The organism is Planctomycetaceae bacterium (assembly GCA_041398825.1).
In the GTDB taxonomy this organism is placed as follows: Bacteria; Planctomycetota; Planctomycetia; order Planctomycetales; family Planctomycetaceae; genus F1-80-MAGs062.
The window spans coordinates 57672-115342 of record JAWKTX010000004.1 but is presented as its reverse complement, the minus strand read 5'-3'; the positions used below and the strand labels follow the sequence as shown (position 1 = coordinate 115342).

The following is a 57671-nucleotide window of genomic DNA, read 5'->3' as shown; positions in this document are numbered from 1 at the left end:
GGACGGAATTGTTCGTGACGACACCATCGGGCATTACGGACCAGATCTTTACGTCCGCGGGTTGATCGAATTCATGAAGGCCAATCGAGACCGTCCGTTTCTGGCGTATTACTCGATGGCTGTCTGCCACGAAGTGACTGACGATCTGGATCCACCCGTGCCTCATGGTCCGTTCGGTCGGTATGACAGTTATCCGGAGATGGTCGCAGAGATGGATCGGAACGTCGGAAGACTGGTCGCTGCTCTGGAAGCCCTCGGACTGCGGGACAACACCCTGATTGTTTTCACCGCCGATAACGGAACGCCTCCGGAAATCATCATTCGAGCTGATGGAAGCGAACTGATTCGAGAACCCGTTGTTTCCCGCCAGAATGGGCTCGACATACCGGGTGGCAAGAAGAAGCTGACTGACGATGGAACGAACGTCCCTCTGATTGCAAACTGGCCGGCAAAAATTGCCCCGGGACAGGTTGTGGATGATCTGGTTGATATGAGCGATTATCTGCCGACATTCGCTGAACTCACCGGATCCACTTTGCCTCCGGATCGCCCAATCGATGGGATCAGCTTCGCGCCGCGACTGCTGGGCACCGGTCAGTCGGCCCGTCAATGGGCATATGCAGAAGAGGCGGTGCTTCCCAAACCCGGAGGAGTGGAACCGGATGGAAACAGCAGCGGCCTGCGCTGGGTGCGAACCGGCGAATGGAAACTTTACAACGACGGCCGTCTGTTCCATATGAGCGTCGACGATCGGGAGCAGTATCCGATCGCTGCAACCGCCGCCGACGCCGAAGCCGCATCCCAACGTCAGCGACTTCTGAAAGCCTTTGATCAAGTCAAATTGCCGACACGTACTTCGGACCGGTAACTTCGCAACCAGCCATCCGCAGAATGGAGGGCCTGGGCGATGCCCAGTCCGAAATGCCACGGCCTTTCAGGCCGAAAGGCTGCGCCAGGTCACCGTCTCGAATTCTTCCGCGGCTTCGCACCAGCTTCCATCCTTCATGGTGAGCCATGTGCTTTGGCGGCATCAGAATCGTCTTTGTCAGAGATCTATCGCAATTCTCAGAGCGGAATGCGGACGAAACCGTCCTGCTGGAGATTGACGTTGGCAGTTAAAGCGGACACCGCCACAGCGACCTGTGGTACCAGCTGATTCTGCTGAGCGTGCTTGTGAGCCAGCGACTGTCCACAAACCATGAACTCCACGCCGGCATCAGTCAGTTTCCCGATCAGTTCGAGATTGGGATTTCTGTCTCCCTCAAAACGCTTCGTCCAGTGTTCGTCGGCCAATCCCAGCAACGTTGCTTCCCCGTGCATGACCACAACCACTTTTACCTGAGTGGATTGTCGTCCCGCTCCAGCGTAGATATTGACAAATCGTGCCACCTTCTGCAGACCGGCATTCACTTCGTCCACGTTTCCGCCGGAAGTCAGGTCCACCAGCAAACGTGTCATTTCACGCGGTTGCTGTGATGCATCCGGAAGCTGCACCACGCCACCAAAGTCCTGCACCTGAGGATAGATCAGCGGCAATTCATTTTCCGATGCCATCTTCGGTGATTTCAAAGCCGCAGTGGGAACGGCATGAGATTCGTGCGCTTCCTCCATGCCCTTCGCGACAAACGCAGATACGACTTTTGCATGGGCCTGCAGAAGGAGGACAACGGTGCGATTGTCCGACCGCTGGGTGACCTCGACTCCTTTGGTTGTATCCTTGTACTCCAGCGTCATGGGCTCTTTGACTGAGAACAAAGCTCGGAACAAAGGATCCCACATTCTTACAGGGCGGCCGTCTTCGATTCGCGATGCCATCGCCGCCACATGTTCCTGGATCTTTGCAACAACCTCTGGGTTGTCGGATTCCGTGACGCTGTGAAGTCCGTCCGGCAGATTTTCGACTGTTCGCCGAATCTCCTTGTGGTGATCCAGAAGAAAGTGAAATGTGTCGCGATCGTCTAAGAACGAGTCGTCACCAGCAGCTTCGTCCGGGTGTGGAGAGGCTTCGCCCGCGACTCCATCTCTGGCTTTCGATTGATCCCCGTCCTGAGCATTATGAATGCCCTGCCCGGAATTTCTGCCACGACCTTGTCCCTGACCACGTCCGAATCCAGGGCCATGGCCAAATCCGGGTCCACGCCCGGAGCCGGGTCCCTGAGCGTACACGTCAGCACTGGCGACGGCCAAAAACAACACCGCCAGAGCCAATCTCATCCAGGTGAGTGTCGTGAGCTTCAATTTGATCGGGTTTGATGCCGTACCAGCATGTTCAAAACGTCGCATTTTGTTCTCCAGCCCTTCTTGAGGAGGGGCACGCAAGAGGTCTATCGTTCATGCATCAGCCCATCAACGTGCGGGCGACGACAAAGAGTGCAATGAAAACAATACCGATGGCAAAGATTCGCCTGAGACGCGGCCCCGAAATTCTCGTGACAAGCAACGTCGACAGCGTGAGTCCCAATGCTCCACCGATCAGGAAGAGGGCCGTTAGCTGCCAGTCCAGAGTTCTGCCGCGAAGAAGGAATGACGTGACCCCGGAAAGACTCACCAGGACAATAATCAGGAGGGAGGTCCCAACCGCCCGGTGCATCGACATGCCGCCGAACGTCACCATTGCCGGTACGATGACGAACCCTCCACCAACACCGAAGGTCCCGGACAGGACGCCCGTCAGAACCCCTGTCAGCAAAAGAATTACTCTGCAGCGTGTGGTGATTTGCCCGTTCCCATCACACACTGGTTTTGATTCACCGGCCAGTACATCTGTGGGTTCAGCGGCAGGACCCGGTAAATCAGGCTCAGACCGCCGCCACATAAACGCAGCAACACCAAGCATGATTCCAGAGAACAATACCAACAGTACCGTCTCCGGAAGCAGCAGACTGATCTGAGTTCCCAGCGGTGCTCCCACCATGCCTGCCGCGGCGAACATCAACCCTGTTGCAACTTCAACATGTCCACGGCGGAGTCGCTGAATCACTCCCAGAAGCGAAGTCATTCCGACTGAAGCCAGGGAAATTCCAACGGCGTCCGCAGCGGGTACTGCAAGTCCATACACTAACATCGGGACGGCCAGCAGCGTGCCGCCACCGCCGGTCAACCCAAGAGAAAGTCCAACGAGGACCCCGAAAAACACGCTCAGGGCGTGCATGTCCGTGCCTCTGCCGACGAACCATTGACACGGTTCCACGGCATTTTTGCCAGCATCAGGCCCATACCACAGGTATCAGTGATTCCGGCGAACACCAGACCAGCTCCAACAAATGCCGACAGACCTGCGTAGCGTGGATCATTCAATAATATTGCCGACGCGCCACCCAGGAATGAGAGCATCCCCGCCGCAATTCGTACCTGCCGTTCCAGAGAAATTACTTTGCGCTGACTGCGTACCACGGGCAAGCCGGCCTTTTCCCATGCCATTGTCCCCCCCTCAATGTTCACGACATTTGTGAAACCAGCCGCTTCAAATGCTGTACACGCTTTCCCTCCGCGACTGCCCGACCGGCAAACAACATACAGGGGCCCCTCGTTCTCATCTCGAGAAGCCATCACGTCTCCCGGATCCAACTGATCCAGAGGTATGTTCTTCGCGCCTGTGATGTGGACCTCGTGATACTCCATCGGGGTTCGCACATCCAGAATCTCAATCTTGTTGTCCGCGCAAAGCTTCGCCAGTTCTTCGCAACTTATCGTCCGAGCCATCTCACTGAACTCCGTCGCCCTGTTTCAAAATACAATCTGTTGATTGCTCACCATCGAGCAACCCGGAAACTTAAACACTCCAAACATTCCAGCAACACGACAGCCAGGTCCAGATGAGAAGACAACTGCCTGGTTTTGGTGTGATCAAGGCCGCTGGACCAGAAAGCGACTCTCAACACAGTGCATCAGTTTCTGAAGATGTGGTTCCGCAACCCTGTAGAAGACCTTTCGGCCTTCTCGCTCACTGGTAAAAAAGCCACACCGCTGCATCAGTCGAAGGTGTTCCGAGGCAACGTTTTGGGGGACACCGGAATCCTCAGCCAGCTCCCCGACGGTATAGCGACCGTGCAGAAGCATCTGCACCATTCGCAGCCTTACGGGATGGGCCAACGTCTTCAGACATTCTGCAGCTTCTGCAAGCGCCATCATATCGGGAGGTCGGAGGGCAAAATTGCCACCGCAACTCACCGCATCTTCCTGTTCGAAATTACTCATCTGCACCTCCTTACAGCAATATATCGCAACCTTGCGATATGACGACCAGCTTTCCGGGGTGTTTTGATTTTTTTTGGCGAAAATACTTTCCGATGCCGTCCCGTGCGAATCAATCTCCCCCGGAGAGAATCCCTGGTAGGATTTTTGTATCTTGTTATCAATTCAGTAGTTATGACGTCCCGTAGATGTCCTTCACATAAGAACCTCCGGCGTTTCAATGGTTCAAAAGGAGAGAGACAACCATGGCAGGCATTTACTGTGATTCGAATTCGACTGAGTCGTCCAGGCTGCTGATGTGGTTTCGGCATGCCATCGGAATCCATGTTTCTGTGATCGCGATCTTTCTTTCCACGAACTCTGGACTACTCGCAGGCGAAGAACAGCCAGCGGCATCAGCGACTTCCCCAACAGCAGCATCCACAGGGGCAGCAGAAGCGGCTGACATGGTGGACGAATTGGCGCTGCAGCACGCTCGACGCGAAGCAAAAGGATTGCACAGCACAATTCACGCTACACTTCATCTGGTACACGATCAGTTCTACCGCGAAGACGAAGCGTTGCCCATTCCGGCAGCGATGATGCGCGATGTCTTCGACAAGGTTGAAAGTGAGCATCCGGTGAAATTGAGATGGCTGGTGGTCGAAGGCCTGGCGATGAACACGGATCATGTGGCGAGGACCGATTTTGAAAAGGCGGCTGTCAAGGCTCTGAGATCGGGTGAAGAATCTCATGAAATGATTGACGATGGCCGCCTGATCCGAGCTGCTCCCATTCGTTTGGCGAATGAATGTCTCAAGTGCCACGTGCCTGACCGGCGTTCAACCCGGGATCGAGTTGCCGGGTTGATTGTCAGCATCCCGCTGGACTCTTCTGCATTGCTCCCGGCGAAATAATGCGTCTCGGGCCATAGCCAAAGCCGCACTCTGGCCTTCAATTGTCCATTCGATCACAAGGCATCTCCGGTGATCATTGGTAGTTCGATGCAGGCGGCTTCGATTTCACTTCGGACCAGCAACTTGTTACCGGTCAGGCAGAGCGTGTTCCAGCAAACTCCCTCAATGGTCCTGATACTGCCGAGTTCAAGGTATGCGTCCGGGGAGGCTTCCAGCAGAAACAACTCACCGGATTCGCTGTGCAGAAGGATGTTCTTGTCGACGAGCAGCACTTGACCGTGCCCGAAACGTCCACGCCGTTTCCACATCTGATTTCCATCGGAAAGACGAGAGCACTCCATAAATCCGTTCGACAGCGAATACGCATATCCTTCGTGAACGACGGGACTGGTGAGCTTTGTCTTAAGCACTCTTGAGCTGCTCCAGACGGATGATGGCACGAATTGCCCATCCACGATTTCCAGATGAATGCGTTCACCTCCACCGTCCGGATAACCCTTGGTGGTCAAGACGTCCGTATCAGACACGACGGACAATTGGGAAGTGTTTGCGGCTCCGTCGGACTCTCCGGGGCGAGCGTATTGCCAAAGCACACTTCCCGTTTCGGCGTCAAATCCCATCGCTTTGGTTTCCGCGGTCAGCAGGATCTGTTGCCGGCCGCAAAGGGTTGCCAGAACGGGCGAACCGTACGCAATCATCTCATCGCCGCCCTTCCATCGCAGCTCTCCCGTCCTCAAGTCAAATGCCAGCAAAGTGGCCCGCGATTCCTTCGGCCCTCCGCCTGCAACAACGATAGATTCGCCAACGACCAGGGGTGATGCCGATCGGCCCCAGGACAACTTTGCATTCGACTCAAACTGCGTGTCAAAGCCGTCTGAGTCCTGAACATGCTCCAGCGTAATTCCCAGAATTTCGTTGAGGTCCACCTGCCAGATTACTGATCCATCTTTGCCGTCCAGGCAGGCGAGATTGCCAACTGCACCCATGGAATAGACACGACCGTCATGGATGGTGGGCGTCGATCGGGGACCCACTCGTCCCAGGTTGATTTTGTCCTTGTGTCGTGCGGCATGACTGTAGACCCATTGCAGTTGACCGGTTTCGACGGCGTAACAGGTGACGCATTCCTGCTCCCCCCGCTGTTCCATAGTGACTGCATACCCGTTGCGGGCTGAAAAGGCCGCCCATCCAGCCCCGATAGGTTGTTTCCAAAGCAGCCTTGCCCCATCGACAAAATGGTCGGCGTCGATTTTCATTCCGGAGGTGACGATGCCGTTTTGGTTGGGGCCCAGAAAACGAGGAAAGTCATCAACAGACTCCACCTTCAGATCGATTTCAGCCACCGTCGGAACAGTTGTTTCCAGGGGGATCTCTCGCTGCTTCCAAATTGGCTCAAAACGGACAAGATTGGTATCTCCACCGTGGACAGGGCGAAAGATCTTGAAGAACAGCAATGGCAAAACAAAGAGCAGAATTGAAGCGCCGATGCGAGTTGAGATCTTCCATCGACTGAGCAGACAGATCCAGACGAGCCACATCAGGAACAACAGACCGGCCCCGACGATCGAAAGTACCATAACGATGTCCAGCCCCATGTGGCTGGCGTCTTCAATCTCGCTGATAAAAACCTGAGCCAGAACGGCGGCTGTGATGTACAGAACGGTCAGCACTGACATCACCAACGGAAACTTTGGTGCTTTCGTTTTGGAAACAGGCTCAGCGTCGGTCACCGGGGATGTTGAAGACATAGATGGATTTCTGAACAGAGTAATACGGGCCAATACATCGGGAGTTCAGACACAGATGCCAATAAAGGTCATTCTGCAATTCTCTCTTCGAACACCCATTGCAGTTCATATGTTTGTCTGGCAGCCTGTTGAAAAACGGGACTCCCTCGAGCAGGAGAGCCTGAAACACGATGGTTTTCAGTCGTCCTGTGTGCCTGTCCCGGTTTTTCAACGGAAAGCTAGTGCTGATCGGTCGTGCGGCGAACGACAGAATTCAAAATCTGTCCCTGATCGTTTCGATGTTCAATGGTCAGTTCTCCCACACCGTCGTCCCGAGTCGTCACGAGGACGTGGAGGAACCCACCGGTGGGTTCATCATAAATGTACGGCTGCCGAATTTCGGCATCCGGATCTGTGCTGCCTTTGTCGCCCGGCCGAGTACCTCGAATTGAATTCTCATCATTCAAGGCGCCACAGCAGAATTCTTCAACTCCCGACGGATGGATACTGTGGTACTGCCAGTGTCGATCGCCGCAGAATGTAAATACGGGGCCGTCCAGTTCCTGCTGAACCCAGTTCAGAAAAGCAGTTCCTTCGTGACGAAAACCACCCGGGTTTGTGTGATTATCCTTCTTGCTGGCGCGATCCGGTCCGACCATTGGGGTGGGAGTGACTATGATTTTCCACCTGGCGTCGCTTTGTTTGAGTGTTTGCCTGAGCCAGTTCAGTTGGTCCTCGCCCCAAATCGTCTTGTCGGGACCGTCTGGCTCGCGGTTCGAGGATCGGTAGTCGCGTCCCTCAACAAACCATAGCTGCAGGTACTTGTTCACCCGATGGGTGCGGTAGGTTGGTGATGTTGTATCGTCGGCAGGAAGAATGGGCACTTGCTCCCGGAACAGGTCGATCCCGGTGGCTGCGTCGGGAGACTTGCGACCTGAAAGGTCAGCATCATTGAACCGAAAATCGTGATCATCCTTGGACCAGTATGCAGGCGTGTTGGAAAAGAACGTAACAAGTCGGGGGAACCGAAATTGTTCGTGCCATTTGCGTCGGAGTTCGGGCAGCGTTGTGGCGGCCGTCTTCGCCGGGTGATCGTAGTAGACGATGTCACCTGTACCGATAAAGAAATCCGGCGATAACGCGTTCATCGCAGCAAACGCTGGATAGCCAAGCTGTTTGTCTTCATCCGTTGCAGTCACAGGCCCACCACCATTAGCCTTTCCAGTCATGAAGGAGTGATAGTTCATACAGCTACCCATGCAGAAATGAATTGGCTCTGTCGAGTCGATGGGTGGCAGGGTCCTGAATTGACATGTTTTTCCGTGTTGCAAATCTCCTGAACCATCCACAAGCACGGCTCGATAGTAGTAACGTGTATTCGGCTGCAGCCCCGAAATCTTTGCTCGGACAATAAAGTCTGATGATGCTTCGGCCAAATATCGTCCGGTCGTCAGCGGCTCTTTCAGTTCTCTGTCCGGACTCACTTCGAAATACAACTGTCCTCGCTTACCGGGAACGTCACCATCGGTCCCAGTTTCCGGCCCCGGAATCGCAGCCAGCCTGGTTTGCAGCAGAACACTGTCTGCGGTGACTTCCCCAGACATCGCCCCCATTGCAAAATAGCCGGACGATTGCTGTTCTGTTTGCCCCGGTGCCATCGTCGGGAAGATCAGTACCATCAACAGCAGGGTGAAAGACGTTGAAAGAAGGCTTCGCATAGTTTTTCCTCTGTATAAACGAATGGTCGCCGAAACGAACTGCCGCGCAAACGATTCAACGTCGCATCGACCTGTTGTGATGGGTGAAGTCCACTGCCATTTGAGTTCAGCAGATTTCATCGCTCAGCCAGCGTTGATCGTGATGGCTTATCGATCGAATTCCACTTCGCCACCGCGTACTTCTTCGCGCACTTTGCCGTCGACAAATACGGTTTGGCCCAGCACCCAGGTTCTCACGGGCCATCCTGTGAGGGTTGTCCCATGCCACGGAGACCAACCCGCTTTCGTGAGCTGGTTTTCGTTGAGAATCGTGTCGTTCTTTTGCAGGTCGACCAGGACCAGATCCGCATCAAATCCTTCCTGAATCTTTCCCTTGCGTGCCAGATTCCAAACCCGTGCCGGCGCTTCACACATCCATGCCACCACCTGCTGGAGGTTGCAGCGGCCTTTCGCAACACTATCCAGCATCAGTGCAAGTGAATTCTCAACGGCAGGCAGCCCGGATGGGGACTTGGGATAAGGTTGACTCTTTTCCTCAAGCAAATGAGGGGCATGATCCGTTGCAATCACTTCGATGGTGCCATCCAGCAGGCCACGCCATAGCGCTTCGTTGTCGGATCGAAATTTAATGGATGGGTTCATCTGAACCAGAGATTTCAGGGTCGAGTAATCGTCCGTGTTGAAAAACAGATGATGCGGGCACACTTCGGCCGTAATCAGAGAACTGGTAGTCTTCAGAAAATCCACTTCCTGAGCGGTGGAAACATGAAGGACATGAAACCGGTGCTGATGGCGTTCGGCCAGATCAACAGCTCGCCTGGTTGCAATCAGTGCGGCGGCGTGATCGCGAATCAGACTGTGATCTTCGTATGAATGACCTCCATTCAGTCGCTCGGCGTTGCTGCGGACGGTGGCTTCATCTTCGCAGTGCGCGCAAATGGGCAATGTTGTTTCAGCAAAGATTTGCTCAAGTGCCTGCTGGTCATCCACCAGTAAATCGCCGGTACTGGATCCTATAAAAATCTTAATGCCGGGAGTTCGCCTGGCACGCTTCAGTACATCGAGATTGTTTGGGGTCGCACCAATGTAAAAACCATAGTTGACCCTGCATCTCTTGGATGCCAGTTCCAGCTTGGCATGCAGAGCTTCGATGGTCGTTGTCGTGGGGTTCGTATTGGGCATCTCCAGGAACGTGGTCACTCCGCCCTTCGCGCAGGCCCGGCTTCCAGTGATGAGGTCTTCTTTGTGGGTGAGTCCCGGATCACGAAAATGCACCTGATCATCAATCACTCCGGGAATTAAATGCAGTCCGGACGCATCCACGATCTCATCGGCGGATGTGTTGGAAGGGGCGTCAATAGAAACGATTCGTGAGTCTTCCACGAGTACATTCACTTGAGCCGTGGTTTCCGGCAAAACCACAGACGCGTTACGGATCAGGGTTCTCATTACTTCAGTTCTTTGGTTCGGAATTGATCGATTGACACTTCATCCGGCAGTCTATGCAGAAAGCCCGGTCGAATTCGACCGGGCTTTCCATTTGATTGCAAGTGACGGCACCCGTCATGTACGGCATTTGACCTGATGACAGGATGACCGGCAGTTAGGTGACCTTTGGAAGAACGTGTGGTCGGATCAGATTCGCCCACATCCGCAGGAGGGACCATGGCCGGAACAGCATTTCCCACAGCCGCTGGCACAGGGCTGAACTTTCCACTCGATCACACACTTTTCAACTTCGTAGTCGATCTTTTTCAGCTTGCGTACCATCCGAACTTCTGCACAGGCTGGCGAATGGCAGTCATTATTGCATTGCCCGTTCCGGCATCCTCCATTGCAGCCGTTCTGCCCGCAACCATTGCAGCACGAATCGCTGCAATGTCCGGAAAACAGGCCACACCCAAGAAGTCCACAAGGTTTGCCGATACCAAGCATCGTTTTCAGGGACGGACACTGGACCTGCGGCACGCAGACAGGCTCGCATTCCACGTCGAACGCTTGTTTCTTGATCTTGACCGTCTTGTATTCCGGGCTGCACGACAACATGCAGCAGCCTTCACCACATCCGTGGTTCATGCAGTTGGCCGGTTTCTGGCAGCCGCACGAATCTCCGGCAGTCACGTTCGCAGCTGTCAGCAGGGCAAACAGGGAAGCCACCACAGCCATCCCCGTGTTGTGATGTTTTCGCATCGGTTCATCTCCGTATGAATCGCGCTGGCACACATTGTTGTGTTGGATCGCCACTTCGCGTTGAATTTAGTGATTGGCACTCAGTGAAAAAATGACCATCATCAGAACTCAATGGCAAAACGTGTGCCCAGAGTTGTGTAATCGCCCGCCATGTAGCCGCCGACGTTCCTGTGGTCGGTGACGGCACCATGGGTCAGATTGAACTGCACTTTTGCAAACGGATTCCAGAACCAGTTCAACGCCAGGGTTCCGGCGTTGCCGACTCCTCCCAGTACGTCACCGTCAGTCAGATCCAGGTACGAATAGCGTGCAGCCACATTCCATGCACCCCAGCCAACTCCATGTCCACCGCACTGGCGATCGACAAGGAAGAAGTTCTCGTGGGGCACGACTCGCTCAATCGTGCCACTGGTTCGATCAAACGGAATGTACTCACCCGTCAGGAAGTAGGACACATAGACATATCCACCGCTGAGGTTAATGTCATTGAATCCACTGTCGCGCTGGACAAACGTGTGCTGATATTCGCCAACAATCTGTGTTGGCCCCACGTTCATAATGGCTTCTGCAGCAAGCACCTCGTACCAACCGGCGCCAGAGATGGCGGAGGTATCGAACCAGCGGCTTCCGCTGCGATTTTCAGCTCGCGTCGCAAATCGGCTTTCATTTGAGAATGGGTCCGCAGCAGAGGCTCCACCGTCCGGGTCAGCAGCCATGCCAGCCACGGCCCAATGAAAATAGCCTCTTCCGTCGCTGGCGTCATCGTACCAGGGCGTGGCCCCGAAACGCCCGTTGACACTCATCTGACGAGAGTCCCCCAGCGTCCGACCGTCTCCGGAAATATTTTCCAGGTAAAAGGCACCGTAACTCCAATGGTATGTTTCATCATCCGAGTACCCGTGCATGCAGATCCCAGGGCGACGTGCATCGGAATTGAAAGTCTCGACAACCAGCGGCCGTTCCATAAAGACGTTGAAACGGCTGCTGTTCAAATGGTCCAGACCCAGCGGTCGCTTTTGATTTCCAATCAGAAGGACCTGATTGCCCGGCAGATTGCTGAAACCCAGATACCCGTCTTTCAACTCCGCAGCACTAGGGTTGTTGAAGTCGACCTGAATTCTCCAGAGCATGTGATCAGGAATGTCGCCCTTCATCTCGAGCCGAATTCGGCGGAAGGCAAACATATCGTCCGGATCGTTGCCGAACGCAGCCCCACTGGGGTGTTCGAAATAGCCAATCCCGGCTGAAGTATTCAGATAGTCCCAGTAATCAGCGTGGATTCGTCCGTTGATCTTATAAGTAGGCTTCGAAGCAGCATCCGCTTTTTTCTTCTTCTCTGCGTCTTCGAGCTTTTTCCAGGCCTTATCCAGATCCTCCCAGCCCTTTTCCATTTTGGCAAGACGATCTTCGAACGAAAGTTCACCTTCCGTGTCCGTCTCTGACGCTTCGTCCTCATAGGGGCGCACAGGGCCGTTCAGTGAATTTGTGGCACTGGCGGAGACGGGAACCACGTTCAACGACTCAAATGCATCCGATTGCAGCGAGTTGCTGGTCACACGAAGGCTGTTCAGAAATCCGTACTGATAGTCAGACGGTGGACCATCTTCGGCGAGTAACGCTGCTGTTCCACCTGGCCACAGAGTAGCCAGCGCGAGGGTGACGGCGGCATAACGTTTTCTTAACACGATAAGGATTCCTTTCCACCTGATCTGACGCAGGCCTTCCTGGCCCGCGCTATCGTATTTGGCTTCCACAGCTCCTGCAGTACCACGGATCGTGGCTGCCTGATGTGGTGAAGAGGTTCAACCTGAACGAATCCGGTGGCAACCTCATCCGGAATTAACAATCGACGGCAATTTGTTAATGCACACACACACAGTCTTTAGTCTTAACATTACATATATCCGCCATCGACTGTCGCAACGATCGCGGAGACTGTGCCTGGTGGACTGCTTACCCGGATCGCCATGACAGGGAGGCTTCTGTCGAATTCGCGCAGAATGCCGATCACCACGGGATGGGCACCATCCAAAGATGAATTTCGATGCCCTATCGTCGTAATGACTCAAGTTTCGCGTCTGCGAATCGTCTCTCACACTTATGCGAGGGGGAAAACACTCAGGCGACAGGCGATTCACGCTCCAGCGGCAGACTTCCTTCACGCGAGGTAGTCTTCCTATGCCTTAAAACCAGTATCTGACCGTCACCAATTGCCTGATCGTTAAATCCATCAGACTGATCATCCATTGCGGTCGATTGCACTCACGGGCTCACGTTCATTGCGGATGTACTTCCGCCATGACACATGGTTTCGACAGTAGCAATTGAGCAACCGGTAGGGATCACACCCATCCTTCCGGTCCTTTGAAATCTCGGGAAACAACAGGCGATAGTGGAGCCATGGCAGACGAACAGGCAGCAGAAGCAAGCGACGAGAAAGGGAAGCCCAGCGTCCTGCCCTGGATTGTTGTCGGAATTATCAGCGCAGCTGCAGGAAGTGCTGTTCCGCTGCTGATGCCGACGAGCGATCCAGCGGAGGCAGAGCCGATTGTGGAGGTGAAAAAGCCTGTCTTCGAGTTGCCAAAGGAGGAAGAAACCGTTTTTGTCACATTCGGTGACCCCAAGAAAGATCAGGATATCACTGTCAATCTTAACGAAAGCCGAATGACGCGTTTTCTCCTCGTGGCGATCACACTGCAAATCCCGAAGTCACAGGAACTGGAATTCCCGAAGCTGCTGGAAACCAAAAAGGCACAGCTTCGCAGCTGGTTGTTAAGCGAAATGGCAGACATGGAGCTTGACGACGTCCGCGGCGCGGCAGGTATGAATCGACTTCGCAGGACAATTCGAGAGCATTTCAATTCTGTCCTTTACCCGGACGGGACGGACATGATCTATGACGTGCTGTTCGACAAGTACAACGTGCAGTAATTCCAAATTCATGACACAGTATTCATGACTCAATCCGATGCCATCTTCAATGTCGACTTCTCTGCCCCGCGTGGTTTGACGGGATCAGCCAACCGCGCGCTGTCTTCGTGGCAGACAACGGCGTGTTCGATTCTGAAGGAGATCTGGCAGGGACTGCTCGGGTCCGAATTCGATCTGAATCTGGGACAGCTGGACTCCAGCGTCGCTCAGAAGGCAATTCGCAGCCTGCCGGATCCCGGTTATGCCGCACGACTTGCCATTGGAGAAGAACGATTTCCTGCGTTTGTCGTATTCTCTGCGCAAACGATTCAGGCCCTGGTATCAGACATGCTCGGGACCCTTGGCGAGGAGTGGCCGGAAGTAAAGCCCCTGACTCCGGCGGAAGCATCGATGGTCGAACTGCTCATGGGCGAAGTCGCGCGTTCGTTCAGCGTTGCGTGGCCAGATGTCGATCCACTTCAGTGCTTCCTTCAAAGCGTGGTCTCAAGACCTCTTCGCAGTCGCGTCTTCCCTCCGGATGAGATTCTTGCACGAACTCGAATCACGCTGACACTGCCGCTGGGAACGGATGAGATCACGCTGTTGTTTCCGAGAGCCGGGCTGGCATCAATTGGCATTGTCGAAACAGACCCGCAGGAATCCGCGGCTCAGCCCGCGACACCACAACTGCGAGCACTTGCTGAAAAGCTTCCGGTAACGCTGATCGTGGAACTCGGACGCGCCAGTCTCACACTGAAACAGATGAACAACCTGGCGGTCGGAGATGTTCTGATGTTGGATCAACCTGTCACAGCCCCGCTGGAAGCATCGATAGGCGGCAAACTGCAATGGCTCGGGCACCCTTGTCGAATGGGGCCGCGTCAGGGGTTCAGGGTGATCGCGACGGCCTCACAAAAGAGACAGCCCACGAAGCACCAGTGACAAAACGTTGTTTATTGTGATCGATCGATAGTGAAGGATGATCTCTCGTGAGTAATGCAGAAGAAACAGCTGTCGCAGAAGAATCCGCCTCTGAAAGTGTTGTCGATCAGATTCAGGGAGATGTGGCTGAGAACGTTTCAGAAGCTCATCCCGTCGAATTCCCTCAGGCGTCGAAGTCAAAGGCAAAGTCGAGCCTTCCAATCGAACGTTTTGCTGAGGTCAGCATCGAACTGTCGGTAGAAATTGGCCGAGTCACGATGCCGATCGGTGAGATGCTTCAACTGGGCGAAGGCGCGGTTGTGGAATTGAATCGGAGTGTCACTGAATCGGTGGATGTCATGGCCCAGGGAATCCGTATCGCAAGTGGCGAAGTGGTGGTCATTGATGACCGTTTTGCCGTTCGGATCACTGAGATCGCGAGCAGCGAAGAATAGACACCCGTCACAAGAGTTGTTGACAGACAGAAACTCAGGATATGCAGGTCACCAGCACGGAAGCCGGTTACGAATCCTTTCGCAGAAGACAGGCTCCTGGCCTGCCTCTGGACAGAGATTCCGCGCGCGAGCCATTCCGGGAATTGTGTCAGTGCGTCTTTTGCACCGGGCTGCGTTTCGCAACGGTCTCGGCTGCCTGCCTTCTGGTTTTATGCAACGACGCGTCACAGGTTTTCGCGACACCAGAATCTGGGCTCTACCAACTCACCGAGCTTAGCTCACCGGAATCCAACCCGGTGCAGAATCATCCGGCCGGAGAAGCGACTTTACAGAATCCAGCAGACCGAACACTGGCACCGCCCTCCATCCCGAGGACACAGTTAACTCCGACAGATCTGTTCGCGGCTCCGCCGGCTGTGACGAAGTGGCCAACGGGACAGCGCCAGCCCGCCAGCAACCCGCCCGTCAGCGACCAGCCCGCCAGCAACCGTGGGAACCATCTTCGCCGGACATCAGATTCCAGTGCGCAGGAGCCCTTGTCGGAGGCAGCGCCGTTTCTTGATCTGCGAGCAGAATCAGCTGATGCTTCGTCTCCGCAGGTGCCATTCTCAAAGAGCCCGGGAGAAGAAGCGATCAACAGTGGTTCGGTGTTTCCAAAATCTCGTTTCATCACGACCGTGATCTGGCTGATTGTCTTGTTATGTATTCTCATCCTTTCTGTGATTGGAATGCGAAAATGGCAGCAGAGTCGTGGTTTGCTTCCGGTCAGCAACGGTCAGTCTCGGGTTCTGCAGACGCTTTCCCTGGGGCCTGGTCGTACCATATCGTTGATTGAAATGGATGGACTTCGCGCTCTTGTTGGATCGGACTCCGGTGGTATTCGCACGATTGTTCTGACACCGCCCTCTTTTGAAGAGACGGTTGTGCAGGCTGACCTCCACACTGATGATCAGTATTCCATCAATACACGAATGGAGGCGTAGCGATGGATCTTGAGTCAGCATCGACAGTCCAGCAGGTCATTTCCTCCGACGGTTTCGAAGCGCTGTCGCCCCAGTTGAAAGTGGCATTGTTTATCGGCGGTATGGCGCTGATTTCATCTGCCCTGGTCACTATGACGGCGTTTACACGCATCGTCATTGTTCTTTCGTTTGTGCGCCGCGCACTGTCAACTCAGGAAATTCCTCCGACGCAGGTGATTCTGGGCCTGTCCCTTTTCCTGACGTTCTTTGTGATGTCGCCAACAATCACGCTGATCGAGAAAGATGCCGTTCAGCCATACCTGGCCGACCAGATCTCGCTTGACCAGGCACTCAGTAATGGATCAGACGCAATGAAGTCGTTCATGCTGCAGCAGACACGACTGCAGGACATCGCGCTGTTCGCGAAAATGGCCAGGATTTCCCGGATTCAAACGCCTTATGACACGCCGATGAATGTGCTGATTCCCGCCTACGTCATCAGTGAACTGAAGACGGCGTTCATCATGGGATTCTGTCTTTATATCCCATTCATCCTGATCGACCTTGTTGTGTCCGTCATCCTGATGTCACTGGGCATGATGATGATGTCTCCGATGGTGATTTCCACACCCTTCAAGATCATGCTGTTCGTCCTGGTGGATGGATGGCAGTTGATCGCTCACGTCCTCAGCATGAGTTTTCACTGACCGCGTCCGGAAGGCGAATCAGCCGTCTGAAGTGTTCGTTCTTTAATAGACATTTGCTCCCGCAATGACTCAACCCAGTATCAATAAGCCCGGCGGTTTTCTTTCGCTGAAGAGCGAAACAGCATTGTCTCTTGCGATGCTGTTTGTGCTTGTCATCATGCTCGTGCCATTGCCGCAATGGCTGCTGGATGTGCTGCTTGCGGGCAACCTTGGAATCACAACGCTTCTGCTGCTGGTGACGCTTAGTGCCCGCCGGGCACTGGATCTGACAGTATTCCCGTCGCTGCTTCTTTTGCTGACGCTTTACCGCGTCGCGATGAATATTGCCACGACGCGCCTGATTCTGCTGGAGGGTGATGCCGGCCACATCGTGACCGCCTTTGGCAATTATGTTGTGGGCGGAAATCTGGTTGTTGGGCTGGTTGTTTTTCTGATTCTGGTCGTCGTGCAGTTCATGGTTGTCACGAAAGGTGCCGGCCGAATTTCAGAAGTCTCGGCACGCTTTACTCTGGATGCCATGCCCGGAAAGCAGATGGCGATTGATGGAGAACTGAACGCGGGTTCGATCGATGACAAGGAAGCACGCAGACGTCGTGAGGAGCTTTCGCGGGAGACAGAATTCTATGGTGCGATGGATGGGGCCAGCAAGTTTGTTCGAGGTGATGCAGTTGCCGGATTGATCGTCACCGGGGTGAACCTGGTCGGCGGCGTGATCGTGGGCATTTCGCGAGGAATGTCATTTGGTGAATCCATCAAGACCTACTCGATCCTGACAGTTGGAGATGGACTTGTTTCACAGATTCCCGCCCTGATCATTGCCACAACGGCGGGACTTCTGGTGACCAAAACCTCATCCGACGACAGTCTGGGGGATGAAATCAAGACCCAGATGCTGGCATCTGAACGTCCCGTTTGGGTTGGCGCGACATTACTTGTGGTGATCAGTCTGATGCCGGGCCTTCCCAAGCTGCCATTTCTGGGCGTCGCCGGCGCCATGTATTTGGGGGTCCTCAGTTCACGGAAGAAGTTGACGGCGCAGGACGAAGATCCGAGCGATCACCATCCTGGGCAACCGACGCCTCCAGGAGGCGGAGGCGGGATCAGTAACAATGTGGCTGGCGAAGAACCTGATGATGACCGCTACCTGGATGAATTTCTCCTGACCGAACGTGCTGTGGTTGAAGTCGGTTCTCGACTGGTTCCATACATTCAGAGCAAGCGAGTCAAAGGACTGTCCGAACGTATTACGGCGCTTCGACGCGAGTTTTCGAAGTTGAATGGCCTTTGGGTTCCACCGATGCGGGTTCACAGCAACCTGTCTTTGAATCCGGAAGAGTACCGGATTCTTATCGCTGGCCGAAAGGTGGCGGGGGCCGAGCTTCGTACGGACCTGATGCTGGCGATTCTGCCGGATTCCAAGGCTGTCAACGTCTCGGGTGAAGCAACAACAGAGCCTGCTTTTGGACTCGATGCGCGATGGATCGCTGATGAAAATCGTCGCACTGCAGAGATGCAGGGTTGTACGGTTGTGGATCCGCTCAGTGTCCTGATTACGCACCTGGGTGAAATTCTGAAGCGTTATGGACACGAGTTACTGACGCGAGAAGCGCTGAAACAGATTCTGGATCGAGCACGTGAATTTGCTCCCACCATCGTAGATGAGATCAAGCCGGAGACCATTCGCATGGGAACGCTTCATCAGGTGCTTGTTCAACTGGCCGAAGATCGGATTCCACTGTCTGACATTGCTCTGATACTCGAATCTATCATCAATCATGCACCGTCGTGTAAGACCCCGGAGGAGCTAACGGATTTTGTCCGTGTCGATCTTGGCCGTCTGGTTTGCGAACGTTTTCGCGGCGTTGATGGTCGCCTCCGCGTCATTGCGATTGACCCCCGCCTGGATACCCGCATGCGTCAGTCCGTAAATCAGGATCAACTGGCACTGGGAGCTGTACCATTGACGCGATTGATCGAAGCAGTTGGCAAGGCATGGAAAGATTCTGAACGTAGACAACAGCCATTGGCACTTTTGGTCGATCAATCTCTCCGGAGACCGGTTCGACGGCTTCTTGCCAGGACAACTCCTGACCTGGGAATCGTTGCCTACCAGGAAATACCCAGTGATATAGTAATCGATTCCGTTGTCATTCTTCAGCACGATGACATCGTCGGACCGAATGCAACGAATGAACCGACACAGGGAAGGGTAAATACGGGGGAGATCAGTCCGACGAAACGCGAGGCTGCGTGACATACTAATAGAAGGGACTCGAGGCCGTATATCAACATCGCATTCGACTTCTCTCTCTTTGATCAAAGCGTCTGAAAAGTGGATGGATCAGTTTGTTCGTGGAACGAGCTGAGAATATGGATGTTCCAAGTGGTGCCCATTTATGGATCAGGAAATCAGCAGTCTGCATCAGCAGCCATGGGGCCGGGTGATCGGTCTTCTCCTGAGCTGCTTTGTCGTTCTGTTCGGCCTGTTTCGGCAAATGGCTCCGGCAGAGATCGTTATCCGCTCAACAGCGACGGGATTACTGACAGCATTCTTTGTAAGGGCTTTGGTTTGGATCGTGGTGACCTCCGATCCGGGGCAGGACTCAGATGACTAACCAGCATCGTTTGCATCAGCGAAAGTATGGCGGGAACTGATGAGCGCAGGAATTCAATCCGCAGTCCGTGCATACCACAAGGTGTGCAGAGCAGACCTGAGAGACCAGCTGATCCTGGAGCATCTCTCCTTCGTGCGCCACATCCTCGGTCGCATGCTGGGCTCGTTGCCGGAACATGTGGACAGCGAAAATCTGGAGTCTGCGGGTATCCTTGGCCTCGTGGAAGCAGCTGGTCAATTTGATCCGACACGCGGTGTAGCCTTCACAACGTTCGCGTATCGTCGCATCAAAGGTGCGATTGTTGATGAGCTGCGTCGCAACTGCCCACTTCCTCAGAAAATGCTGCAGACGTGGGCGTTGATCCGCGAGAAGTCGGCCGACATTGAACTCCCTCTGACATCTGAAAAAATCTCTGCAGCGACCGGGCTGTCCATCGATCACGTGGAAGAGTGCCTGGCTGCTATTCGTCTAACAAGGCCCGAAAACTGGACAGACGAACTCTGCGAGATCCCGAATCCGGACGATCGAATCCTGGATGGTGAAGCTGCATCATTTCAGATGGAACAGCGAGAAATTCTTATTGAAGCGATTTCTCAGCTCCCTGATAACATGCGAAATGCTGTGGCCATGTACCACTACGAAGACATGCGGATGAAGGAAATTGGTGAGGTTCTTGAGCTTTCAGAATCTCGAGTTTCGCGCCTGCTGGCCGAAGCCGAATTGCGACTACGGACCTCAATCATTCGAATGATGAGCGACGTTTCCTGACACGCCCGTGTAAGAACTTTGTGTTGACAATCCTGGCTCTGAATTCTTGATCAGGGATGATTCCAATGAACGCTCGCTCCGTCAGCTCAGTTCTTTCCGGCAACAATGTTCGATTCAGCGGACGGGTCGTCTCCCCTCGCCGACAGGATTCGTTGCGGAAACGAAGTTCCCGAAGTCTCAGTCGAAACGGATCCTGAAACCGGAGATATCATCGAGATTAACATCCGCTGTCGCTGCGGTGAACAGATCGTGCTGGACTGCCACTACGATGGCGAATTCGGCGTACACGAAGATCAGAGCGTCGCCTGAAGTCGCATTATTGCAGCTGGAAGCATGGACGGTGCTGGCAGCGTCGGTCCGTAGTGTCCACCACCGCTACCAGCAATGTGGGGCGTTGCTGAAAGGGGCACGACCTCTCGCTCGATCTCCGAAAAAGCGTCGGGCGTCTGATACGATTCAGTCAAAATCATCTGACGCCCGTTCTGCCGCTCTGATCAACTGCGGATTCCCCTGACAGACTAAAGCTCCAGGATGCCGGTGCTGTCTCCCAAACGGTCGATCGAAACACCCATTCGCTGGGACATTCCGAGAAACAGATTGTTCAGCGGAGTTTCTTCCTTCATCACTATGTGACGACCAGTTTCGATCGAGCCGCCACCCTTGCCAGCCAGGATGATTGGCAAATCGTGGTGGTTGTGTCGATTGCCGTCCGCTATGGCACTCCCGTAAAGGATCATGCTGTTGTCCAGCAGTGTCCGATCGCCTTCCCGGACGGATTTCATCCGCTGCAGGAAGTAGGCGAATTGTTCGACCAGGTAGCGGTCGATTTTGGCAATCTGCTTCATCATCTCTTCATCATTGCGATGATGAGACAGTTCGTGATGACCATTCTTAACGCCGATCTCCGGATACGTTCTGTTACTGCCAGCGTCCGCAATCATCAGAGTTGCAACGCGTGTGCAATTCGTCTGAAACGCCAGCACAATAATATCGAACATCAATCGCATGTGTTCCGGCAGTTCTGCAGGCACGCCTTCTGGTAAGGCAAGTTCCGGGATCTCTTTCGGGCCGGAAGCCGCCCGCGCGACGCGCTCTTCGATTTCGCGAACGCTTGTGAAGTATTCATCCAGTTTCTGTCGATCCGAACTGCCCAGATTGCGGTTCAGTCGTCGGGCGTCGTCAGCAACGAAGTCGAGGATGCTTTTGCGATTGCGAATGCGCCGTTCCATGTCTGCCGCAGTTTCCGGGCTTCCGAATAATCGTTCGAAAGCTGCCCGCGGATTGACTTCCTTGGAACAAGGCGTGCTGGCAGACTTCCACGAAATGTTGCTTGAATAGGCACAACTGTAACCGGAGTCGCAGCTTCCCGCATTTCGGCCGCGGTCAATACCGAGTTCGATTGATGGCAACCGTGTTTGACTGCCGACTTGCGCAGCGACGGCCTGGTCGATTGAGATTCCGACGCTGATATCCGCGCCGGACGTCTTACGGGGCTGAGCGCCTGTCAGGAATGCACTGGCGTTTCGAGCGTGGTCGCCGGCACCATCACCGTTTGCGCGAGCATGGTGTTGGGCCAGACCACCCAGGATATTTAAATCGTCCCGGAATGCTTCCAGTGGTTCGAGCGACTTTGAAAACTGAAAGTCCCGACCTTCACCCGTCGGCTTCCATTCGGGCATGATTGCCCCGTTGGCAAAGAACAAGCATGCCATTCGCACATTGGCTGCATTGGCCCCCGCAGCAGCTCCACCGGCTAGTGATGCACGCGCCGCCGGCTGCATGATGTCGAGCAGGGGTAGAGACAGGCCGGTTCCAATTCCGCGGAGCACCGACCGACGGTTCAATGAAAATCGAGAGGTCATTTGGCAAGCCTTGTGGTGGGAGGTTTCTGCAGGCGGGAGAGTCAATTGGAAGCAATCGCTTTGTCGCGTGTCCGGCTTCTCTTTAGAAATGAATCGGACAGAACGATCCCTTCGATCAACGAAGAGAAACGATTGCCGTGCTGATTCATGGTTTTTACAGTCTCGTCAACAACACATTTATCGTAATACTCCAGACCACGTCCCAGAGCGTATACCATCATACGCTCCGTCAGGGCCCGGTGAAACTGTTGCTTTCGGGCATTCAGGATCCCCATTAATTCCAGAGACCCCTGAAATTTTTCGCCGGACGGGAGTTCTCCGGAGGCATCCACGGCTTTATCGCCGTCGGTTTCACGCCACCGTCCCACCGCGTCAAAGTTTTCGAGTCCAAGTCCCAGGGGATCCATCGTCTTGTGACAGGAGGCACAACCTGGATCCGCTCTGTGAAGTGCCAGTTGTTCCCGGAGGCTTAGCCCCGGTGAAGCTTTCGCCGTCGCTTCCAGTTCCGGCACCGCCGGTGGAGGTGGCGGTGGGGCTTCTCCAAGAATATTCTCCATGATCCATTTTCCACGTTTCACGGGGCTTGTGCGAGCCGGATTGGACGTCAGTGTCAAAATGCTGGCATGAGTCAGGACACCTGCCCGATTTGTCCCGTCCAGAGAGACTCGAACAAAGCCATCACCGCTCACGCCCGATATGCCGTAATGTTTCGCCAGACGCTCGTTGACGAATGTAAAGTCCGCCATCAGAAAGTCATCTACTGAACGATTCTCATTGACGACAGCCCGAAACAATGCCTCCGTCTCTGAAGCCATTGCGGATCGCAATGCGTCATCAAATTCAGGGAAGACATCCGGGTTCGGACGAACGTCCTTGAGGTTTCGGAGGTTCAGCCACTGCGATGCGAAATTCGCACTGAGCGATGAGGCCTTTTCGTTCTTCAGCATGCGAGCAATTTGCTGGCGAAGGATATCATGGTCCAGCAATCGCTCGTTTTCGGCGAGCGTCAGTAATTCATCATCGGGCATGCTGCTCCAAAGAAAGTACGAGAGCCGTGATGCGACTTCGAAGGCCGTCAGAGAACGTTCGGATTGCCCCTCTGCCGGATCGGGTTCGATGCGGAACAGGAAATCGGGCGACACCAGAATTGCCTGCAACGCAATTGACAGTCCGTAGTCGTACGACTCTCCCATTTCATTGACATACCGATCTGTCAGCGAAGCAAATCTGGCCACTTCATCTTCCGTGATGCGTCGACGGAATGCTTTCCGAAGAATTGGCGTCAGCACCTGAGAGGCAGCCTCCTGAACACTGACCGTTTCGCTCGGGCGGATCGTGACAAACCTGCGATGCACATCATGCCATTCCGGTTCCATTCCACCTTCCGGACCGACGATCTCGATTGTTCGAACCATCGCATTGCGATCTTTTCGACCGTCTTCGGCATTTGCATCGAAGAAGTCATTCAGGAAGGCGGCCGAAATCGTTTGCAGGCCTTTCTTCAGATCAACGGTTTGCTCATTCCATTCCGGTCGGCGGCCCTCGGCGATATCAAATTCGAACAGGGTGTGCTCGTCACTGCGCACTGCCATCCTCGGCTTGTCCGGTCCCGCCTGATGCGCTGTACATTCGACTCGAATTCGATATCGACCGTCGGCAGGAGCTTCAAATTGAGTGGAGACGCTGCCATTGGTCTGCAGCATAACAAAGCCTCGGCCGTCGGCTTTTGTTCCCAGGGACGAGGTAAGTTCCGGGCCTCTGAATTTACGGACCTGAGGTTTCGAAAAATCCCGAAGATCGATAACAGCCTCGGAAACTTTCTCTGCTGCGTCCAGGTACTTTTCCATCAGCAGTGGCGGAAGGCTCAGCACGTCGCCGATGTTATCGAATCCTTCGCCGACATCATCCTGAGGAAACTCAGCGGCCGGCTTAATGTCGATTCCAAACAAATCGCGGATTGTATTGTTGTATTCCGCTCGGTTGAGCCGCTGAACGGTCGGCCGACCGGCATGATACTCAAGCTCGCAGTCGAAGTTGTAGAGTTCGTCATAAAGTCCCTCGGCCATCGAACTGAGTTCGTCAGTTGTTGGAAACGGATCGTGGCCGGATGGAGGCATCGCACCAGCATTCACCATCCGATAGACGCGTTCCCAGTTCTTCCGTTCCGTCAGGAACTGGTCCGGAGACTGCAGTCCGTCCAGCGTGATCCCCGCGCTTTGTTCATCGGGGCCATGACAATCGACGCAGTATTTGTTCAGGAACGGCACGGCCGTGTCTGAGACCCATGCGCGGCGCTGATTTTCTTTCGCGATCTCCTGCGGCGACGGAACAGATGACGATGAGTTGCTGTTCGCGGGACTGGCAGCGACAGTCAGAATTGCATCATCGATCGAACCGGGAAGGGTATTCCGATGTGACGGTGAGTTTCCGGCCGTAACACTGATGTTTCTTCCCGTGTTGCTGGACGCTGCTTTGGAGGAAGAGTTGGCGTCTGCTGACAAGTAGGACCATCCGGCAAATGCACCAACAAACAATGTCGCAAGACAACTGAAAACAGCAGGCTTCCATCCCGACGATTTCGACCCTTGTCCTGAGCCTGAGGGTCGCGACTTCGGAACACCCTCGCGCACCACTCGCTGTGGGCGATTCGCAGAAGCACGTCCGTCGAACTCTTCGGTGGAATGGGATTTCACAGATGATCGGATAGCCACTCCTGAGGGCAGCCTTCTGACTCTCGATGGCGAAGCACCGGCTTTCGTGTCGGCACTGGCCGTGCGGGCCTTACCTAAACGCATACGCTTCCCGCACCCAGGCGCCGGACACGAGACGACGGCACCGAGAAAACGTTCTTCGGCACGGAATGAAAATCCGCAGTTTGGACACTGAAACGATGGTGGCATGCGAGATTTGTTCAACTTGCGAACGATGATGCTGGAACAGAGTGTTCCGTGGGTGGGGAGATTCGGCGGGTAAACACACTACGCAAGTATAGTACGCGAAAAGACTTCTTTCCAATTGCCATTTCCCGGATGTTGGGAAGGATTGGTCCCTGATGTGATTGTTTTCCTACTGGCGAATGACGGAGCTTTCGTCCGACTGCACCGATAAACCTGACTGGGTCAGGTCGATTGTGACGGGATTTCCACGCGGCCAGCTGAGCACAAATCGCGTCCCTTCTCCCGGTCCGCCTTCAATCCGGATGCGTCCCCCATGTTCACGAAGAATCTTTCGACTGACAGGCAATCCTATACCTGTGCCACGTGAGCCCTTGGACGATTCGAAAACATTAAACACCGCAGCTCGCTGCTCCTCCGGAATTCCCGGACCGTTGTCGCTGACCGCCACAATCATCATATCAGCCTGACGATCGTAGCCGGTCTGCATGACAACCGCGCCGCGTTCCATGCCATCCACCGCGTCAATTGCGTTGGAAACAATGTTCAGTACCGCCCGATGGATGCCTTCCGGATCGAACATCGTTGTTGGCAGGTCCGGAGCCGGACGAAATTCAAAACTCACGTCACATTCTTCGGCTCGTGACTTCGCCAGCTCAGCCACTTCTGTCATCACGCGATTCAGATCAGATGCTTTCAGCGAAGGGACTCGGTCCTTGCTGAAGGACAACATATCCATGACCAGATCGTAGATTCGAGTCTGGTTGCGTTCGACAATTCCCCAACCCTGGCGAATGAGATCATCCTTTTCCTGGTCGAGCCCCATTTGAATCAGGTAGCTGCCACCACGCACTCCCTGAAGAATATTCTTGATGTGATGGCTGAGCACCGTGATGGTCTGTCCCATCGCGGCAAATCGTTCTGCTTTCAGCAGTGCATCCTGAAACTGCCGTGATTCTATTGCAAGTGCGGCCTGACGAGCGACCGTGAGCATGGCTCGCAAATGATCGTCCGTCAGACGTTGCCGTGCCGTGGCGGACGTCATATCGCGGGATGTGGTCGTATCGATATAAAAAACGCCCAACAGCTCTGAACGGCCTCTCATCGGTGCACAGATGGCTTCGCTGATTCCCGACGAGACAATACTGTGCCCACCACCGAAACGATCATCGAGCAAAGCGTCCGAGGTACGGACGGCCTGCCCCGAACGCAGTACATATTCGGTGATCGACCGTGACACCGGCATTCTCGCGGTACGGGGATCGCCGGCGCTGTTCCGATTGAAAAAAGCGATCGCGGTCAGTTCCGAACCAATGGGATCGCGAAGCAGGACACACCCTCGGTCTGCACCGAATGACTGCATCGTCAATTCCAGAATACGCTGCAACAGCGTTTCCAGCGTATGAGCGGGGGTCACCAATTCTTCCGCCACCTTGTACAGAAGATCCATTCCAAACTGGTTCGCACTGATCCCAACAATTGATGACTGATCTGCACGAACTTTCTGGACGATAGCCGAATGCTGAGCCGACGGTGTATCATCGATGAAATGAATGTGGTCGCCGGTGGCGACACGCGCGTAACTGCTGGTTGCCGTCTGAAATGTCAGCAGAGTGGCTCCCATTCGAATACTGTCGCCGTTTCGAAGAGCAGATTCGTCGATCGACTGACCATTCAGCTGAGTTCCGTTTGCACTATTCAGGTCCACAATGCGATAGTCGGTGCCATCGAAGGAGATGCGTGCGTGCTGGCGCGATACTTCGCTGTCATCCAGTCGGATTGTGCTTCCGACGCTGCGTCCAATGATGCAGTCACTTCCACTGACAACTTCATAACGGTTGCCGCGGTTCGAGCCATTAATGACGAGAAGAGTCGCGTGAGGCACTGTATTTCTCTGTTGAGGTTTCGCCACATTCATGATGACGATGCCCTGGATCTCTGTCGTAAACAAAGATGCAATTTCGAATAATTCACCGTTGCAGATCTGCGATCAGGATCGCTCCCATACCGGCATTGCACACAATCTGACTTCAACTCTCAACCAATGCCAGAAATTCGTCTTCCGTAAGGACCCTGACACCAAGTTCCTGAGCTTTTGTCAGTTTACTTCCAGCCGCCTCACCTGCCACGACATACGATGTTTTCTTCGAAACGCTTCCGGATGCTTTGCCACCGTGGTCACGAATCAGTTGTTCCATTTCATCACGTTTCATTCGTACCATGGTACCGGTGACGACGACAGTCATTCCGGCAAGCTTATCACTAGTACTATCAGTACCACGAGCGGAAACAATCTCCGTTCCGGTATTCAGGCCCAGTTGTTTCAGTTGCTCGACAAGATCCTTCCCGTAGTCCGAGTTAAAGAAGCCTGCAACGGAGGCCGCGATCACCGGACCAATTTCATCGACAGAAGACAGGCTCTCTTCTGTCTGCCCGGCGATGGAATCGATCGTACCGAACGCTCGTTCCAGCGTGCGTGCGTTCGTCTGTCCGACGTGTCGAATATTCATCCCCGTCAAGAGTCGCCACAGCGGCTGCTGTTTCGAAGCTTCAATCCCGGCCAGTAACTTGTCGATCGATTTCCTGCCCAGACGATCAAGTTTCAGGAGTTCCTTTTCTCGTTCCTTCAGGCGATAAAGTGAAGGAACACCATCAACGAGGCCTTCGTGCATCAGCTGTTCAATGAGTTTCTCTCCCAGACCGTCGATGTTCATGGCTGGCCGTGATGCGAAGAATATCAGCGATTCCCTGAGCTGAGCCGGACAACCCGGATTTGGACATCGGACGTACACGCCACCGTCATCCTGCAGGACGCCGGTTCCGCATTCCGGGCATTCCGTTGGAAACCGGTATGGCTTCTCGTTTCCTGTACGAGCTCCTTCATTGACGCGGAGGATATGCGGGATGATCTTTCCTGCTTTTTCAACCGCAACGGTATCGCCGATCCGCACTCCAAGTCGGTCGAGTTCGTCACGATTGTGCATACTGGCCCTGGAAACTGTGGTCCCTGCAATTTCCACCGGCTCCAGTTCAGCCACAGGCGTCAGCGCACCGGTCTTGCCAACCTGAATGGTGATTGCGTTGACGCGAGTTTCAGCTTCGTATCGTTCCCACTTGTAGGCACGTACCCATCGAGGACTCTTGGAAGTGGCGCCCAGCGAGTCACGTTCGGAAAGACTGTTTAACTTGATGACCAACCCATCAACTTCAAATGGCAATTCCGGAACCTGCTCAATCATCTCTCCAAGAACTCGCATCAGTTCGTCGTATCCAACCGCCCGGGAAACATTGGGCGTCGTTGGAATCCCGAACTGTCGGATCGAATTCAGAAACATGTCGTAGGAAGCCCACGTGACCCCTTCGACATGTCCAACACCATGCGCCAGAAATCGGAGTTTTCTGGCTCTCGCGGTCTTCGGATCCAGAAGTTTGAGCGCCCCGGCAGCAGCGTTGCGAGGGTTCTTAAATGGCTCTTCTCCATTGCGAACCTGTTCCGCCTGAAATGCTGCGAAATCGTCATTCAGAATGATGACTTCGCCACGCACTTCCAGGGTCGCGGGAGGGTGCCTGGAAGTCAGCCGCAAAGGAATTCCCGCGATGATTCGCGCATTCGATGTCACATCATCACCAACGGCTCCATTGCCACGGGTGGCCGCGCGGATGAATTCACCATTCTCCCACGTGAGCGAAATAGCGACTCCGTCAATCTTGTATTCCACGGAATAGTCGAGGTCATCCCGTCCGAGTGATTTTCTCAGGCCAGCATCCCAGTCCGTGATTTCCTGCTCCTCGAATGCATTTTCGATCGACAGCATCGGAACACGATGGGTGATCTGAGTGAATCCGTCAATCGGTTCGCCTCCCACCTTACGGCTGGGGCTGTTCGGCGACTCAAACTCCGGGTGCTCGTCTTCCAGACGCATTAATTCGGCCATTAATGCATCGTACTCACGATCCGTCACCTCAGGACGAGCCTCCACGTAGTACAGGCGGTTGTGACGCTCGAGAGCTTCTCGCAATTCCTGGATTCTCTTACCCGCAGACATCGTTTCAGTTCCTGAACCTGTGCTCGAATTTGACCGTTGCATTCCTTCGATTTGCTGCCGAAGCTTCTGTCAATGCAAATTGTGCCCGGCACTTTGTGTGAGAACTGTTGAATCCTCAGACGGTCGCGTCAAGCAACGCCGCAGAAATGTCCGGAATGAACGGGTTCGGAATCGAGTCTGATTCGTGCAAACTCTGACGCCCGCCGCTCCATCATCGGAGGTTGTTTGCGGTCAGGGGCATCGTGCGACGGTGAGGTGAAAAAGGGCCGTCGTTTGCTGATCCCGAGCTGAGCGGGCCCCCGTACACGCAAAACGTCGAATTCGAAATACAGATCTCCAATCTGAAACTTGAGCTCTGTTAACACCGTCGATGTCCCGGTTTTCAATGGACAATTAGCAGCAGGTTGTGCGAATGAGTGGGCAAAACCCACCACTAGCTGCGACGATGAGAAATCAAATACGAGACCGGGCTGGTGAGCGACCACGTTTGATAATCCCGCGGCCAATGAACAGCGATGCTCATCGGAAGCAGTATCGCAACCGGACAACCCCAAGCCGGATTGATTAGCCTCAGGGCAACCAGGCTTAGTATGCTGGCGGATGACAAGATCATCATGCACGGCCCCAGCCAGATACGATCGTATGCCGGAACAATCCATCGCCTTAATGACCACCGAGCCGGAAGGCTGAGATTTGTTTGGCAACGATCTGCCAGCGCGACGCCATGGAGCATTGAGAGCATCGTCACCATGATTGCGATGATCAGGAGACCGTAGATTGATGAATTCCACGGAAACACAGTCAGCCAAATCATCAGAATCAGCAAGGAATGAATCCAGGTCCTTCGTCGGCTAACCAGCCAGCAGGCGTAGACCGATTGATAACGATCCGGCGACAACACATGAAAGACGGGCGCGACCCTGGCCTGAAAACCCGGGGCAGTGCCCAGATCCAGCGATTGCTTCGGGATTCTGTCCACCATCCGGTTGCTGAGCTTCCATATCGTCACAAATGCAACGGCCAGTGTCCCGGATCCTGCCAACGCAGCGATCAGTAGGTTCCGGGACTGGATCATATGTACGATAAGACCAGCCGACGTCAAAAGTCCTGCACCGAAAATCGGATGTTCGCGAACGACGACAAGGCCTGTTGCAACCATCCAGGTCGCCAAAAATACCACGCCGGGAAAAACAGCTGCAATCGCACAAGCGAGGCCCTCCTGAGAAGCGGAGAACGGATTCGCGGATCCGAATTCTGGATTCGAAATGGCAGGAGTTATCGCAGTCGTGCTTGCACTGGTAAGCCGGCAGACGACGACGACTTTCAAAGCCGCGAACAACCCCAGTGCCATCAACAGAATCAAGTCACGCCAAACAGGAGTCGCCGGACCGAACGGTAAACGTTTGCCAGAATGCCAGGGCGTAATGGTCAGCCATTTTCCGTATTCACGGTTGATCAGAGGATGTCGTCGAATTCGCACCATTGCCAGCAATCCCCCGCACGCACAGACGATTGCAATGGAAACTGTGAGCGGGGGCAACAGGATTTGCAGAGAGTCTGCTTCCTGCATCCATTGGCCCCACAACACCCAGACAAATAGGACGAATCCATCGACAGCCACTGTCAGGATGCCAGCCAGACCGAGAACTCGAACGGGAAGATTTGAGAGTTGATGCCAGCGACTCATTCTGCCACCTGTCTGTTGAGGTACCTGGTCAAAGCCTCTGCAGTGTCAGGAAAGATCAGCCTTCGGAGAGCTTCGTCGAGGCTCGCGGCATCCGTCTCACGAATGACCTGCTCGACGGATCCGTGCATCAGAACCCTGCCGTCATCGAGAACCAGGACTTCGTCTGCCACTTCCTGAACCAGTTCCGGAACCGGACTTGTCAGAACAACTGTTCGGTGGCTGCTTTGCGTCAGTTGCTTCAGGATCTGCTTAATGGCGGTCAGACCCGCCGGATCAAGTCCGCCTGAGAACGGTTCGTCGAGCAGCAAAACAGGCGACTCTGTCACAAGGGCCGCGCAAAGTCCGAGTTTCTTCTGCTGTCCGCTCGAATAACCCCGGGCACTCGAATCTGCAACGCGCGTGAGGTGGAACAAGTCCAGAAGTTGCTCGGTATGTTCCAGCAATGCGCGCTCAGGCACGCCCCAGGTATCGCCGACGGCCAGCACAAACTGGCGCCCGGTAACTCCGGATGGCAGCCAGAAATCAGCTGGCAGAAAAAATGTCTGCTGCCGGATCGCCAGTTCATGGTCCACCGTCGAACGACGGCGGAGCCCATTAATTTCGACAACGCCACCTGCCGGAGAAATCATACCGGCAAGGATATTCAGCAGCGTCGTTTTCCCCATTCCGTTTGGGCCAATAATGGCCAGCGTCTGTCCGGACTCAACCTCAAAACACACTTCTCTCAAAACAGGCTGTAGCCCGAAATGATGAAAGACATCCGTCACCCTGATCATGGTCAAGCTCCTGAGCGACTGCCTGCACAAACGCCGTACGTGTTCAGGAAACGATCAGCAGGTGACAATGGATCAAAAAGTTCCGGCTGAAATTCCGGGCAGGCCCGGATCGATTGACGCTCCGCTCTATGGAACGTTCATCATCAATGTGGGTGGCTGGTCTCGCGGACTGTGCATCGTATGCGCTTCATGCGCGTGCTGTTCCGGAAGAAGCCATGTTGCAAAAGGAATCTTCTTCCGGAAGGAAAAACGAGCAAATCAGACACGCAAGTCTTCTGAAGCTTCGGAAAGATCAGCGGCAAAGCGACTTCGCACAGGTTCGACATGTTCTGCAATAAACTGATCCACCTGCATCGGGGCCCGCCCAATGTAGAGCCTGGCATCCAGTGTTCCTTCGAGGTCAACCGCGGAAAACGATTTGTCCTGTTTCAGCCTGCTGATCAGATCGTTTGGCTTTCCTTCTCGCTTGACCTGGTCCGCTGCTTCCTGACTGTGAATTCGGATCTGTTCGTGCAATTCCTGACGATCGCCACCAGCGCGAACACCGGCCATCAGAATCTCTTCCGTTGCCATAAAGGGCAGCTCTTCGTTCAGATGACGTTCGATGGTCTTGGGGTAGACAACTAGTCCGTCAGTGATGTTTCGGTAAATGAGCAGGCAGGCGTCGATGGCCAGAAAACTCTGGGGCAGGGTCAGTCGACGGACAGCGCTGTCGTCCAGCGTACGTTCCATCCACTGCGTGGCCATCGTGGCGTCTGCACCAGCCTGAAGGCTCATCGCAAACCTCGCCAGCGCACACATCCGTTCGCTTCTCATGGGATTCCGTTTGTAGGCCATTGCTGACGAACCGATTTGTTTTGAACCGAACGGTTCTTCCACTTCTTTTCGGTGCTGAAGCAATCGGATATCCGTTCCGGCCTTGTGGCACGACTGACCAATGCCGTTCAGCGTCGCCATGATCTGAGAATCGACTTTTCGTGAATAGGTCTGCCCAGTTACCGGATGGCTATGGGAGAACCCCATTTTCTCAGTGACCAGCTGGTCCAGTTTCTGAACTTTCGCATGGTCTCCGTCGAACAGGCTTAAAAATGTGGCCTGGGTTCCCGTGGTTCCTTTGACCCCGCGGAAACGCAGTGAATCGATTCGAAAGTTCAGTTCTTCCAGGTCCTGAACCAGATCCCAGCACCAGAGAGCCGCCCGTTTTCCAACGGTCGTTGGCTGGGCCGGTTGCATATGCGTAAAGCCCAGACACGGCAGGTCACGATACTGTACGGCGAACTTTGCAAGTTGATCGATGACTTGTACCAGCCGACGTCTGAGCAGATACAGTCCGTCACGCAGTTGAATCAGTTCTGAGTTGTCTGTGACATAGCAACTGGTAGCGCCGAGGTGGATGATTGGCCGGGCGTTCGGGACCTGATCTCCCCAGGCATGAACATGGGCCATCACATCGTGGCGAAGTTCTTTCTCGTATCGGGCAGCTTCTGCAAAATCGATGTTGTCGATGTTCGCTTTCATTTCTTCCAGCTGCAGATCACTAATTTGCAGGCCCAGCTGTTGTTCTGCTTCCGCCAGCGCGATCCACAGTCGCCGCCACGTTGAGTGCTTACTCTGAGCTGACCAGATGCCAGCCATTTCACGAGATGCGTATCGAGTAATCAGAGGGTTTTCGTAGATATCGTGCGACACTTGGCTACCTTTTGAGCTCGTCAATAAATGATTTGAGCCCGGCTACTTTGAGTTGCCGGGCTCCGCATCATATCGAATTCCAACGCGTTCGCTGAGCGATCGCGTACGGGTTCCCTATTCTTTCTCGGCAGAGAATACTCGAATTTCCACGCGTCGGTTCTTGGCATGGTTATTCGGGTCTTTGGGATCTGCGGGACGAGCCCAGCCAATACCGGCAGAGTTGAACTGATTCGGGTCCAGCTGGAACTTCTGCACGAGTGCTTCCTTAACAGCATTGGCTCGATTAGCCGACAACTCTTTGACCAGCACGTCATCCGGCAACATCGATTTCATCGACGCATCCGTGTGGCCTTCTATGACCACTCGTGCTGCACCAAAACTGCCCACCAGCCGGGAGATCTCTTCAAGAATAAAGTCGACGTTGGGATCGTACATTTCCTCCACGTCCTTGCCTTCTGAATTCTTACGAGTCACCTTGTGGAAAAGATCGTGATCGTTCGGAGCAAAATGGATGATCACTGTGTTTGTCAGTACTTCGTCTGATTCGGCCATGATTTCATTGGTCGTTTTCGGAACGAACTGTACCTGGTACTCATCCTTCTGCGATGCATATTTGGCCTCGCCCTGCAACTTCTGCAGAATGCTGAAGTCCACTACTTTATCGAACGAAACCGCAGGTCTGCTGATCGAGCGGATGCTTCGGTAGATGTAATACGCCTGATTCCAGACTGATTCGAATCGCGACGGATTGTTCTGATTCATGAAGAACTGTCGATTCTCCGCGAAGTTCGTCCAGTGAGCATCGCCAAGCATACCGAGACAGTCACTGGCGGGGATTGCGTATCCTTCCGCCATCCATTGCGCAACTTTCTGCTTTTCTTCCTGCGACTTCAGCGTGTCTACAGAATCAAAGATCCCTCGCACGATGCCTTCAATCAGGTCGGGGTGATCTTTCGCAAAATCTGCACGAGCGTACCAGATATCAGCGATAAGTTTGTTTGCCGTTGCTGTATCCACCAGCATGCGGTTCCCGGGCTGCTCTGACAACGTATAAATGTCGGGAGCCCAACTCACGCACGCTGCGATATCCTTGTTGGCATTGAATGCTGCCGCCGCTTCAAACGCATCGTTTGTGTAGGAGAACTGAACTTCGCCAGGCTGAAGTCCACCGGCCACAAGCATGCTGAGTGCGAAGTACTGCGAAGGAGAATTCTGCGCAAGAACGATCTTCTTGCCCCGCAGGTCCGCAACAGTCTTGATGGTGTCACGAACGACAATGCCGTCCCCTCCATTCGACCAGTCGATCTGCTGGTAGATGCGTGGCATCACTCGACTGTCACGGGGATTGCCCGAATCGTCCACAAACCCTTCCATAAACAGGGGCAACATATCAACCGTACCCCAGCCAATATGGTAGTTGCCCGCTGCGTAACCATCCCGCATTTCAATCGGATTGTCGACGAGCACCAGATGTACCCGAAACTCTTTTCCGTCGGCGGTCTTCCAGACCTTGTTGGGCTGGAAACCTTCGTTGGCATGAATAATCGGAGCCCATCCCGCCCAGACATTCAATGCAAATCGAACGGTGTTGTTCTCGAGTGGTTTGTATCCGGCAGTGCCGGATACCGGTGGCAGTCGAGTCGCTGGAACAAAGGAATACTCCTTGACCGTCGTCACGATGTCGTCTGATGAGCCTTCTGCCACGGCTTCGCCAGATGTGCTGGTTCCCGTGTTCAGCTTTGTGGGATCAATCGTTGCTTCATTGTCCCCGGCGACTGGAGCGTTGTTGTTTCCTGCGGGACCATCCGCCTGCTTCATGGCGAAGTAAATCAGCCCTCCTATGACTGCTAGGACCGCGAGGTAAAAAGCTGCGGTTGGACGTCCACCTGACATGTATCGTGCTCCTGTAGATCGAGATTGCGTTCTTTATTCCCGCTGTCCCGTACCCCGGGGCGGGAGTTTGCCTTTGCGATTCATTTGCGTGGCCCGCGCACTGGTAAAGCAATCGTTCACCCGACCACTGTGGATGAGTTTAGCAGTTTGCGAATCGCCACACACCTCCGCAGGGCACTGGAAACCACGATTCACATGAACGCAACAGGGCGGAAATTCGGACCAGACTTTTTCCAGAATTCTGCCGTCACCTGATAAAATGATACTGAAAATGCCCAACCCGGCTCGACGTGCTTCACACATTGCTGACTCGGCTTCCGGGCGTCAATGCCCGGATAGTTCGCTGTTCACGCCGAAGTCCGTGGCAGCACCAGTCGCATGAGTCCGAACGGGTTTTTGGACCCCGTTTCATGCAGAAATCGACGAAGGAACACGACTCACGGAAGTTCAATGTGGCAGCGTATAGGGCGTCATGCGTCCTTCGATGACAACCACGGACTCAGAAACCGGCAGGCTTTCAAAGTTCACACCGGGGCTGTTTCTCCACTGAATACGAGTTTGAAACCTTCCATTTCCTGAATCACCAAGGCCGTAATGGAACCACGATTCATTACTGTTCTGATAACCGCCGGACACGGAATGAAGCCAGAACTGATCGCTGCCTTTTGTCAGTCGTACCGTCGTCCCGATTCCATCTCTCGCACCGCGAGTACTGATGCATTTGAGCCGTACGTAATCGTTGGAGGAATTGACAAGATTTGTCAGCAGCGCAAACGGTTCCCCAATGGTCGTTTGCGCGACATCCATGGCGCCGTCGCGGTTCCAGTCCAGCAATGCGTTGGCGCGGGCGAGGTGTAACGCTTCGAAGTAATGGCCACAATCCGCAGCAGGCTGTTGTACGAAATCCATTGGTCCGCGGTGCACGAATAGTTGCATCGGCATTCGGTATTCGGTGTTTGTATCGCCAAAATCAGCTACGTGCCCGTTGGCGACCATGACATCCAAGTCTGTATCGTTGTCAAAGTCACAAAGCTGCGTCCCCCAGCCAATATGGGGGATTCCGGGCGCTCGCAGCGATGTGCTTTGAATCTCATCGCTGAAGAACCCCTGTTCGCTCTGAAGATACATCGAATTGGATTCTGCGCTGTAATTGGTAACAAAGAAATCCAGTCGGCTATCCTCGTTGATGTCGCCTGCTGCAATGCCCATGGATGATGTTGGCTTGCCATCCGAATTCACAGCCAGACCGCGAAAGAATGCCTGCTCATCCATAGATGGCATTCCCGCGGTCTTCGCCCCGTTGATATTGAGGAGAAAATCAGCCCGGCCGTCATTTCCTATGAACAACGTGAGCGGACGAATTTGAGCAGTATCGGTGTCCGCCGAACTGGTTTTTGCGGAATCCAGAAACGCGATGCAGCCGAGGCCCGGACCGATTGTCCCCTCGTCGTTCCGTAACACGCTTCGAAAAGTCAAATCCCCGTTTCCCCAGTGCACGGCATCCGGAGCACCATCGAATGGTGAAGTCGAACAGCCGTGCTGCCGGCACGACTGGCGGAGTGCTAATTCCCCTCCCAGATAGTTGACGTCGAATAAGTCGGAATAGCCGTCCCCATCGATATCAGCAATGATGCAACTGGACGTCCATGAATCCGCAATTTCAGATGCACTAAACGTGCCGTCGCCGTTGTTGATGAGAATGCGGTTGACTCCAATGTTCGCAACATAGAGATCCGTGAATCCATCATCATTGATGTCACCCGCCGCGCAGCCCTGTCCATAATGCATGTCTGGCGTTAGCCCCGAAACTATAGTCGTTTCGGAAAAACTCTGCCCTCGTACATTACGAAACAGAGAGTCTGCCAGCGCGGTATCACCATCAGGCACCAGTGAACCTGAGGGCCATTGTTGTCCCTGCGTCAGAAAGAGATCCGGATACGAATCCGAATCGAAATCGATGACTGCAATTCCACCTCCGGTGGATTCAAACATACGCACATCAGGTGAGTTTGACGGCCGACCAATTTGATATTCAAACTGGATACCGCATCGAATGGCGTCATTCCGAAACGGTATGATTTCCACGGCATCCTGTCGTTCTGATGCTCTTGTTGGCGGGGTAAACTCTGAACGACGAATCCATGGATTCAAACGCTCTGTAATTGCCGGTTCATCTGCCTTACGCATGAGGGAGACAATCGCTGCCGGTGCCCAGGTGGAATCGGGATCTAGTCTGGACAATTGCTGCAACCAGGCAAGTGCGTCCGGTGTGCGTTGATATTTCTCCATCATTTCGATGGCTCTTCGGATTGCATCAATCTCTTTTAACCCGCTGTTCAGAAACGATGAAATATCATTACGCATCGAGTTGATATCGCCTGCCCAAGTTCGAAGCCATTCACTATTGCCGGTTTCCGTACGCGTCACCATGTCGCTCAGCTGAAAAACATACCTGTACGATCGTGGATTTCGCCGGACACAGTCCGCAAGCAAAGAAACGGCCTGTTCAGTACTGCCAGTTGAATCGCTCCACAAGGCCAGGACGAATTGAACACATGTCGCTCGCCGCGTTTCTGAATTCAGACCCGCGTACCACTCCGAAATATTCTCGGGATGCGTCTTGAGCAGGCATTCACCGATGATGGACTGGGCTATTGCTGAATCCGGCCGACTTTTCAAAACCAGCCGCGCCCTGGCGATCGCCAGATCGAATTGTCCGTTCAACAGCGATTCGGCAGCCAGTCCCTGCATCGTCATCGTGTCACGTGGGGACTTCCGTTCCGCCTCTTCCAGCATTTGCGTGAATCGTGGATGGCGACGATCAAAATCGCTGAGCAGAACCGTCTGTTCGATGGATAATTCCGTCAAAAGTGCCAACTGCTCAAGCTCTCGATTGGCCAATTCGCGTTCACCAACCATCGCCAGCAAAAACGCTAGTTTTTTTCGTGCGGCGTACTGATCCGGAAATTCTCGCCCCAATTCCGACAGCGTTTCGATTGCTCCGCTGATGTTGCCGATTGCTTCCTGTAAATCTGCCTTACGGCGAGCTGCCTCCAGTCCGATTTCACCTGATTCCATCGGCACTTGTCGCAGATGCTCAATCGCTTCTTCGATGCGTCCTGATTCCACGCAATCCATTGCCGCCGCGACATGGTGGCTGGTTCTGTCTTCCCGATGTGATTCGGCCTCCACTTCTTCGTGAGCCGGGGTCACTGAATCAGCCTTCTCGGCATCGGAGCACCCGAACTGAAGAAGCACCAGAAACGAAATGACGGGATGAAAAAGCAGAAGACGCCCTATCTGTGCCACGATGTGATGACTTTGCGAACCCATTTGCCCCCCTATCGCTTCCTGGCGAGCTTCTGGTAAAGCGACTGAAACTCATTTGCTTTACTGTCGTCTCCAGTCCGCCGGTAGGCTTCGGCAAGCCATCCGTATAGTTCCGAAGTTGAGGGACTCAGCTGAATCGCCCGCGTCGCGTGAGGGATTCCCTGTAAGAAATTGTTGGTATTGCCAAACATATGCGCCAGGCGGCCGTGAACTTCGTAATCCCTTGGGTTAATCGCGACAATTCTGAGCCCCATCTCGATTCCCGCGTCAAGGCGATTTTCCTCGTGGTAGAGGAACATCAGACGTCGCAGGAATCTTTCATCTCCGGGGCGAAGTTGAAGTCCTCTTTTCCAGTATTCCTCGGCCCGATTCACGTCACCGATGAAATGATAGGCGGTGCCAAGTGACTCTAATGCAAGGTAATCATCGGGGGATGATTTCAGCCACTTTTCAAGCATTGGCACTGCCTCAACCGAGAAGACGGCTTTGCCTGTTGATTCTGCTGTTGCCACCATTTGGATCGCCCGCGCGCGATCCAGTTCTGATTCCGGCACAGCGGTTTTTCCGTCATTGTAAACTTCGAGAGTGAAATTTCCCCCGCCGGTACCGGACTTCACCGGAGTGTTTTTCTGCAGTGGTTGCCGGAGAATTCGATGATCTGTCTGTGATGTATGAGGGACATCATTGGCCTTCACGCCGGGCATGTGACATGCGATGCAGTTTGTGTCTGCAACCGGCTGATTCTCCGACACGCACGCTTCGGGCGGAGTTGAATGGCAGGAGATGCATTTTTCTGAGTAGAACTTCTTCGACGATTCTTCAGGCGGCTGTTGATGCGGGTCATGGCATGACGTGCATCCGAACTCTCCATCGCTGCCCTGGAAGCACTTTGACTGCAACATTTGTTCGACGTGACTGACAGCCTCGGTCTTTTGTTCACTGTCCACGCCCGCATTGCTGCGAAGGAACGTGACCCACACATCATTCACGCTCATCCCCGGCCGAAAATCGAAGTCAGTCATGCCCGGTCGCAGGACTCGCGATTCACCAATAAGATGGCACTGGAAACAAACGGAGTTCATCTGAGCTGCATTGAGGTCGTTGAGCCTGCAGACAGGATCCTGCGCAGATCGTTCCGGTGAATCCCCCGAACTTTGATGATAGGCAACATGTTCCTGTCCCGGCCCATGGCATCGTTCGCACCCAATTGGCAGTTCGCGAAACGGATTCTCCTCGAAAAGATTTGAGGAATCACTGATATACTGCGGCGTCGAAGTGTGGCACTGCACACAGCCATCCACGATTCTGCGCTGGAAGTGCCGGTTGTGCAATTCGTACCCGGGGGAGAGATCCCATTTGCCTGCCTGCGAATACCATGTGAGCGGAGACATCAACAGTACACCGTTCTCGTGAGTGATATACGACTTGCCGCGCTTACCGGACCCAATTGCAATCTGAACGGGCTGACGATGCTCGTAAATTTCCTCTTCTGTCTGCACCGACTTCGCGGCCTCGCAGTGAATCATTTCGCCATCCGAAATGTCCACCGAGTAGTTCAGGTATGAGTCCGCTCCGGGCAGTCTCGGCAAATCAAATGCAGATGCGTCACCCAATGTCTGTGGAGGGTCTTCGTTGGCAAATGACGCAGATCTTCCCATCGGATGAGCCGCAAAGGCCGTGCAGATATCAGAGTGACACTCGCGACAGGTTGCTGTACCAACAAAACCATGCCAGGGTTCTTCGACGTTTTTCTTCGCTAAAGGCGACGCGTCAGTACTCAGAGAGTCAGAGGTCGTTGGCTCTGATTCCTTCGACATGACAGACCGATTGGATGATGGTTGTGTCCGCACCACCACCAGCCATCCAAAGAATAGCATGGCCATCGCGGCACACCCAATCAGAACCGATTGTCGCACGCTCCTCTTCAATCGCATAGTTCATACACCCGTCCATCTTCGAGAAACACATAGCGATGCCCGGTCGACAAGTCATCCATGCTTGTTGAATGCCCTAAAGGCCAGGCAACCGAAGCAGAGGATAGTGTTCCGGAACCATAGCCAAGAATCATCGAGTAGTCACTGGCAGAACAATAGCTGCCTCCGCCAAACACACAACGGACAAACGGACTCTCGGTACCATTGGCAGAGAAGTAACTGCCCAAACCATCGCGATTGCTTTTCGTACCTATCAGTGCGACTTGCGACCAGTGTCCCTGAGCCGACTTATTCATCAACAGACTAACATTTTCATTCTGATTCAATACAGCAATATCGGCATCGCCGTCATGGTCGAAGTCGGATACAGCAACTCCCCTGCCCAGATGCTTTTCCTGAAATGGCGGTCCGGAAGCAGAAGAAACATCTACCCAACCGATATCCAGACCACGGAAAAGCTGTGATGACATCTTCCAGGGGTCGCCGGTCCTGTCTCGCCAGTCGTCGATATGCCCATTGGCAATGAAGCAGTCGTCGCGACCGTCGCAATCAAAATCCTGAAAGACAACACCAAAACCAAGAAAGGCGAAGGTGGAAGAATGCAGTCCATTGCTACGCGTTTCGTCTGCGAAAACACCGTGTCCCAGGTTGCGGTAGAGCGTATTGGAGTCGTCGATGAAATGTGTCACGTAGATGTCGATCCATCCGTCATGATCATAATCACTGGCTGCCAGCCCCATACTTGCCTGTTTGTGCCCTAATCCGCTCGTCGCGCAACCGCGTCCCACACCTGTTTCACTGAAGCCATTGCTTCCGCCATTTATGAACAAATGATTGCCTTCGGTATCATTGGCCACGTAGACATCCTGTGAGCCGTCGCGATCAACATCCAGTATGAGAACTCCCAGACTCTTGCTGCCGGGGGCATTCAGGCCCAATTCATCTGCAACTTCTGTGAACAGACCATTTCCTTCGTTACGGTAGCAGCAATTCTTAATTTCGCCGACATCCTTCGGGTGACATGTGGAAGGCTTTCCCTGCTCATCCACACAAGCCACCGGGTGCTCCGGAGCGTAGTCCACGTAGTTGCAAACGTAGATATCAAGATCACCGTCGTTGTCGATATCGCCGAACGCGCTGCTGGCTGACCATCGCGTATTCAATGGGCGACAGAATTCGGAGCAATTGGTGAAGGTTCCATCGCCATTGTTGTGGAGCAAGACGTCGGGACCAACATTCGAAACGTACACATCGGGAAACCCGTCATTGTCATAGTCTGCGACGGAAACCCCGTGACCATAACCACGATCGATCACCCCACTGCTGACGGTGGAATCGGTAAACCATTGCGAACTGTGGGAACGGAACAGCGAATCACTCGCCCCCGTGGATTCACCGGACCACGGAAGTTCGCCCCCCTGGGGGATGAACAGGTCCGCCCAGCCATCACGGTCGTAGTCAATCCAGCCGAGTCCCCCCGATGTTGCGGACGGCATGAGCTTCTGCTCTGAGTCTCCATTCTCGAAATGAAAGGTGAGGCCTCTGTCAGTGGCGATTTCCTCAAAATCGAAGCCACTGGCTTCACTGGTCGCGCTCGGTGTCTCCGTGGTCGTCGGCAGCAAGCCCTCACTGAGCGATCTGGAGCTGGTCGCCTTCTTCGGAATCGATGGCTCGATTTGCGGGGGAGAGGCCGCGTCTTCTGTGTTGCACCCCATCAGGCAGGCAAAAAGGACCCAGGGGAAAAAAAGCCCGGTGACTGGCCGAGTTACTGACATGATGTAGATGCCGTCTGCCTGACGATTGGGGACGTGAAAAGACCCGCGTGCCATAGGGCAGCGCGGGTCCATAGATTTTACACAGGATAGGTGACCGGCAAATTAGTATTCGCCGACAACTTCTCCACCAGAGCTCGTGGCCAAAGCCCGCTGAACGTTCTGAACGTCAATGTTTTCACTCAGGAATCGAACGGAACCGTCGGCCAGAACGCATTGAGCCCCACCAGTATGGGTGCTGCACATGCTGCTGCCGCGGGTGTCGTTGTCACCCCGGTTGTTGGTCTGATTGTCTGAGTTAATCTTCTTGTTCATGGTGTTCAGCACATTCACTGGTGAAATCCATGTCACGTTTCGAGAGAAACGGTTTGGCTGATTTCGGGTGTAACGCCAGTGATGATCTTCAAAGATCATGATTGTGTTGGCTGTTCCATCGGGGATCTGAGCGATCTTTGCGGATCCTCGGTGCCAGAAACAACCACGTCGTGGAGTGAAATCATCCCAGTCTTCATCGAAAGTTGTCACCCACTCCGGGCTGGACCAGCCAGCGCCGTTGACGGCGTTGTTTGATCCGTTGTCTGCGTCACGCCAGCCACTATGGACGAAGCCCAGGTTGCCGACGTAGTCGGTTCGGGCACCAGTGTATCCCGTACCACCACCACCACCGCCGTCAGCGTAACCACCGTTGTTGAAGTAGCAAAGTGCGCCGCCCTGGCTTCCGCCCGGATGAATCTTGGCCTGGCCGTTGCTTGGGCAAAGCAGTGCCGGAATCACAGAGGATGCCAACTGCTTGACTTCAAAACGACCATATCCCGTACCCTGACCAGCAGCTGTACCATCGACAGTGTTGTTCATGATGGTCGAGAACGCACCCAAGCTTGAAAGCTGCTCGTAAAGGGGAGCTTGTTCAAGATATGGCAGTGCGGCAGAAACCCAGGAAATGGACGACTGCGTACCGTTACCGCTGCTGGCGCCGGTCGCTTTGTTGATGATTGGCAAGCTACCATCGTAGTTCAGCGGAAATGTGCCGAATGTGTCATGGTAGTTATGACAGGCCAATCCAAGTTGCTTAAGATTGTTCTTGCATTGTGTCCGACGAGCCGCTTCACGTGCCTGTTGAACAGCTGGAAGCAGCAATGCAATCAGAATAGAGGTCATTTCAAAACCATCTGAGACAGATCATGAGGCACGCGAGATGTACAAATCCTTCGAACAGATGGGCGTGTCTTTCGTGTCGTACAAGGAGTCTTCGCTGATACTGCAGCCAACTGATGGTGCGTTCAATTTTCCAGCGATGGCGATATCGACGAAGCGCACGACCATCCTGGCGAGAAGCTTTTCGTCGACTGTTGCGATGCGGTGTAATTTGTTCAATCCCGCGACGCTCCAACGCATCGCGAAGCCAGTCCGCATCAGCTGCTTTGTCATAAAGCAACCGACGAGGACGCTTCTTCGTCACACGAACATCAATCAACGTCTCGATCGTGTTGACCTCCGCATCCTGAGCCGACGTGGTGAACGCAGAGATCGGAATCCCTTGTCCGTCTGTCAGCAGCATGACTTTTGTTCCCTTGCCTTTTTTGGTCTTACCCACCTCAAGACCCCCTTTTTTGCAGGCGAAAAGGTGCCGTCACCCATTGCCTGCGACCAATCCAGCAGCTTTCGCCGATCCATGATGCGAGCCAGCCGTTCCCATGCTTTCAACATGAGTCCGGCTTCGGTCCAGTCTCTGTGTCGCCGCCAGCAGGTGGCCGGAGACGGATATCGGTCTGGTAAATCCTGCCATCGACCGCCGTTCTTCAGCACCCAGAGAATTCCCTCAAGGCACGCGCGAGGAGCCACTCGGGGCCGACCTCCTGATGGCGATGGGGCCGGATCCGCAAACAGATCCTGGATGACTTTCCACTGTAAATCACTGACAAATGGCTTCGGGGCCGTCCTGGACCCTGTCGTATTCGGCCGACGTCGTTGCGGCCACGAGGACAGGGTAATCAACATAAGAGCGTCTCCTTTCGCTCCCGCTAATATGCAAATCCCCTGCCATTGAAGTTTCTACAATCAAGTTTTGAAATGACCTCTAGCAATGATTGCGATCACAACCAGCAGCTCAATCAACGTAAAGCCGCGTTTTTTACTCGCTCTATGCTTCATAGAATAACCCTTTCATAATCCCTTCAAAACGAACGAAAACTAGACAGGACAAGAAACACGCGTTTGACAACGCGTTTGAAAACTAATTCGCACCGTGCCCGCTGCCAGGAGGTCCCTGCCGGCCAGCATTCGAGTAGGAATCGTAATCGGCCGAACCAGCTTCGGGAGCTGGAGGAGCTCCGTCCGTCGGCGATCCATCATCCGTGCCACCACAACCAACAATTACGCCAAACAATGCAAGCAAAAGAACTGCTGGCCAACGCTTTGTCATCGTCAAACCTACCTACAAAATAGTCAAAAGTGCTTAAAAAACAGGAAACCTTTCGGCATGTTAGTGAAGATTTGCGTGAAACTCAAAGGTATTGTCGTTCGCAAATCGCCGGATTGGAGCCATTTGAGGTCAGAATAGTGTGGACAGGCAATCATACTTAATTCAATTTAGTTGCGATTCTTGACGTGAGGCGTACCTTGAGGAAGTCAATTGTTGGGTTTTTGGCAATCGCCACCGTCACCTGCCTCGGGTTGGCTGGATTTGCCTACCTCCGCAGTTCGCACGAAGAGAAGTCGGAACAGTATCGACAGGACTGTTTGCAACATACAGTCGCTGAGGACTGGTTAGCACTGGAATCCGCAGCGCGAGCATGGCTGGATTTCGAGGAAAACGGTGACGAGGCTCGATTGTATTTGGCCGAGGCACTTGTCCAGAACCGCAAATCGGAGGAGGCATTAAAAGTCCTGAACGCCGTCTCTCCCTCGTTTCAGGGCTACACTCAGGTCCTGCATGTTCGGGCTGAGCTGCTGTTCTCGGAGTTGAATCGCCCGCTCGATGCCCTGCCGCTCTGGGAGGAATTATTGGAACTGGAGCCGAGGGCAACCGTGCCACGGCAACGTCTGATTTACTGGTATTCGATGACGCTTCAGCGGCCAGAGCTGCAGGAAGCAATTCTTGACGCAATTCGCGTCGGAAGTGAGCCTCCCGAGGCATACACATATCTGTTCCTGCTGAACGACCTGAACTTCTCTGATGGGCTCACGATGAGCACGCGATGGCGTCTGGCCTATCCCGATGACGCCAGTCTTGAGGTTGCGCAGGCCATTTTCGCAGCGAAACAGACCGCGGATAAGCTGTTGCCTACGTTCGGCACCTCCACAGTTTCACCCGGAGATCAGTCGCTGGTGAAGAACTGCCTCACAAAATATCCGGATGCCCTGGAACCCTTAGCCCTGACTCTCGACCAGGCCGTGTTTGCCGGCGACACAGAGCAAGTGACGCGACTACTCCAGAATGCCCCTCCGGAGGCCGCTGAAGACAGCCGCTTCTGGCGTTTCAGGGGGTGGTTGATGCAGAGTCAGGGCCGATTCAAGGAGTCACGTGAAGCATACGAGGAGGGACTTCGAATTCATCCATGGGATTGGAGCATTCGTCTGTTGCTGGCCGATGTTCTGCGGCGGGAGGGAAGTCAGGACGCCGCGGCAGACGCAGCAAGTCTTGCGATGCAGGGGAAGGAACTGAAAGCCAGGATCCTTTCCAGCCCAAATGCCAGAGAGCTGGAAGAAGACCTGGTGTATGACCTGCTCGAGTATTTTCAGGAGACAGGCCCGGCAGTCGTTGCGGAAGCGATGGCAAGGCGACTTTAGCTTGTTAACGTCCCGGCGGTGTCAAGCCGTGCGGGGCAGTAATCGTCGAATAGAATTCCGGTCGGCGGTCCGCCATCCGATCGATAACATGCTTGTCCGGGATCCGTACAATTCGTTTTGTGCGGGCCAGACCGACATCAACACTCGTTCGAATGACACCCGGAGAGTCATTCTCAAGAACTTCCAGTGTGGCACCATGCGGATTACAGATTCGGCTCTTGCCGATGAACCGAAATCCCCTTTCTTTGCCAATTCGATTCGCTGCAGCAAAGTAGACCCCGTTCTCCATGGCGCGGCAATTAATCGAAAATTGTGACATATACTCGCCGCCCGGCGGCCAGTTCGTGGGTAACACGATCAGATCGGCCCCCTTTAGTGCAAGGACCCGCGAGGCTTCCGGGAAACCTCCGTCGTAGCAGATAAGCATTCCGATTCGAACCCCGTTGTACTCGAACACATCAAACGGGCGATCTCCGGGGGTTGTGAATCGATCCACTCCAAGAAAGGGTAAATGCACTTTTCGATAGCTGCCCACAATCCCTTTGGGGCCAATCAGCACGGCAGTATTGAAAACGCGGTCTCCGTCGGATTCGAGCAACCCGAAAACAACGGCCGTTCGCAATTCCTGACACAACTCTGCGACTTGCGCAGTTGTTGGGCCGGGGATCGGTTCCGCCAAACCTCGAGCCTCGTCCAGCGAATCAAAGCAATACCCCGTGGAGAAGCATTCCGGGAAAATCGTAAGCTCCGTTCCCGCTTCTACTTCGTTTCGCAGCAAGCTCTCCAGCTGCGACAGATTTGCCGCAACATCTCCGAATTCAACATCCACCTGCACACATGCGATTTTCACAATCGGCGCTCCTGCAAAAACTGCCGCCTCAATGGCTTTCGGGGAAGTAAAGCTGCGAAAGGTTTGAGGATGATTCTGAATGCACGCAATTTAACGAGATTGCGTGCCGATGAATACCGTGGTCGTACGCGACGCTGGAGTCGCCGAATGGCATCGAGTCGCATTGCCGTCAGACGCCCGTGACAATTCACTGTTGAGTCAAGGTTTGCATCCGTGAAGACAAAATCAGCTCGAACCGGAATTCTGTTGTCAATGATGGCTGCTCTGAGCTCAAGCGTATTGCTCACCGGTTGCCAAACCACAATCGGCGGGCAAACACTGCCGTCTCCGAACTACCTGGAAGACGACGTGGCCTACTTCCCGGCCGGAGCCGAGTTTCCACTCACGAATCAGGTAGAGGCGGCTCGAAAGTACGAACTTGAACAAAGGCAGCTCACAAACCAGTAGTTGTCTTCAAGGGCCGACTGCTCCGTGCGAAAAGCCGTGAGACTGCTGGCTTCCATCCTGCGGTCACACGAGCAACCAGACGCAAGACGGCCAGACGCAAGACGGCCAGACGCAAAACAACCAGACGCAAAACAACCAGGCACAGGGACACATGTTGTTCCTCGTGCCTGCTTTCGTTTCCTGCCCGGGTTTGTGATCCCCGCATATTGCCGGTAATCTTTCCTCAGGAGACGCGTTGCATCCGTACTTCCACAGCGGTTCACCAATGCCTTCTCCGGTCTCTTCCGGACATTCCAACCCGCCGAAGGCACGTGCAGATGCGTTGGACCCTTTTATTTCTATGGCTGTTGACGGCTTGCTGCGCTGAAGTTAGTTCAGCGGATGAGAACACGTTTCGCGTTCTGGTCCTCCCGATTCTGCAGAAGCGATGCTTCGAATGCCATTCACATTCGAGTGGCAGTATTGAAGGGGGACTGGCCCTCGACTGGAAGAGCGGCTGGGAGCAGGGTGGCAGCCGGGGGCCTGCCATTGTGCCCGGATCGCCTGACAGCAGCCTGATCATGAAAGCCGTTCGGCATACGGACCCCAATTTGCGGATGCCGGAACAAAAGCTGCCGGAAGATGAAATCGCCATCCTTCAGGATTGGATTCTGAAAGGTGCATTTGACGATCGGATCGCGAAACCAGGTAATGACACAAAGCTGCAGGAATGGTGGTCGCTGAATCCGCTCATTCGTCCTGAACTCCCGGCTTCTGCAAGCAAGTCCAGCAACCCGATTGATGCGTTTGTGGAACAGCGACTGTCGGCCGATGGTCTGGATCCCGTTCCCCTGGCCGACCGGCGTACCCTGATCCGCAGGGCTTATTTTGATCTGACTGGTTTGCCACCGACATTTGAAGACGTCAATAACTTTGTTCTCGACATGAGCTCGGACGCCTGGGAGCGAGTTGTCGATCGGCTGCTGCAGTCACCTCGTTATGGCGAGCGATGGGCTCGACACTGGTTCGATACGATTCACTTCGCCGAATCACACGGATACGAACACGATATCGGCAGGGACAACGCATGGCCGTATCGGGATTATGTGATTCGGTCTTTCAATGACGACAAGTCCTGGGACCGTTTTATCCGCGAACAACTGGCCGTGGACGCATTCGAACCGGAATCCACCCATCTGCTGCCAGCACTCGGGTTCATCAGTGCCGGCACATTTGACTTGAGTACCTACAGCACCGGACCGGTGACGTTCGACTATCTGGATCGCGATGATATGGTGACTCAGACAATGGCCGCCTTTACAAGCACAACGGCCAACTGTGCCCGTTGCCACGCGCACAAGTTTGATCCCATTTCGCAGGAAGACTACTACTCACTGCAGGCTGTGTTTTCAGGCGTACTGAAAGGAGACATCGCGTACGATACCGATCAGCAAACGGCTCGCGAGAGAGTTCGTCTCAATAAACTGCTGTCCGCTGCGCAAGCCAAAGACCCGAAGGTGCTTTTGCTGCCGTCGGTGCAGGCTGACGTTGCTGAGTGGATCGAGGAACATCGGCGCGGGGTCGATTGGCATCCGCTGCGGTTGACAACATTCGTTTCTTCCGACGGTGCGACGTTGACACGGCGGTCCCGGGATTCGAACTCCCAGGTGGTGCTTGCTTCTGGTGAAGCGCCTGACGTCGATACCTATACCATTTCCGGTACTTCGGATCTGACAAGTGTTACGGCAATCCGCCTCGATGTTTATCCCGATAGTTCGCTTCCGATGAACGGACCTGGGCGTTGTCACAACGGCAATCTTCACCTGTCCGAGATCTCAGTGCATTTGTTTTCCCCCGGAGCGCCCGAAGGACGCCGCATTGAACTTGCGAAGGCAACTGCGGACTTCAATCAGGAAGGCTGGGGCATTCATCGAGCCATCGATGGGGACAATAAGACCGCTTGGGGAATCTATCCGAATGTCGGCATGCCGCATCATGCCGTCTTCGAATTCACTGCTCCGATTACCCTTGCTCCCGACAGTGTCCTGACAGTGACTCTGCGTCAATTGCACGGAGGATCGCACCTGATCGGCGCATTCGGAATCTCGACGACGGATGCACCGGCTGGCCAGGTGATGGCCATACCGGAGGAGATCAAATCGCTGACGCAGATGCCTGCTGAGCAACGAAACGAGGAGCAGCATCTGAATCTGAGCGCGTTCATTGTCGATGGGCTGACGCAATCAAAGCTCAATGCCCTTCCGCGTCCGAGTCAGGTATATGCGATCGGTCAGTCTGTGCGGATTCCTGCCGGAAATGGCACGTTTCAGGATGGTCGAATACCTACCCCCAAGCCAGTACACATATTGCGCAGAGGTGACATCAACAAACCGGACAAAGAAGTGTCTCCCGGTAGTCTCTCCGCCTTGACGTCTCTGCCAGCCCGGTTTGAATCTGTCAAATCCGGCAACGAATCGTTACGCAGAGCAGCACTCGCCGACTGGATCGCCCATCCGGAAAATGTCCTGACCTGGCGCAGCATTACCAACCGTGTCTGGCACTACCATTTTGGCGCGGGGATTTGTGATACCCCCAGCGATTTTGGGCGAATGGGAGGCATTCCAACTCACCCGGAATTACTGGACTGGCTGGCCATCTGGTTTCGCGACGACGCGCAGGGTTCTCTGAAGCACCTCCACCGTCTGATTCTGACGAGTGATGCATGGTGTCGCGACTCTTCTGTCCGGGCGCGACCAGCAACCGTCGGGACGATGGCTGCAATCGACAGAGACAGTGATAATCGGCTGATCTGGCGACATCATCGCACACGTCTGGATGCGGATCAGTACAAAGATGCCGTCCTGAAAGTGTCCGGTTCGCTGGACCTGAAAATGTTCGGCCCCTCGGTGCAGCATTTCAGTCAGAGCCCGGGACCGCAGGCAACGCCCACGCTTCGTTATTCTGATTTTGACTGGACAGCGCCCGGAGCCGCCCGTCGCAGTATCTACCGATACGTGTGGCGAGGCATTGCGGACCCATTTATGGAAGCGCTGGACTTCCCGGACCTTGGCCTTTTAGCACCTTCACGCGGCAATTCCACTTCTTCACTGCAGGCGTTGGCAGTGTACAACAACTCTTTCGTTCTGCACTTCAGTGAGTGTATGGCCCGGGACATTGCAATGCAGTTTTCGGATCCCGACGCTCAGGCCGAAGAAGCCGTGAATCGCACCTGGTTGCGACCGACAACTGCCGGCGAAAAGCAGCAGTTTGCAGACTTTATTTCCAGCTACGGACTGCCGGCTTTTTGTCGAGTGCTGTTGAATTCCAATGAGTTTCTGTATGTCGATTAGCCCACGCCCATTTCAGAGATAGTGAATATTGTCCAGCTTACGTTGGCTCGTCGCGGTCCGACTTACATTTTCAAGCATGCACGCACACCGAAGTATCTGCCGGAAATCATTCTGAGCTAATAGCGGCTCGTCATATGCCTGATGACAAATCCCAGAATTCTTTGCCAGGCCGCTCTAATGTCGTCATTCCAATCCGGATCGAATTCAGACGCTGCCTGCAGAATGGCATCCAGCCAGAGATCGTAAAGTTCCGGGCCGATATTCAGATGGACTCGGTCGTGACTTGCAGCACGTTCGTTCAGCTCCCGAAGCCCGTCCGGTTCCCCATCCGTCGCCGCCGCGGATAACTGAAGAGAGCGCAGCAACATTTTCTTCTGGTGTTCGAAATCCGTGTTCCGAAAACGGAATCGAATCGTCGCTGACGAATCCATGAACAGTTGGTAGAAACGATCAATGAACCCGTCATTTGCAGCACAGCGGTCGAGACTTGCATGAAACACAACTCTGGGCGATGGAGGACTCATTGTTCTGATTTCTTCCTGTTTGCTGCTCACGGACTCTGATGCAAAGCAATCTAGCCGATTCCGGCTTTGCATAGGAGTTGTTTTTGGCCGCACCGCACGCCCCCTTCGATTCGGGGAAATTCTGGCGGGTTCCACAGCCTCACGACAGATTTCGGGCGACTACGTCACAGCGGTCGGCAGAACTGCACTTAACGCAGGGGCCTCCATGGCGATAAACTGCCGAGTCGCAACCCGCGGGGTTGAAATTGGATTCGGTTGCGCATCTGTCTCTGGTGAAACCTGCCTGGAATGGAATCGATGGCACACACTCGTTCAACGACGTATCCCAAACCACGCCGGCGTATTGTTGCACCGTTGATCCTGACGACGCTTATTTCGGCAATGAATCTTCCAGTGGCAGTGTCCTGCCCGTTCTGTTTGACGCCGCCCAGAACATGGTCGCAGTCAATCAGTGATGCCGACATTGTGATTCTGGCACAGCTCGTACAGGTTGAAACCTTTCAGGACAAGAGTACTCCGGAAACGACTTTCCGAGTGCTTCATGTTCGCCGCCCGGCTGTCGAACAGAAACGAGTGCTTCAGCTGTCTCGTGCCCCGCTGTCTCGTGCCCCGCTGTCTCTGAAGTCATCCCCCAACGCCTTGGCCCTGCAATCCCGGGTTCATTCGGACGTTCCAGCCAATCATGATCTGTCTGTCGCTGGTTCAATACTTCTCATGAAAGAATTCGTCACCGGAATTCCGGGCGATTTGTTCATCCTGGTGGGCCATCGAATTCGACCAGCTTCGAGCGATAACAGATTTACGTTTCAGTCTGGTGACGACGATATCGAATCCCCGCAAACGGCAGTCGTCAATGCCGGAGGAGGACCGCTGAATGGTGGCGACGTCCAAACCGTATCTGCATCAACCGAACTGAACACGACAGCTAATGAAAGCATTTTCCATTTGTTGCTGAATGAATCTTCGCCGGACCATCGACTGCAGACAGAGCTGATCGAATGGGAAGCTCCCTCTGCCGTTTCTCAAGCAACCGCCCTTTACATTCTGAACGCTCCTGATGGCCAGATCCCGGCCTCACTGCGGCTGCCTTACTACGTCAGATTTCTGGAATCGAACGATGCCGAGATCGCCGGAGATGCGTGGGCAGAATTCGCTCGGTCTGACTATGAAGACGTCAAAGCGGTCCGCAGCCTGCTGTCATCTGATGACCTGAAAGCCTGGATTGCTGATGATCAAATGAGCCCCGAACGGCTCGGTCTTTACGGCATGATGCTGGGGCTTTGTGGGACTGCGGAAGATGTTGAGTTCCTTCGGGACACCATCGGAGAACCCAGGTCTGACAGTGAATTTCGTTTCGGTACAGAAGGGCTGATGGGCGGGTTGATGCTGCTGCAGGGGCGTGAGGGTCTTGAGTATCTCAACGAATCCCGCATGACAAACAGCCATGCGTCCCTCTCAGAGCTCAGCGCCGCGATGCAGGCGATCCGGTTTATTTACAGCTACGAACCTGGTCATCTGGATTCCGAATTACTGATGGCTTCGCTGCGCAATTTGCTGGGGAATCCATCCATGAGAGAACTGGCGCTGACGGACCTGACACGCTGGAAAGACTGGAGCATCGCACAGAGACTCTCAGACATGTTTGATTACGCGAATGACGATCCAGGATCGCAAAGGGCCATTCTGATCTACATGACCATGCTACAGAAGGACGCTGCCACGGGTTCGGAATCGGCTGTCGCGCAATGTCCGATTGCTGATGCCCTGATCGAGCATGTAAAACGCGTTGCCCCGGAACTGCTTCAGTCACCCGTTAGAAATGCCGTATTTCGTTAGACCATCGATTCGCGGTTCCAACGACGCGGTTAGGTTCATCGGAAATGAAAGGCAGAAAAATCCGGTTCACGCATCTGCCGTGCGTAGGCACCGGCTGAACCCCACCAATTGTTGACGATGACACCGTCCGCTGATTTGTACCAATTGGAACAGTCACCCGCCCAGACCGACGTAGCGAGCCGTTCCTGAACATCTTTGTCATAGTCTTCAACGGCAGCGGCCGTCACTTCAACCTCGGTGCACCTCTGTTGCTTCATGCGCTGCAGGCATTGGATGATGTATCGAACCTGCTGTTCCACCATAAAAATGATGGAGTTGTGCCCAAGATTTGTATTTGGTCCGTACAGCAGAAAGAAGTTCGGGAAACCGGGTGTCGCAACTCCCAACAGAGTCCTCGGGCGTTGGGCCCATGACTCATGTAACTCCGCGCTGTTGCGGCCCACAATCTGCATGGGCTGCAGAAAACCAACTGAATCGAAGCCTGTCCCGAAGATTACGGCATCGACCCGAACCGATCGTGAGTCTGTGCAGACTGAATCTCTCGATAAAGACGCCACAGGCTCCGTGATGATTTCCACCTTTTCCTGTGTAACTGTCTGCAGGAAATTACTGGACAGCAAGATGCGTTTACATCCCGGTGCATAATCGGGAATCAGTGTCTCCCGGAGTGATTCAGGGATATGTTTTTTCATCTGGCGTTTCAGCCACCATCGGTAGATTCGATTCGCGAGGCTTCCTTCCCGAAACGCAATGATGCGCCATTCACACATCAGGAAGATCCACAATCGGTGCAGCTTTGAAGCATACGGAACGTTTCGAAAACACCATTTTGCCCACGCCGGGTATCGGTAGTTATTCAGCGGATGAATCCAGCTGGGCGTTCTTTGGAAAAGGTGGATTCGAGCGGCCAGCTTCGCTACTTCCGGGACAAACTGAATCGCGCTTGCTCCGTTTCCGATAATGGCGACCGTCTTACCTGTCAGATCGTACTGATGATTCCAGCGAGCACTGTGCCATGCCTGTCCCTGAAACTCATCAATCCCGGGAATGTCCGGAATCTGCGGGCGGTTTAGCTGGCCGACCGCACTGACAAGAATATCAGCGACAAGTTCTTCACCTGATTCGGTCTGAACTTTCCACGATGTGGCTTGTTCATCGTACTTCGCCGATTTCACCGCCGTACCGAATCGAATGAGTCGACGGACATCAAAGTGATCCGCGCAGTTCTTCAGATAATCGAGGATCTCCGGCTGCCGAGCATACTTCATGCTCCATTCATGATTCGGGGCAAACGAAAATGAGTACAAGAATGATGGCACGTCACAACCCGCATTCGGATAGCTGTTATCCAGCCAGGTTCCGCCAACTTCGGGCGATTTCTCGAGAAGTGTAATTGAAGTGAACCCTGCCTCCCTGAGTTGAATTGCCAGGCATAACCCACTCATTCCCGCACCGATTATGATGACGGAAGGATTTCTTCCTTCATCTACCGACACAGGCCAACACTCCAACGGCAGTTCGATGTAATCTCATCTGATATTTGTGCCTTCGTTATCTGCCGCATCGCAGCGGACATACTTGCTCGAGTCATTTCCGGGACTGACACTGAAATCCACGGTACACCAGCAAACAACACGCTGACGCTGATATCCGTTCCGGTAGGCATGCTTCAAACATGACACCCGTGGAAGAACACATCGATCGCTTGCCGGGCTGGACCCGGCGGGACAGAATCCTCCACCATACACGACGTCGCAAGTGCTGCAAATGGAGAAGACGGCTTGAGAGAACACTTTCTTGAAGTGCACGGTCATCGCATCGCCGCTATTGAACATCGTTCCGATTCCATGCGAACCCCGATCATTCTGATTCACGGGATCACCATGTCTGTCCGGATGTGGCAGCCTGTCCTCAATCCCTCATTGATCGAAAGTCGAACATGGATTTCTCTGAGTTTGCCGGGCCATTTTCCCTCGACCGCACCGTCACAATTCTGTGAGCCGCAGATAACCCCCACTCTTTTTTCAGACATCGTCTGTAAGGTGATACAGGAGCTATGCGGCGGTGAGCCAGTTCATCTTGTCGGATGGTCAACCGGAGGGTTTACAGCGTTGGCGACCGCGATTGCGCATCCGGAGCTGGTTGCGAGCGTCGTCAGCATCAGCGGCTTCGCAAACGGCCAATGGGGACATCTGCTGGGATTCATGCAGACGCTGGCCTCGCGAACATGGACCAGACCACTGTTTCAAACCATCTTCCGGTTGCTTCAAATGCGACAGAGGTCACTGCAGCTGATCATCCACCTGTTTGCCGGCGAAAAAAAACTGGACATGCAGATGTCGACTGAAGTGGCCGACGCTGTCTTCAGCGACTTCCGGCAACACCGCACCACTGATCTGGCGATGTTGTTCTCTGCACTGCGAATGGTGTCTATTGCGGATCAATTGAATTCCATCAGGGTGCCGGTTCGCATTATCGGCGGAACAAATGACCCGGTGATTCCGTTTCGGGAGACCCGGAATCTGGCCGACACGATTCCCAATGCCGACCTGCAACCCCTGCCAGGAATTGGTCATTTGTTCTATGCAGAAGACAACCAGCATGTGCAGCATTTGCTGCTGGACTGGATTCGCCAGCACTCCCCGTCCACCTGAGTGTCGCAACGCAATTGACTCAAGCGACGTAAGACAATTCGGAGCTTTTGTTCAGACTCGGATCTCTTGTTAAGCAACGGGGCGATCAGCCTGTCCCACGCGTATGCGTTTGGCCAGTCGTGTGCATCGAGGGGAAATGCGGGGCGGCAGGGCCTCTCCGCGATCAACAGCAAGAAGACCGTTCCGCCTCAACGATGGTCTCGACGCCATGTCACTTTCGTTTGCTGCGGAATCGCTGAGAGACGCCTGAAGAAAACGAAGTCGGTTCGACTAAGGGTCAATCAGCCCTTCGCGAATCGCCCATCGGCACAGATCAACTCGGTCCGTTGCGCCGATGACTCGCATGATGCGATACTTGTGCGCTTCGACAGCCTTCTGAGTAATCTGCAGAGCTTCGGCGACTTCAGCGACGCGATTTCCTTCGGCGATGCGAAGCAGTACATCCCACTGCCGATCAGTCAACTTCCGCAGTTGGGCGGTGGACACACATTTAAATTTTCCGTCCGCAGCCAGTGTCACCCGGTCGCGGAGTTTTTCTGAAAGGACATTCTGTCCGGCTGAAACCTGAATCAGGTGGTCGCTGACGGTTCTCATGCAGTCCTGTCGTGAGACCAGACCGGAGACTTTGTTGTTGACAACCAGGTCGAGTTGTCGATCCGTGAGCCCATCCGCGAAGCAGACGATCCGCGTTTCTCCGAGTTTCACCGCAAGCTCAGAAAACAAATCCCGCATTGCCGCGGTCAGAAGACGTTCGCCAATCAGGACGACTCGAGGACGCTGACTCCGAATGGCCGACAGCAATTCACCTGAGGTACAAGCTGTCCCGACGTTTCTGAGCCCGCCATATGCATTCAGACACCAGGCAAAGGATTCGCAGGAAGCACGGCTGGAATCCGCAACAAGGGCATCTGCCGAGGCGGTCGTGCTGGATCCCGTTTCAGTGTCAATTGTGGTCGCGAACATCTCTTCCCTTCCGTGGAATTTAATCCCATTTCTGTGTTGCACCGCTGCGGCCCGCAGCAATAACCATGCAACGAGAGGGCTTTTAGATTTGTTCCGAGAGTTTTTCCGATGGGATATCCCCGCTAGGGATTTGCCCGCTGGGTGTTTTCCAGCAGGGGGTGTACCCGCATTGGGCCAGATTCTCTGCACAAAATTCGCGATTGCAGAGGCTGTTTCCCTCGAATGAGGCGTCTCGGTACTTGTGGTAGGGGAAACACTCATGCAGAATTTGCCGGTTGCCGTGTTCCTGGAGGGGTGCGGGTGCTCACAGGGTGGGTAGGATGTTTCTTGCAATCATTTTCCCGAGCGTGAAAACAGTTTCAATGGAAGGATCTATCTGCTGATGAAATACACACACAAGCGATTCTGCCTGACCGCAATTGCGTTGCTGCTCGTGCTGCGGTTCGTCCCGAAGACATCTGCGGACGAGATACGTCAAAAGGTGCCCGTTGCGAGTGTGATCACGTATCTGGGTTACGAGAAGGCAATTGAACTCCGCAACGATTCAACACGGGTCGTGCTTTGTCCGGAAGTGGGTGGCCGGGTTCTGGAGTACTCCCTCAATGGAAACAACATCCTGTATATTTCTCAGGATGAGAGGGACTGGAAACCGGGAAAGAGGCCCGCGTCATCGGCTGGCCGGTTCGACATCGGCCCGGAACTGGTAATCCCCGAACGGAGAGTCCTGTGGAGCGGTGAATGGACCGGACAAATTACTGGTCCCGGCAGCGCCAAACTGATCAGCCAGCCGGACCACTCAACCGGTGTGCAACTCGAACGGACATTCACCCTGGCGACTGATTCGTCCCGATTGCAATGCACTCAAACGATCATCAACGTCTCAGGTGAAACCAAAGAGTGGTGCCACTGGAGCCGGACTTTTGCGGTGGGCAAAGGAATCTGCCTGATCCCGGTGACGCCGCACAGCCGTTTCCCCAACAACTACGTGATGTATGAGGAAGGATCGCTGATCAATATGAGACCAGAGGACCCGGGGATTCGAGAGCGAGAGGGAATGATTGAAATCTTCCAGATACCGCGAAAGCCAAAGCTCGGGTTCGACAGCACTGCGGGTCTCATGGCCTACGTCGCTCCCACCAACCTCTTGTTCGTTAAGCGGTTTGCAGCTGACCGTGATCGAGTCTACAACGAAGCTGCCGGACTGACCGTCTCGGTCTGGTACCCGGACAACCAGATGATTGAACTGGAGCCAATTGGTCCGCGCGAAAGCCTGAAGCCAGGTGAGCGAGCCAGCTTTACGGAAGTCTGGTGGCTTGCTGACCTGGAATTCCCG

The 57671-nt window shown here is 54.1% G+C and carries 45 protein-coding genes (2 of these 45 cut by a window edge); 17 read left to right on the top strand and 28 right to left on the bottom strand.

The features are described from left to right. Positions 1-868 carry the 3' portion of a sulfatase-like hydrolase/transferase gene (locus R3C20_08865; GenBank protein MEZ6040605.1) on the top strand. It extends 479 nt beyond the left edge of the window, so the window shows 868 of its 1347 coding nt (coding positions 480-1347); its start codon lies off the left edge, out of view; it ends in the stop codon at positions 866-868. Between the two features lie 197 nt (positions 869-1065). On the opposite strand, the gene R3C20_08860 is transcribed toward R3C20_08865, so the two are convergent. From R3C20_08860 to R3C20_08845, 4 genes are all read right to left on the bottom strand, one after another. After that, complete coding sequence (locus R3C20_08860) at positions 1066-2283, bottom strand: DsrE family protein (GenBank protein MEZ6040604.1); 1218 nt, start codon at positions 2281-2283, stop codon at positions 1066-1068. A gap of 55 nt (positions 2284-2338) precedes the next feature. Continuing rightward, on the bottom strand, positions 2339-3151 hold the full coding sequence (locus R3C20_08855; GenBank protein MEZ6040603.1) for a sulfite exporter TauE/SafE family protein: 813 nt from the start codon (positions 3149-3151) through the stop codon (positions 2339-2341). Beyond that, entirely contained in the window at positions 3139-3702 is a 564-nt protein-coding gene (locus tag R3C20_08850; protein ID MEZ6040602.1) for a rhodanese-like domain-containing protein, read from the bottom strand. Before R3C20_08850 ends, R3C20_08855 begins: the two co-directional genes overlap by 13 nt. 144 nt (positions 3703-3846) lie before the next feature. Beyond that, entirely contained in the window at positions 3847-4197 is a 351-nt protein-coding gene (locus R3C20_08845) for a metalloregulator ArsR/SmtB family transcription factor (GenBank protein ID MEZ6040601.1), read from the bottom strand. Between the two features lie 242 nt (positions 4198-4439). On the opposite strand from R3C20_08845, the gene R3C20_08840 reads away from it, so the two are divergent. After that, on the top strand, positions 4440-5090 hold the full coding sequence (locus R3C20_08840) for a DUF3365 domain-containing protein (GenBank protein MEZ6040600.1): 651 nt from the start codon (positions 4440-4442) through the stop codon (positions 5088-5090). A gap of 53 nt (positions 5091-5143) precedes the next feature. Here the strand turns inward: R3C20_08840 and R3C20_08835 are convergent, their stop codons facing one another. The 3 genes from R3C20_08835 to R3C20_08825 form a co-directional block, all read right to left on the bottom strand. After that, complete coding sequence (locus R3C20_08835; GenBank protein ID MEZ6040599.1) at positions 5144-6838, bottom strand: PQQ-binding-like beta-propeller repeat protein; 1695 nt, start codon at positions 6836-6838, stop codon at positions 5144-5146. Positions 6839-7056: 218 nt separating this feature from the next. Then, a complete protein-coding gene (locus R3C20_08830) occupies positions 7057-8535 on the bottom strand; it encodes an alkaline phosphatase D family protein (protein ID MEZ6040598.1) in 1479 nt (492 codons plus the stop codon). A 147-nt stretch (positions 8536-8682) separates the two neighbouring features. Beyond that, complete coding sequence (locus tag R3C20_08825; GenBank protein MEZ6040597.1) at positions 8683-9984, bottom strand: dihydroorotase; 1302 nt, start codon at positions 9982-9984, stop codon at positions 8683-8685. A gap of 216 nt (positions 9985-10200) precedes the next feature. On the opposite strand from R3C20_08825, the gene R3C20_08820 reads away from it, so the two are divergent. Beyond that, on the top strand, positions 10201-10743 hold the full coding sequence (locus tag R3C20_08820) for a hypothetical protein (GenBank protein MEZ6040596.1): 543 nt from the start codon (positions 10201-10203) through the stop codon (positions 10741-10743). A gap of 83 nt (positions 10744-10826) precedes the next feature. Here the strand turns inward: R3C20_08820 and R3C20_08815 are convergent, their stop codons facing one another. After that, entirely contained in the window at positions 10827-12410 is a 1584-nt protein-coding gene (locus tag R3C20_08815; protein ID MEZ6040595.1) for a porin, read from the bottom strand. A gap of 715 nt (positions 12411-13125) precedes the next feature. Between R3C20_08815 and R3C20_08810 the strand changes: the two genes are divergently transcribed. The 8 genes from R3C20_08810 to R3C20_08775 all read left to right on the top strand — a co-directional run bounded on the left by R3C20_08810 (position 13126) and on the right by R3C20_08775 (position 20063). After that, the gene (locus R3C20_08810; protein ID MEZ6040594.1) at positions 13126-13656 is read left to right on the top strand and encodes a flagellar basal body-associated FliL family protein; all 531 of its coding nucleotides are present in this window, start codon (positions 13126-13128) and stop codon (positions 13654-13656) included. A 24-nt stretch (positions 13657-13680) separates the two neighbouring features. Next, positions 13681-14577 carry a FliM/FliN family flagellar motor switch protein gene (locus R3C20_08805; protein ID MEZ6040593.1) on the top strand — a complete coding sequence of 299 codons (897 nt, stop codon included), beginning with the start codon at positions 13681-13683 and terminating at the stop codon, positions 14575-14577. A gap of 47 nt (positions 14578-14624) precedes the next feature. Then, positions 14625-15011 carry a flagellar motor switch protein FliN gene (gene fliN, locus R3C20_08800; protein MEZ6040592.1) on the top strand — a complete coding sequence of 129 codons (387 nt, stop codon included), beginning with the start codon at positions 14625-14627 and terminating at the stop codon, positions 15009-15011. Between the two features lie 41 nt (positions 15012-15052). Beyond that, the gene (locus R3C20_08795) at positions 15053-15994 is read left to right on the top strand and encodes a flagellar biosynthetic protein FliO (protein ID MEZ6040591.1); all 942 of its coding nucleotides are present in this window, start codon (positions 15053-15055) and stop codon (positions 15992-15994) included. Positions 15995-15996: 2 nt separating this feature from the next. Then, complete coding sequence (fliP, locus tag R3C20_08790) at positions 15997-16680, top strand: flagellar type III secretion system pore protein FliP (protein MEZ6040590.1); 684 nt, start codon at positions 15997-15999, stop codon at positions 16678-16680. A 64-nt stretch (positions 16681-16744) separates the two neighbouring features. Beyond that, the gene (locus R3C20_08785) at positions 16745-18934 is read left to right on the top strand and encodes a flagellar biosynthesis protein FlhA (protein MEZ6040589.1); all 2190 of its coding nucleotides are present in this window, start codon (positions 16745-16747) and stop codon (positions 18932-18934) included. Between the two features lie 142 nt (positions 18935-19076). Beyond that, positions 19077-19295 (top strand): hypothetical protein, encoded by a 219-nt coding sequence (locus R3C20_08780; GenBank protein ID MEZ6040588.1) that lies wholly within the window; start codon positions 19077-19079, stop codon positions 19293-19295. Between the two features lie 39 nt (positions 19296-19334). Beyond that, complete coding sequence (locus R3C20_08775; protein MEZ6040587.1) at positions 19335-20063, top strand: sigma-70 family RNA polymerase sigma factor; 729 nt, start codon at positions 19335-19337, stop codon at positions 20061-20063. Positions 20064-20356: 293 nt separating this feature from the next. On the opposite strand, the gene R3C20_08770 is transcribed toward R3C20_08775, so the two are convergent. From R3C20_08770 to R3C20_08695, 16 genes are all read right to left on the bottom strand, one after another. Then, on the bottom strand, positions 20357-20533 hold the full coding sequence (locus R3C20_08770) for a hypothetical protein (protein MEZ6040586.1): 177 nt from the start codon (positions 20531-20533) through the stop codon (positions 20357-20359). Between the two features lie 48 nt (positions 20534-20581). Further along, the gene (locus tag R3C20_08765; protein MEZ6040585.1) at positions 20582-21925 is read right to left on the bottom strand and encodes a DUF1552 domain-containing protein; all 1344 of its coding nucleotides are present in this window, start codon (positions 21923-21925) and stop codon (positions 20582-20584) included. Positions 21926-21966: 41 nt separating this feature from the next. Next, positions 21967-24720 (bottom strand): DUF1592 domain-containing protein, encoded by a 2754-nt coding sequence (locus tag R3C20_08760; protein ID MEZ6040584.1) that lies wholly within the window; start codon positions 24718-24720, stop codon positions 21967-21969. Between the two features lie 271 nt (positions 24721-24991). Continuing rightward, on the bottom strand, positions 24992-26704 hold the full coding sequence (locus R3C20_08755; GenBank protein ID MEZ6040583.1) for an ATP-binding protein: 1713 nt from the start codon (positions 26702-26704) through the stop codon (positions 24992-24994). Between the two features lie 145 nt (positions 26705-26849). Next, on the bottom strand, positions 26850-28865 hold the full coding sequence (gene ligA, locus R3C20_08750; protein MEZ6040582.1) for an NAD-dependent DNA ligase LigA: 2016 nt from the start codon (positions 28863-28865) through the stop codon (positions 26850-26852). Positions 28866-29298: 433 nt separating this feature from the next. Then, entirely contained in the window at positions 29299-30552 is a 1254-nt protein-coding gene (locus tag R3C20_08745) for a hypothetical protein (GenBank protein MEZ6040581.1), read from the bottom strand. After that, on the bottom strand, positions 30549-31328 hold the full coding sequence (locus R3C20_08740) for an ABC transporter ATP-binding protein (protein ID MEZ6040580.1): 780 nt from the start codon (positions 31326-31328) through the stop codon (positions 30549-30551). Before R3C20_08740 ends, R3C20_08745 begins: the two co-directional genes overlap by 4 nt. Before the next feature lie 258 nt (positions 31329-31586). Further along, a complete protein-coding gene (purB, locus tag R3C20_08735; GenBank protein MEZ6040579.1) occupies positions 31587-33017 on the bottom strand; it encodes an adenylosuccinate lyase in 1431 nt (476 codons plus the stop codon). Positions 33018-33131: 114 nt separating this feature from the next. Then, the gene (locus R3C20_08730; GenBank protein MEZ6040578.1) at positions 33132-34910 is read right to left on the bottom strand and encodes a phosphate ABC transporter substrate-binding/OmpA family protein; all 1779 of its coding nucleotides are present in this window, start codon (positions 34908-34910) and stop codon (positions 33132-33134) included. Positions 34911-35357: 447 nt separating this feature from the next. Then, positions 35358-38243 carry an FG-GAP-like repeat-containing protein gene (locus R3C20_08725; protein ID MEZ6040577.1) on the bottom strand — a complete coding sequence of 962 codons (2886 nt, stop codon included), beginning with the start codon at positions 38241-38243 and terminating at the stop codon, positions 35358-35360. Positions 38244-38251: 8 nt separating this feature from the next. Then, positions 38252-40156, bottom strand: coding sequence for a cytochrome c3 family protein (locus tag R3C20_08720; GenBank protein ID MEZ6040576.1), 1905 nt, complete (start codon positions 40154-40156; stop codon positions 38252-38254). Between the two features lie 8 nt (positions 40157-40164). Then, complete coding sequence (locus R3C20_08715; GenBank protein MEZ6040575.1) at positions 40165-42003, bottom strand: VCBS repeat-containing protein; 1839 nt, start codon at positions 42001-42003, stop codon at positions 40165-40167. A gap of 48 nt (positions 42004-42051) precedes the next feature. Continuing rightward, complete coding sequence (locus R3C20_08710) at positions 42052-43104, bottom strand: DUF1559 domain-containing protein (protein ID MEZ6040574.1); 1053 nt, start codon at positions 43102-43104, stop codon at positions 42052-42054. A gap of 1 nt (position 43105) precedes the next feature. Beyond that, positions 43106-43504, bottom strand: a complete 399-nt coding sequence (locus R3C20_08705) for a transposase (GenBank protein MEZ6040573.1) — start codon at positions 43502-43504, stop codon at positions 43106-43108. Beyond that, positions 43495-43944, bottom strand: coding sequence for a transposase (locus R3C20_08700; protein MEZ6040572.1), 450 nt, complete (start codon positions 43942-43944; stop codon positions 43495-43497). The genes R3C20_08705 and R3C20_08700 overlap by 10 nt, the downstream gene beginning before the upstream one ends. A gap of 235 nt (positions 43945-44179) precedes the next feature. Further along, entirely contained in the window at positions 44180-44368 is a 189-nt protein-coding gene (locus R3C20_08695; GenBank protein MEZ6040571.1) for a hypothetical protein, read from the bottom strand. A 197-nt stretch (positions 44369-44565) separates the two neighbouring features. On the opposite strand from R3C20_08695, the gene R3C20_08690 reads away from it, so the two are divergent. Next, positions 44566-45735, top strand: a complete 1170-nt coding sequence (locus R3C20_08690; protein ID MEZ6040570.1) for a tetratricopeptide repeat protein — start codon at positions 44566-44568, stop codon at positions 45733-45735. A gap of 4 nt (positions 45736-45739) precedes the next feature. Here R3C20_08690 and R3C20_08685 read toward each other — a convergent pair whose 3' ends face one another. Then, positions 45740-46585 carry a carbon-nitrogen hydrolase family protein gene (locus R3C20_08685; GenBank protein ID MEZ6040569.1) on the bottom strand — a complete coding sequence of 282 codons (846 nt, stop codon included), beginning with the start codon at positions 46583-46585 and terminating at the stop codon, positions 45740-45742. A 213-nt stretch (positions 46586-46798) separates the two neighbouring features. Between R3C20_08685 and R3C20_08680 the strand changes: the two genes are divergently transcribed. Together R3C20_08680 and R3C20_08675 are read left to right on the top strand one after the other, a co-directional pair. Beyond that, positions 46799-47032: a hypothetical protein gene (locus R3C20_08680; protein ID MEZ6040568.1), complete on the top strand. Its 234-nt coding sequence runs from the start codon at positions 46799-46801 to the stop codon at positions 47030-47032. Positions 47033-47349: 317 nt separating this feature from the next. Next, on the top strand, positions 47350-50361 hold the full coding sequence (locus R3C20_08675; protein ID MEZ6040567.1) for a PSD1 and planctomycete cytochrome C domain-containing protein: 3012 nt from the start codon (positions 47350-47352) through the stop codon (positions 50359-50361). A gap of 116 nt (positions 50362-50477) precedes the next feature. Here R3C20_08675 and R3C20_08670 read toward each other — a convergent pair whose 3' ends face one another. Continuing rightward, positions 50478-50885, bottom strand: coding sequence for a globin (locus R3C20_08670; GenBank protein MEZ6040566.1), 408 nt, complete (start codon positions 50883-50885; stop codon positions 50478-50480). A 297-nt stretch (positions 50886-51182) separates the two neighbouring features. Here R3C20_08670 and R3C20_08665 point away from each other — a divergent pair, with 297 nt between their 5' ends. Continuing rightward, positions 51183-52721, top strand: coding sequence for a hypothetical protein (locus R3C20_08665; protein ID MEZ6040565.1), 1539 nt, complete (start codon positions 51183-51185; stop codon positions 52719-52721). 35 nt (positions 52722-52756) lie between these two features. Here the strand turns inward: R3C20_08665 and R3C20_08660 are convergent, their stop codons facing one another. Next, positions 52757-54217: an NAD(P)/FAD-dependent oxidoreductase gene (locus R3C20_08660; protein MEZ6040564.1), complete on the bottom strand. Its 1461-nt coding sequence runs from the start codon at positions 54215-54217 to the stop codon at positions 52757-52759. 285 nt (positions 54218-54502) lie between these two features. On the opposite strand from R3C20_08660, the gene R3C20_08655 reads away from it, so the two are divergent. Continuing rightward, positions 54503-55375 (top strand): alpha/beta hydrolase, encoded by an 873-nt coding sequence (locus R3C20_08655; protein MEZ6040563.1) that lies wholly within the window; start codon positions 54503-54505, stop codon positions 55373-55375. A 270-nt stretch (positions 55376-55645) separates the two neighbouring features. Here R3C20_08655 and R3C20_08650 read toward each other — a convergent pair whose 3' ends face one another. Next, positions 55646-56338, bottom strand: coding sequence for a response regulator transcription factor (locus R3C20_08650; GenBank protein ID MEZ6040562.1), 693 nt, complete (start codon positions 56336-56338; stop codon positions 55646-55648). 382 nt (positions 56339-56720) lie between these two features. Here R3C20_08650 and R3C20_08645 point away from each other — a divergent pair, with 382 nt between their 5' ends. After that, positions 56721-57671, top strand: the 5' portion of a protein-coding gene (locus R3C20_08645; protein ID MEZ6040561.1) for a hypothetical protein. 60 nt of this gene lie beyond the right edge of the window; 951 of the gene's 1011 nt are visible here — the first part of the coding sequence; its start codon is at positions 56721-56723; its stop codon lies off the right edge, out of view.

Bases quoted from the DNA above. Each gene is read 5' to 3' on its own strand.
- R3C20_08795 (MEZ6040591.1), top strand. From the start codon at position 15,053: ATGCAGGTCACCAGCACGGAAGCCGGTTACGAATCCTTTCGCAGAAGA.
- R3C20_08820 (MEZ6040596.1), top strand. From the start codon at position 10,201: ATGGCCGGAACAGCATTTCCCACAGCCGCTGGCACAGGGCTGAACTTT.
- R3C20_08860 (MEZ6040604.1), bottom strand. From the start codon at position 2,283: ATGCGACGTTTTGAACATGCTGGTACGGCATCAAACCCGATCAAATTG.
- R3C20_08670 (MEZ6040566.1), bottom strand. From the start codon at position 50,885: ATGAGTCCTCCATCGCCCAGAGTTGTGTTTCATGCAAGTCTCGACCGC.
- R3C20_08810 (MEZ6040594.1), top strand. From the start codon at position 13,126: ATGGCAGACGAACAGGCAGCAGAAGCAAGCGACGAGAAAGGGAAGCCC.
- R3C20_08715 (MEZ6040575.1), bottom strand. From the start codon at position 42,003: ATGGCACGCGGGTCTTTTCACGTCCCCAATCGTCAGGCAGACGGCATC.
- R3C20_08845 (MEZ6040601.1), bottom strand. From the start codon at position 4,197: ATGAGTAATTTCGAACAGGAAGATGCGGTGAGTTGCGGTGGCAATTTT.
- R3C20_08705 (MEZ6040573.1), bottom strand. From the start codon at position 43,504: ATGCTGCTGACAGACGGACAAGGGATTCCGATCTCTGCGTTCACCACG.
- R3C20_08730 (MEZ6040578.1), bottom strand. From the start codon at position 34,910: ATGTCAGGTGGACGTCCAACCGCAGCTTTTTACCTCGCGGTCCTAGCA.
- fliP (MEZ6040590.1), top strand. From the start codon at position 15,997: ATGGATCTTGAGTCAGCATCGACAGTCCAGCAGGTCATTTCCTCCGAC.
- R3C20_08850 (MEZ6040602.1), bottom strand. From the start codon at position 3,702: ATGGCTCGGACGATAAGTTGCGAAGAACTGGCGAAGCTTTGCGCGGAC.
- ligA (MEZ6040582.1), bottom strand. From the start codon at position 28,865: ATGTCTGCGGGTAAGAGAATCCAGGAATTGCGAGAAGCTCTCGAGCGT.
- R3C20_08840 (MEZ6040600.1), top strand. From the start codon at position 4,440: ATGGCAGGCATTTACTGTGATTCGAATTCGACTGAGTCGTCCAGGCTG.
- R3C20_08830 (MEZ6040598.1), bottom strand. From the start codon at position 8,535: ATGCGAAGCCTTCTTTCAACGTCTTTCACCCTGCTGTTGATGGTACTG.
- R3C20_08805 (MEZ6040593.1), top strand. From the start codon at position 13,681: ATGACTCAATCCGATGCCATCTTCAATGTCGACTTCTCTGCCCCGCGT.
- R3C20_08775 (MEZ6040587.1), top strand. From the start codon at position 19,335: ATGAGCGCAGGAATTCAATCCGCAGTCCGTGCATACCACAAGGTGTGC.
- R3C20_08855 (MEZ6040603.1), bottom strand. From the start codon at position 3,151: ATGCACGCCCTGAGCGTGTTTTTCGGGGTCCTCGTTGGACTTTCTCTT.
- R3C20_08780 (MEZ6040588.1), top strand. From the start codon at position 19,077: ATGGATCAGGAAATCAGCAGTCTGCATCAGCAGCCATGGGGCCGGGTG.
- R3C20_08700 (MEZ6040572.1), bottom strand. From the start codon at position 43,944: ATGTTGATTACCCTGTCCTCGTGGCCGCAACGACGTCGGCCGAATACG.
- R3C20_08825 (MEZ6040597.1), bottom strand. From the start codon at position 9,984: ATGAGAACCCTGATCCGTAACGCGTCTGTGGTTTTGCCGGAAACCACG.
- R3C20_08765 (MEZ6040585.1), bottom strand. From the start codon at position 21,925: ATGACCTCTCGATTTTCATTGAACCGTCGGTCGGTGCTCCGCGGAATT.
- R3C20_08650 (MEZ6040562.1), bottom strand. From the start codon at position 56,338: ATGTTCGCGACCACAATTGACACTGAAACGGGATCCAGCACGACCGCC.
- R3C20_08785 (MEZ6040589.1), top strand. From the start codon at position 16,745: ATGACTCAACCCAGTATCAATAAGCCCGGCGGTTTTCTTTCGCTGAAG.
- R3C20_08695 (MEZ6040571.1), bottom strand. From the start codon at position 44,368: ATGACAAAGCGTTGGCCAGCAGTTCTTTTGCTTGCATTGTTTGGCGTA.
- R3C20_08675 (MEZ6040567.1), top strand. From the start codon at position 47,350: ATGCGTTGGACCCTTTTATTTCTATGGCTGTTGACGGCTTGCTGCGCT.
- R3C20_08760 (MEZ6040584.1), bottom strand. From the start codon at position 24,720: ATGCGTTTAGGTAAGGCCCGCACGGCCAGTGCCGACACGAAAGCCGGT.
- R3C20_08835 (MEZ6040599.1), bottom strand. From the start codon at position 6,838: ATGTCTTCAACATCCCCGGTGACCGACGCTGAGCCTGTTTCCAAAACG.
- R3C20_08745 (MEZ6040581.1), bottom strand. From the start codon at position 30,552: ATGAGTCGCTGGCATCAACTCTCAAATCTTCCCGTTCGAGTTCTCGGT.
- R3C20_08740 (MEZ6040580.1), bottom strand. From the start codon at position 31,328: ATGATCAGGGTGACGGATGTCTTTCATCATTTCGGGCTACAGCCTGTT.
- R3C20_08725 (MEZ6040577.1), bottom strand. From the start codon at position 38,243: ATGGGTTCGCAAAGTCATCACATCGTGGCACAGATAGGGCGTCTTCTG.
- R3C20_08770 (MEZ6040586.1), bottom strand. From the start codon at position 20,533: ATGATTTTGACTGAATCGTATCAGACGCCCGACGCTTTTTCGGAGATC.
- R3C20_08710 (MEZ6040574.1), bottom strand. From the start codon at position 43,104: ATGACCTCTATTCTGATTGCATTGCTGCTTCCAGCTGTTCAACAGGCA.
- R3C20_08665 (MEZ6040565.1), top strand. From the start codon at position 51,183: ATGGCACACACTCGTTCAACGACGTATCCCAAACCACGCCGGCGTATT.